The following is a 56093-nucleotide window of genomic DNA, read 5'->3' on the forward strand; positions in this document are numbered from 1 at the left end:
GCGCATTATAGGGAGATAGAAACTGGCGTCAACACTTATTTGAAACTTTTATTACGAAACACCGGGACGAGTTCGAAGCCTGGGCAGGCGGCGAGCGATCGAGGGTAGCCGCAGCAGCATGAGCGACGCACCAGCCACAGCGTACAGGGTCCACTCCTCCAGGTCTGCCCGCACCACCCAGAGCATGTGCAGCAAGCCGAGCCCAAGGATCAGGTAGACCAGGCGATGCAGCTTCTTCCAGCGACTACCGAGCTTGCGCATGGCGAAGCGGTTGGAAGTGATCGCCAACAGGAACAGGCAGATGAATCCAAGCATTCCCACGATGATGTAGGGACGCTTGCTCAACTCGATGCCCAACTGCCCCCAGTCCAACCCCAGGATGAACACGCAGTAAGCGCTCAGGTGCAGCAGCACATAGGTGAAGCACCACAACCCCAACTGGCGACGCACGGCGATCCAGCCCGGCCAGCCGCTCAGCTTCTGCAGTGGGGTCATCGCCAGGGTGAGTAGCAGCAATACCAAGGCGCCCAGCCCCAGTCGATCGACCAGGGTCTTGCCCGGGTCAGGTCCGAGGGCAAAGATCCAGGCTTGGTACAACCACCAGGCCGGCACTGCCAGCGCCCCCAGGAATACCGCAAGGCGCAGATACCAGTAGCGCATCAGTAGTACTTCCTCAGATCCATGCCGCTATAAAGGGAAGCGACCTCGCTCCCGTAGCCATTGAACATCTGCGTATCCCGTACATTGGGGCTGAACAACCCACTGGGCAGGCGCCGCTCGCGAGCCTGGGACCATCGCGGGTGGTCGACCTGCGGATTGACGTTGGCATAGAACCCGTACTCGTTGGCGGCAATGCTTTCCCAGGTGGTCTTCGGCTGCTCACGGACCAGACTGATACGCACGATGGACTTGATGCTCTTGAAGCCATACTTCCACGGCACCACCAGGCGCAACGGCGCGCCATTCTGGTTGGGCAACAGCCGCCCGTACATGCCCACCGCCAGAATTGCCAGGGGATGCATCGCCTCGTCCATGCGCAAGCCTTCTATATAAGGCCAGTCGATCACCGAGAAACCGGAGCGTTGGCCGACCATCTGTTCCGGACGCTGCAGGGTTTCGAAACGGACGAACTTCGCCTGCCCATTGGGTTCGACCCGCTTGAGCAGGTCCGCCAGGGGAAAGCCCAGCCAAGGGATCACCATCGACCAGGCTTCCACGCAGCGCAGCCGATAGATGCGCTCTTCCAGTTGGTAGGGTTTGACGAAATCCTCGAGGGCATAGGTACCCGGCTTGCCGACCTCGCCGTCGATCACCACCGACCAGGGCTCGGTCTTCAGGGCCGAGGCGTTTTCCGCCGGGTCGCCCTTGTTCGGCCCGAATTCGTAGAAATTGTTGTAGTGGGTGGCGTCCTTGAATGGCGTGATCGCCTCCCCCTGGACATCCACCGCCTGCCAGCGGGTCTGCGGTAGCTTTTTGGCGAACCAGCCCGGCGCCGGCACCGGCTCGACGCCGGCATAGCGCTGTTCGTCGGCAAAGCCCAGGCGCGGCAGGCCGCTGGCCAGCGCCAATCCGGCGAAGGAAGCACCGAGCAGACGCCGACGGGACAGATAGAGGGTTTCGGACGTGACTTCCGACTCGGAACAGTCGGAACGGGAGGGAATCTTGATCAGCATGACGGGCTCCGCAATGACCAGCTTTATGCCAGTAGACTGCGGAGCCCGTTGGAAATTACATCAGCTCGGCTGCTTCCGGCGACGCAGTTGCAGCAGGTATTGCACAGGACCGGAGGCCGCGTAGGCAAGGAACAGCAACAGGAGGATGCGCGGCGGGTCGGTAAAGACCACGGCGAAGGCCAGCACCACGATAAGGATCGCCACGAACGGCACCCGGCCGCGCAGGTCGAGATCCTTGAAGCTGTGGTACTTGATGTTGCTGACCATCAGCACACCGGCGGCGGCGACCAGCAGGGCGACGAGGAAGGCAACCTTGGCGCCCTGGATCTCGAAATCGCTGAACGCCCATACCGTGCCCGCCACCAGCGCCGCGGCGGCCGGACTGGCCAGGCCGATGAAATAGCGCTTGTCGGCCTTGCCGACCTGGGTGTTGAAACGAGCCAGACGCAGGGCGGCGCCCGCAACGTAGATGAAGGCAACCATCCAACCGACCTTGCCGAGGCTGCCAAGCGCCCATTCGAAGGCGACCAGCGCCGGCGCCACACCGAAGGCGACCATGTCGGACAGCGAGTCATACTCGGCGCCGAAGGCGCTCTGGGTGTTGGTCAGGCGAGCCACGCGGCCGTCCAGTCCATCGAGGACCATGGCCACGAAGATAGCGATGGCGGCATTGGCGAACTGGCCGCTCATGCCATTGATGATGGCGTAGAAGCCGGAAAACAGGGCCGCCGTGGTGAACAGGTTGGGCAGCAGGTAGATACCGCGGTGACGAACCTTCCGCCCTTCGGCGTCGTGCCCTTCTTCTATATGTTCGTCGATGGGCAGCAGGCTTTCTTCGTCGGAGGCCTTGTTCGGCTCCTCGGGACGTTCACTCATGGACAATTCCTTGGGAACTGATGGGGTACGAATATGCCGACAGCTCTTCTGACTAGGAAGACAACTCCGCCGGCCCAGGCTTTATACCAGATCGCCAGGCAAGAACGAAAAAACGCGGCCAGGGCCGCGTTTCTTCGTCTGTCGCCGGAGCCGCTTAGTTCTTGCTCTTGTCGACGATCTTGTTGGCTGCGATCCACGGCATCATCGCGCGCAGCTTCTCGCCGATCTGCTCGATCGGGTGAGCGGCGTTGTTGCGGCGGTAGGCAGTCATCGACGGGTAGTTGGCCGCCCCTTCGGTAATGAACATCTTCGCGTATTCGCCGTCCTGGATGCGCTTCAGGGCGTTGCGCATGGCAGCACGGGACTCGGCGTTGATCACCTCCGGACCGGTTACGTACTCACCGTATTCGGCGTTGTTGGAGATGGAGTAGTTCATGTTGGCGATGCCGCCTTCGTACATCAGGTCGACGATCAGCTTCAGCTCGTGCAGGCACTCGAAGTAGGCCATTTCCGGCGCGTAACCGGCTTCGACCAGGGTTTCGAAACCGGCCTTGACCAGCTCGACGCAACCACCGCAGAGAACGGCCTGCTCACCGAACAGGTCGGTTTCGGTCTCGTCCTTGAAGGTGGTTTCGATGATACCGGTACGACCGCCGCCGACGCCGCAGGCGTAGGACAGGGCGACGTTCTTGGCGTTGCCGGAAGCGTCCTGGTAGATGGCGATCAGGTCAGGGATGCCACCGCCCTTGACGAACTCGGAACGCACGGTGTGACCCGGGGCCTTCGGCGCGATCATGATCACGTCGAGGTCGGCGCGCGGGACGACCTGGTTGTAGTGGATGGAGAAGCCGTGAGCGAAGGCCAGGGTGGCGCCCTTCTTCAGGTTCGGCTCGATCTCTTCCTTGTACAGGCGGCCCTGGAACTCGTCCGGGGTGAGGATCATGACCACGTCGGCTGCGGCGACGGCGGTCTTCACGTCGGCAACCTTCAGACCGTGCGCTTCGGCCTTGGCCACGGTGGCGGAGCCGCTACGCAGGCCCACGGTGACGTCGACGCCGGAGTCCTTCAGGTTGCAGGCATGGGCGTGGCCCTGGGAGCCGTAGCCGATGATGGCAACTTTCTTGCCCTGGATGATCGAGAGGTCACAATCTTTATCGTAGAAAACGCGCATGGGAATTCCCCTTCAGTAAGGCCTCGCGGGCCTGCTTTCAGTTCAGATGCTCAGAGTCTTGTCGCCACGGGCGATGCCGGTGACGCCACTGCGGACCACTTCCAGGATCGACGCGGTGCCGATGGCCTGGATGAAGCTGTCCAGTTTGTCGCTGGTACCCGCCAGTTGCACGGTATAGACGCTACTGGTGACGTCGACGATCTGCCCACGGAAGATATCGGTGGTGCGCTTGACCTCGGCGCGCTGGGCGCCCGTGGCCTTGACCTTCACCAGCATCAGCTCGCGCTCGATATGGGCGCTTTCCGACAGATCCACCAGCTTGACCACTTCGATCAGCTTGTTGAGGTTCTTGGTGATCTGCTCGATCACCTCATCGTGCCCCACGGTGGTCAGCGTCAGACGCGACAGGGTCGGGTCCTCGGTCGGCGCCACGGTCAGGCTTTCGATGTTGTAGTTGCGTTGGGAGAACAGGCCGACCACGCGGGACAATGCGCCTGGCTCGTTTTCCAGCAGCAGGGAAATGATGTGTCGCATGATCAGGTACGCTCCGTCTTGCTCAGCCACATGTCGCGCATCGCGCCGTCACGGATCTGCATCGGATAGACGTGTTCGCTGGCGTCCACCTGGATGTCGAGGAAGACCAGGCGATTCTTCATGGCGAACGCCTCCTCCATCTTCGGCTTCAGATCCTTCAGGTCGGTGATGCGCATGCCGACATGCCCGTAGGCTTCGGCAAGCTTGACGAAGTCCGGCAGGGATTCCATGTAGGAATGCGAATAACGGCTGTTGTACTGCATGTCCTGCCACTGGCGGACCATGCCCAGGGCACCATTGTTCAGGTTGACGATCTTCACCGGCAGGTCGTACTGCAGGCAGGTAGACAGTTCCTGGATATTCATCTGGATACTGCCCTCGCCGGTCACGCAGGCGACATCGTCGTCCGGGAAGTTGAGCTTGATGCCCATCGCCGCCGGGAAGCCGAAGCCCATGGTGCCGAGACCGCCGGAGTTGATCCAGCGATTGGGCTTGTTGAACTTGTAGTACTGCGAGGCGAACATCTGGTGCTGGCCGACATCGGAGGTGATGAAGGCATCGCCATGGGTAACCTCGTAGAGCGTCTCGATGACGGTCTGCGGCTTGATGATGCTGCCGTCGCCCTTGTCGTACGGGAACAACCCACGGTTACCACGCCATTCGTCGATCTGCTTCCACCAGGCAGCCTGGGCATCCTGGTTCGGGGTCTCGCCGATTTCCCTGACGATCGCGACCATTTCGGTGAGAACGCTGTCCACCGGGCCGACGATCGGGATGTCGGCCTTGATGGTCTTGGAAATCGACGCCGGATCGATGTCGATGTGGATGATCTTGGCGTTCGGGCAGAACTTCGCCGCACCGTTGATGACCCGGTCGTCGAAACGCGCGCCGACCGCGAGGATCACGTCGCTGTGATGCATCGCCAGGTTGGCGGTGAAGCTGCCATGCATCCCGAGCATGCCGAGGAACTGGCGGTCCGCGCCGGGATACCCGCCGAGGCCCATCAGGGTGTTGGTCACCGGCAGGTTGAGCATCTGCGCCAGCTCGGTCAGCGGCGCCGCGGCATTGCCCATGATCACGCCGCCGCCGGAATAGACCACCGGGCGCTTGGCGGCCAGGAGCATCTCGGCGGCCTTGCGGATCTGTCCCGAGTGACCGCGAACGGCCGGGCTGTACGAACGCAACTTGACCTTCTTCGGATAGGAATATTCGAACTTCTGCGTCGGGTCGCCCATGTCCTTCGGAATATCCACGACCACCGGCCCCGGACGACCGGACTGCGCCAGGTAAAAGGCCTTCTTGATCACCTCGGGAATTTCCGAGGGATGCTTGATGATGAAGCTGTGCTTCACGATCGGCCGGGAGATCCCGACCATGTCGGTTTCCTGGAACGCGTCGGTACCGACCATGTTGCTCGGCACCTGGCCCGACAGGATCACCATCGGGATGGAGTCCATGTACGCGGTGGCGATACCGGTGATGGCGTTGGTCGCGCCCGGGCCGGAAGTCACCAGCACGACACCGGGTTTGCCGGTGGCGCGGGCGTAGCCGTCGGCCATATGGGTAGCCGCCTGTTCGTGGCGCACCAGGATGTGGGTCACGTCGTGCTCCTTGAAGAGCGCGTCGTAGATATGCAGGAGGGCACCACCCGGGTACCCGTAGATGTACTTAACGCCTTCGTCGCGCAACGAGCGGACGACCATTTCAGCGCCAGATAAAAGCTCCACGTTTTCACCTCTAGAACGCTATACGGCCACCCAGGGGCGGGCGACCGAAATTCGGTTGGCTGCCCGGCAGAGCATGGGTGACGGTAGTCACCGGCTACGTCAACTGCCGATTGAGCAAACTTGGAAGGGCGCCTGGTGTTACGGAGCTCTTCCACCCAGCGCGAGGTAACGCGAAGCAGGGTGTAACTTTCGGCGCGGGTAGGCACCTCATGGTCTGCCGGAGAGGGGACTGGGTTGCAGACGGCCCGCTACAGCGAGCTTGGATTCTTCGCATTCGTCGAACGCAAGTCAAGCTTTATTCTGAAAATTATCAAAAAAAATTCCAAGGAAGCTGCCATACCCTTCTATAAAAAAGCTGATCAATGACCAAAAACAGATTTTATGGCTAGAAAATTCCGATTTAGAGCAAACTTTTCCAAAATGCCCATGATTCCCGCGAGGACTTGCCACGGCGAGGCCGTCTCCGGCGGCGGTTGTGATGCCGTGCAGCATGCCGCGCTGGCGGATTTGGTTATAGTTAGCCGCAGTTAGCGCATTCCAAGGACTCCGCATGCGACGCATGATCCTCCCGGCCAGCTTGTTGCTCGCCCTCTCCTCTTTCGCCATGGCCGCCCCGATCTACAAATGGGTCGACGCCGAGGGCGTCACCCACTTCGGCGCACAACCGCCGCAAGGTGCACAAGCGACCACGGTGAATACCCAGACCGCCCCGCCGCCGGACAACTTCCCCCTGCCCCCCTCGACCCCGGCACCGACCATCCAGCAGAAACCGGCCGATCCCGAGCAGAAGGCGATCGACGACAAGGTGAAGCAGCAAGTGGCGAAGGAAGAGGCCGAGCGCAAGCAGTTCTGCGAAGAGACCCGCAACAACCTCGCGCAACTGAAGAACAACCCGCGCGTAAGGGTCGACGAAGGCAAGGGCGAACTCCGTCGCCTCGGCGAGGAAGAACGCCAGGAGCGAATCGCCAAGGCCGAAAAGGCGATCCAGGAGAATTGCCGCTGAGGCGAACACAGCCCCGTCCCGCAGCATGGGGCTGACCCGGCTCTCCGCTTTGCTTGAAGCAAAGAAAAACCCGGCCTGTAGCCGGGTTTTTCTTTACTGCCGAAGCTTCATGACGGCCCGCCGATCAGCCGGTCGAACTCGCCAAGCGCCGCCAGCAGGCCGGCGACTTCCTCGCCACGCTGCGCATAGGCCACCTCGGCCATGGCCAGGATACCCGAGGCTTGCGGCAAGGCGCTGTCGCTTTCGAGAATCAGCTTCATCCGTGGCAGGAAGATCCATTGCAGCCATTGCTCGAGCGCCAGCGTATCCACGCAGAACGGCTCGGGGCTGGCCAGCGCTTCCGGGGCGGGGCTGCTTTCGCTCCACCAGCCGAGGGCACGCAACTCACGCTCGATCAGCAACAACTGGTCGGCCAGCGCATAGACCCGTCGATCCATCAGGAGCTGACCTTGGCCTTCTGCCGGGCCAGCGCAGCGCCGGCGGAGTCTCCCTGCTTCTCCCGAGCCTGGGCGATCAGTTCCCAGAGCCCGGCCTGCAAGGCCGGCCGGCCATTGGCGTAGCTCAAGCCACGGCGCGCGACCTGCTCGGCCTGGGCCGCATCGCCCTGGGCCAGGCGCACCTGGGCCAGGCGATAGAGCACCTGCGGCTCGCGCGGAGCGATGCGCTGGGCTCGCTCGAGGCTGGCGGCGGCGCTGTTCAGGTCGCCGCTGCCCTGCTGTTGCTGGGCGGTTGTGAGCATCGCCAGGACCGGCCCGTCCAACTGCTCGTCGGCCGCCAGGCTGCCGGCCGAGCCGGAGGCCGGAATGCCGGTGGGCGCGGAACGACTGGCGCCGCTGGGCGGCATGTTGTAGCTGCCACCCAGCGGTGGCGTGGAGGCGCTGCTGGGCGGAGCCTGGTACTGGGTGCCGGTGCCGAGCGGAGCGCTGCTGATCGGCGCGGCGCCGGACTGCGCCGGGAAAGTCTGGATCGGTGCGGAATTGGCGCCCTGCGGCACCATCACCACCACACCGGAGTCGCCGCCCTGGGGAATGCCCTGGGTGGCGGCGCCTTGCTGGGTACGCGGTACCTGGGTACGGGTGATGCGGAAACCGCCGCTTTCCTGGTTGGACACCGGAGTACCGGAATCCACCACCGGGATCGCCCCGTGCTGCGGGCTGGCGCAGCCCGCGAGCACGGCACTGCCGGCAAGCGCGGCGAATACGAAAATCTTCTTCACGTCAGGTCCTCTCGGATCAATTCAGCCAGCCACGTACCCAGTCCATCACCTCGCCGGCGGGGTTCTGGCTCCCGCAGCCTGGGCCCTGGGCGGGCTCGCTGCCACGAATATAGGGCATCTGTACGGCATTCGGGCAATCCGCCGCCGAGCCCTGCCCGGTCTGCGCGTCGACCCAGGCCATCACCACGTTCTCCGGCATCGGCATTTCCAGCGATTGCGGATGCGCCTTGCGCATGAAGCTGGCCCACACCTGCAAGGCACCGGTGGCGCCGGTAAGCGGCGTCTTGCCGTTGTCGTCGCGACCGAGCCAGACCACAGCCTGGAGGTCGCCGCCGAAACCGGAGAACCAGCTATCGCGCGAGTCGTTGCTGGTGCCGGTCTTGCCGGCGAGGGTCAGCGACGACGGCAATTGACTGTACACCGAACGCCCGGTGCCTTCGCGCATGACCCGCTGCATGGCGTTCTGCACCAGGTAGACGGCGCCCGAGTCGAAGCGCTGTTCGACCTGGAACGGATAGCGCTTGAGCGGCTGGCCGTCGGCAGTGAGGACGCTGCGGATCCCCCGCAACGGCGTGTTGAAGCCGCCGCTGGCGATGGTCTGGTACATGGTGGCGACCTCCATCGGACTGAGCGAACCGGCGCCCAGCAGCATCGACGGATAGGCCGGCCAGTCACGGTTGATACCCAGCCGGGCGACGGTCTGCAGCACGTTGGGCACACCGACGTCGAGGCCGAGCTTGGCGGTGGACAGGTTGTAGGAGTTTGCCAGGCCCTGGTACAGGAAGATCGTGCCATGCGAGCGCCGGTCGTAGTTCTGCGGTCGCCAGACCTGGCCGTCCTGGCCTTTCACCGCGAAGGGCTCGTCCTGCACCCAGGTGGTCAGGGTGTACTTGCTCGGCCGCTCGAGAGCGGTCAGGTAGACCGCCGGCTTGATCAGCGAACCGATCGGCCGCACCGCGTCCAGGGCCCGGTTGAAGCCGGCGAAGCGCGGGTCGCGACTGCCGATCAGGGCCTGGATCTCGCCGGTTTCCGGATTGGTCACGACCATCGCCGCCTCGACCTGGTCGACTCCCTTGCGCCCACTGAGGCGCTTGAGCGTTTCGTTGACGGAGGTCTCGGCCTTCTCCTGCAGGATCGGATCGAAGCTGGTGAAGATGCGCAGCCCTTCCTCGGTCAGGTCCTCGTCGCGGTAGTCCTGGCGCAACTGGCGCTTGACCAGGTCGAGGAAGGCCGGATAGGAGCTGTCGGCCATGCTGCCCTGCCGGGTAACGCCGAGCGGGCGCTGCTTGGCGGCGTCGACTTCCTGCTGGGTCGCCACGCCCTGCTCGGCGAGCACGTCGAGCACCAGGTTGCGCCGCGCCAGCGCACGATCCGGGTAACGCCGCGGGTTGAAGTAGGACGGTCCCTTGACCATGCCGACCAGCAGCGCCACCTGGTCGAGCTTGAGCTCGGCCAGCGGCTGGCTGAAGAAATACTGGCTGGCCAGGCCGAAGCCATGGATCGCTCGTTGCCCATCCTGGCCGAGGAACACCTCGTTGAGATAGGACTCGAGGATGTCGCGCTTGTCGTAGTGCAGTTCCAGCAGCACCGCCATCATCGCTTCGTTGATCTTGCGGCTCAGGCTGCGCTCATTGCTCAGGAAGAAGTTCTTCACCAACTGCTGGGTCAGGGTGCTGCCGCCCTGGCGTAGCTGGCCGGCCGTGGTGTTGACCCACACCGCCCGGGCCACGGATTTCAGCGACACGCCATGGTGGTTCCAGAAGTCGCGATCCTCGACCGCGACCAGGGTGTCGATCAGGTAGGTCGGCACCTGGTCGAGCTTGACCAGGATGCGATCCTCATGGTGCGCCGGATACAAGCCGCCGATCAGCAGCGGCTCAAGGCGCGCCACCGCCAGTTCCTTGCCGTTGGCCTGGCTCAGCCCGCTGACATAGTTGCCGTTGAAGCGCACGCGCACGCGCTGGGCCGGTTCCGCGCCTTCGTAGAACTGGAAGCCACGGGTATTGAGTTCGACCGCGCTGGCCGCCACCGATACGGTTCCAGGGCCGCTCACGCTGGGCTCGCGACGGTAGCCGAGGGCGTCGAGTTCGCGCAGGAAGTCTTCCCTGCTCAGCTTCAGGCCGTTGAACAGCTCCAGCGGGCGGGCATAGACCTTCGCCGGGATGGTCCAGCGCCGGCCGGAGAATTTCTCCTGCACCACGGCATCGAGATAGATGGCGAAGCCGGCGAGGAGCACCAGGCCGACGAGGCCGAGCTTGAGGGCCCAGCCGAGCCATTTGTTCAGGCCGGGTGCCGGGCGTGCTTTGCTGTTACGGGAACGGGGGGATCGGGGACGCGTCATGGCGGCGCATTATACGTACTTTATCCACAGCGGACAGACACCGCATCGGCGGCATCCACGGTCTGCGCGGCCCCGGTGGATAGGCGCGGCGGCAGCGCGGCGCATTCGACCGGCGATCCGGCAAATGGTTGCTATCCGCCAGCGAGGTTTGCACTGTCACCCCTTCCCGCCATAATGCGGGTTTTCGCATATTTCAGAGGCAAGGATATCCCGTGAGCCAGACCCTGATCGCCGCCCTGCAGAACCCGGCCCTCTACCCCCACCCGGTGGAGCGCTTCGAGGTCATCGAGACGCACATCTCCTGGGTCCTGTTGACCGGTCCCTACGCCTACAAGATCAAGAAGCCGATGGATTTCGGCTTTCTCGATTTCACCAGCCTGGACAAGCGCCGCTTCTATTGCAACGAAGAGCTGCGCCTGAACCAGCGCCTCACCGACGATCTCTACCTGGAGGTCCTGCCGATCACCGGCAGCGAAGAGGCGCCGCGGATCGGCGGCGACGGCGAGGCAATCGAATACCTGCTGAAGATGCGCCAGTTCCCGCAGGACAACCTGCTGGCGGCAATCCAGGGCCGCGGCGAACTGTCCAACCAGCATATCGACGAACTGGCCGAGCAGATCGCGCACTTCCACCAGAACACTCCGAAGGTGCCGCTGGAGCACCCGCTGGGCACCGCCGAGTCCTGCATGGCGCCGGTGCGGCAGAATTTCGAGCAGGTTCGCCCGCTGCTCAAGGACAAGGCCGACCTGCAACAGCTGGATGCCCTCGAAGCCTGGGCGGAAAGCAGCTTCGAACGCCTGCTGCCGGTGCTCCAGGAGCGCAAGGCGAAGGGCTTCATCCGCGAATGCCACGGCGACATCCACCTGGGCAACGCCGCGCTGATCGACGGCAGGGTAGTGCTGTTCGACTGCATCGAATTCAACGAGCCGTTCCGTTTCACCGATGTCTGCGCCGACTTCGCCTTCCTCGCGATGGACCTGGAAGATCGCGGCCTGAAGTGCCACGCTCGACGCTTCGTCAGCCTCTATCTGGAACACACCGGCGACTACCAGGCCCTGGAACTGCTGAACTTCTACAAGGCCTACCGCGCCATGGTCCGCGCCAAGGTCGCGCTGTTCAGCCTCGGCTACCAGACCGATGCCGTGCAGCGCGCGGCGACCCTGCGCCAGTACCGCAACTACGCCAACCTGGCGGAAAGCTACAGCGCCATTCCCTCGCGCTTCCTGGCGGTCACCCATGGTGTCTCCGCGGTCGGCAAGAGCCAGGTGGCCATGCGTCTGGTGGAGGCTCTGGGCGCCGTGCGCCTGCGCTCGGATGTCGAACGCAAGCGTCTGTTCGGCGAGCAGCCGGAACACGACAGGGGCCAGTTCGCCGCCGGCATCTATAGCAGCCAGGCCAGCGAAGCGACCTATGCGCACCTTCACCAGTTGGCCGCGAAGATCCTCCAGGCCGGCTATCCGGTGGTGATCGACGCCGCCTACCTGAAGCAGAATCAGCGCCAGGCCGCTTGCCACATCGCGGAAGAAACCGGCGTGCCGTTCCTGATCCTCGACTGCCAGGCGCCCGAAGCGGTGATCGCCGGCTGGCTTGCGCAACGCCAGGCGGAAGGCAAGGACCCGTCCGACGCGACTCTCGACGTGATCCGCACCCAGCAGGCTACCCGCGAGCCGCTGACAGCGGCGGAGACGGTCCAGAGCAAGCGCGTAGACACCCACGACGCGGCCAGCCTCGACGGGCTGATCGACGGCATTCGCCAGCGCCTGCCCGGTCTCTAAACGAACTGCCATGCCGCCCGCCCCTCCAGGGCGGGCGCCGTGCCGCTGCTCTTCTATACTCACGGCGAGCCTTCTGCGCAGGACGCCGCCCATGAACTCGCCCCGTCAGCTCGACTCGCCGCTCTACCAACTGCTCCACGCCGAAGACATCGAAGGCTTCAACCGACAGAAGCCGGCCGACGGCTGGATCGACCTGGCCGGCGGCGACTTCCGCGGCCTTGACCTGCGTCTGCTGGATGCCGCCCGCGTCGACTTCAGCGATGCCTATTTCCGCGGCGCCGACCTGCGCGGCGTGGATCTGCGCGAGGCGCGCCTGGAGGGCGCCAGCCTGGCCCATGCGCAGATATCCGGTACGTATTTCCCGTTGCGCCTGGCGCCGGACGAGATCCGCATGTCGGTGAACTTCGGCACCCGCCTGCGCTACCTGCCGGAGCCCTGAGAAGCGGAAGGACCACGCCAGGCCACGTTTTGCCGGGAGGCCGCTACACTTCTGGCAGGTACCCGGCCGGCTGAGGATCGGTCCCGGACCGCCTACGCCGGATCGTAAGGGCGAAGGCCGCTCGCGTCGGCCATCTCGCTCCATCGCGCCGGCCCTGTCGGCTCCGGACCGGTTCCAGGCAGTTCCGCGCCATCACGCTTCTGAGCGGCATCGCAAGGACCGACGATGAACGACGAACTGCTGAATCTGAAAAACCTCGGGAAAACCTCGACCCAATGGTTGCATGCCGTGGGTATCCACAGCGCCACCGATCTGCGTCGGCTCGGCTCGGTGGGAGCCTATCGCGCGGTCCGCGCGCGCGGCTTCCGAGCCTCGAAAGTCTTGCTCTATGCCATCGAAGGCGCACTCCTCGACGTTCACTGGAACGAGCTGTCCCCAGACCACAAGGCCGCACTGCTCGGCGAGCTGGAGACTTTCCCCGTGCGAAACAAGAGCTAGCTCACACCTGCCACGGGAAGATATTTACTCCCCCCGGGCGCCCACCTATCGTCTCGTGGACGTTCGTACCTCCTCTCCCGACCAGGCAGCTCAAGGAAATGGCCATGTATCTACTCGGCGAGCAACCGGCTTATGCCGACCAATTGATCAATCGCCTGCAGGGAATCCCTCACCGCTTGCTCGAAGGCCTGGCACCCAGCGGCCCCGCCCTGGAACTGGAACGTAGCGACGACCTGGAACGCGAGCTGCCCGCCGACCAGGTATTCCTGGTGGAAAGCGGCCTGCTGCATGCGCTGGTCGACGAACGCCCACTGTTCTACCTCCAGGAAGGCGACCTCCTCGGCCTTCGACGCGGACTCGAGCTCCCCGCCTGCCGGCATGCCAACGAAGAACCGATCCGCCTGCTGCCCTATTCGCGCGATGCGCTGCTCCAGCACATCCATGCTGACCAGGAACGTCAGGAACTGCTATTGCAGTACCTGATCGGACAGACTGCCCTGCTCGGCGATGCGCTGGCGCACCTGAAGCAGCCGGAAGTCCGCCCGGCCACCGGCTTCCGCCACTTCGCCGCGGGCGAGGCGCTGATCCGCCAGGGCGACGATGCGGATCATGTATTCATCATCATCGAAGGGCACGCCGAAGCGCTGGTGGACGGCCAGAAAGTCGGCGATGTGCAGAAGGACGAGATCTTCGGCGCCATGGCCGTGTTCACTCGCGAGAAACGCAGCGCCACGGTGGTCGCCAGCGAACCCTGCACGGTGATGGTGATTCCCAAGGAGCAGTTCCTCGGCCTTATGCAGAACAACCCGCGAATCGCCCATAGCCTGATCGAAGGCATGGCCCGGCGGATAGACCTGCTTAACCGGGAAGTGACCCAGCTGCGCCTGCGCCGCAGCGCCTGAGGCCCATTCCAGAGGACTCGCGACTAGCTAGCAGAAAAGTTTGGCGAAAGCGTTTGACATGGAAATGAGAATCATTATTATGTCACTCAACTGGTCGCGAGATCAGCCGGTAAGCTGAGAGACCCACGCAGTCGGACTCTTCAGATTATCTCCTCATCAGGCTAATCACGGTTTTTGACCCGGCACTTTGCCGGGTCTTTTTTTGCCTGCGATTCGGCCGGAGACGACCGTTCATCGGCTGGCGATGGAATGAATGAGAACCGGCTTGACCTGATAATGAGAATAGTTATTATTACACCAACTGGTCGCGAGGCCAGCAGGTAAGCTGAGAGACCAAGCAGTCGGACTCTTCAGATTATCTCCTCATCAGGCTAATCACGGTTTCGACCCGGCACTTTGCCGGGTCTTTTTTTGCCCGCGAAAACGTAGCGCGATACGCGGCTCCAGGCCTCGCGCCCTTCCTTCAACGTGTCTTCTTCATCTCCGCGCAATAGTCCTTGTCCGGCTGTGCCGGCGTGTACCAGGCGTAGTCGGCCTCACGCGTCGTTACCGCCTGCCCGGCCTCGACCAGCATCAGTACCTGAGTGCCCTTCTCCGCACCAAGGTCGCGCAGGTGGACCGGTACGCCGAGGTCGCGCCGGGCGTGGAAGCTGCCGGCGACGAGCATCGCCGGCCGCGGCGCATCGCGAAGACGCTCGGCCATGCGGCGGTCGCGTTGCTGCTGGACGGCGAGCATCGCCGGCAATTGATCGTCGGGAAGCATGCCGCAGTGGGATTCGCGAATCTGCGCAAGCAGCGGCAGGCGCACGCTGTCACGCCTGGAGGCCGTTCCGGGAAGCGGCGGACGCTCCCTGTAGATGCGCATGATCTCGCTCCGCTGGAGGTTCGCCGCCAGCAACGGCGCGGGTTGCGCAACCGCCCAGGACACCAGGGGTCCGTACTGCGTCCAGTCCCAAGCTTTCTGCCAGTCCAGGGCCTGCTCCAGGTTCGCCACCGGCTTGCCGGACCCGAGTTGTACGCGGACCGCATCCACCCGTGGTTGCTGGCCGGGATCGAGCATTTCCAGCAGCAGGCTGCCCTGCGCCCGATATTCGCCCAGGGCCTGCGCCAGCCACAGTTCCACGGCATGATGATCGGGATTGTCGTGCTTCTCGCCGACGATCACTCGCGGCGCGGCCGCCAGGCGTGCGACCAGTTGCTGCGGGCTCAGCGTCACGCCGCTGCGCAATTCGACGATTCGTCCCGTCTGCGGATCGTCGCGCCCTTCCGGGCTCTGCCAATCAGGCAGCGGCGGCAGTTGGGACTGGCAGCCGCCCAGCAGCAGACAGAAAGCGAACAGGCGAATGCGCATGGCGACTCCTTCAACGGGCGACGATCAGCGGATGACCTCGCTCGGGATGACGCTGGACCAGGACCTCGAGGCCGAACACCGCGCGCAACGGCTCGGGGCGCAGGACTTCCTCGGGCGTACCGAGCAGGTGCGGGCGACCATTCTGCAACAGCAGCAGGCGGTCGCAATAGCGCGCGGCCAGGTTGAGATCGTGGAGGATCACCAGCACCGAGGCACCGCGGCGGGCGAAATCATGCACCGCCTGCAGGGTAGTGTGCTGGTGCAGCGGGTCGAGCGCCGAGGTCGGTTCGTCGAGCAGCAGCACCTGCCCCGGCTCGCCCGGCCACAGCTGCGCCAGCACCCGCGCCAGGTGCACGCGCTGGCGTTCGCCGCCGGACAGCGCCAGGTAGCTGCGCCCGGCCAGATGGCTGGCGTCGGCCGCCGCCAAGGCCTCGGCGACGATCTGCACATCGCGCTCGCGGCCGCTGGAATGGGGCAGCCGACCGAAGCCGACCACCGCCTCCACCGGAAAGGCGAAGCCCAGCGACGAACTCTGCGGCAGCACCGCCAGGCGCTGCGCGCGAGCGACGCCCGGCCAGTCGTCGAGGCCGCGCTCGTCGAGCAGCACCAGCCCTTCGGCCGGCTCCAGTTCGCCACAGAGAGCGCCAAGCAAGGTGCTCTTGCCAGCGCCGTTGGGGCCGAGTACGCCGAGCATCTCGCCAGGCCGCAGCTCCAGCTCGAGGCCTTCCAGTACAGTCTTTCCGCCACGGCGGATGGACAGGTTCTCCACGCGCAGCATCAGGCCCGCCCCCGCAATAGCAGATAAAGGAAGAACGGCGCGCCGATCAGTGCCGTGACGATGCCGATCGGCAACTCCGCCGGAGCCAGCGCCAGGCGCGCCAGCAGGTCGGCAAGCAGCAGGAGAATGGCGCCGGCCATCATCGAGGCCGGCAGCAACGTCCGATGATCCGGACCGGCAACCAGACGGATCAGGTGCGGCACCACCAGGCCGATGAAGCCGATCATCCCCGCAGCCGCCACTGCGGCGCCGACGCCGAGGGCAGTGCAAAGCACCAGTTCGGCCTTCAATCGCTCGACGTCGAAGCCCAGGTGACGGGCCTCGGACTCGCCGAGCAGCAGTGCGTTCAGCGCATCTGCCCGGCGCGGTAGCCAGCAGGCCACCAGCAGCGCCACCAGCAGCAGCGGCCAGAGTCGTGGGTAGCTGGCGCCGTTCAGGCTGCCCAGGTTCCAGAAGGTCAGGGTACGCAAGGTGGCGTCATCGGCGAGATAGGTAAACAGTCCGATCACCGCGCCGGACAGTGCGGTCAAGGCGATCCCTGCCAACAACATGGTGGCCACGCTGGTCTGGCCATCGCGGCGGCCAAGCCGATAGACCAGCCAGGTCACCCCCAGGCCGCCGCCGAAGGCGCACAGCGACAGCAGGTAAGGCGCGAGGAACGCCGGCAAGCCGCCCAGCGAGGCGCCGAATACGATGGCCAGCGCCGCGCCGAGGGCCGCGCCGCTGGACACCCCGACCAGCCCTGGATCGGCCAGCGGGTTGCGGAACAGGCCCTGCATCGCCACCCCGGACAGCGCCAGCACCGCGCCCACGGCCAGGCCGAGCAGGGTCCGCGGCAGGCGGATCTGGCCGAGGATCATTTCCGCCTGGGCCAGGCCCGTTCCATCGAGCGGCAGCCCGGCCAGGCGCAGCGCGGCGCGCAGGGTATCGCCCAGCGGCAGGCTGACGGGACCGAGGGCGAGGGACAACCAGAGGACCAACACGAGCGAAATCCCCAGCGCACCGAACAGTGCGCGGGGACGAACAACCGATTTCAATGGGCGGCTTCCGTACTCAGCGGTTTCGCGGAAGGATAAAAGGCTGCGGAGAGAGCCGCCAGGCCATCCGGCAGGCGCGGACCGAGGCCGCCCACCAGGAGCGTCGGGTCCAGCACCAGCAGACGTCCGTCACGCGCCGCGCGGGTAGCGGCGAGGCCGGGGTTCTGCTTGAGCAGCGCGGCACGCGCCGCATCACCTTCGAGGCTGCGGTCGGCGATCACCACCGCGGCCGGATCGAGCGCGGCCAGGGCTTCCACCGAGATCGGCTTGTAACCCTCATGGGTAGCCAGGTTGCGTGCTCCGGCCCGGTTCAGGACCCAATCGCCGCCGGTATTGCGCCCGGCTACCAGCAACTGACCGCCGGCGTTGCCGATCACCAGCAGGACGCCCGGGGCCGGCTGGCTCTTCTGCGCGGCCGCGATCCAGTCCGCCTGGCGCCGCAGCCGCTGACGATAGTCAAGTTCGGCGGCCTCGGCGCGCTGGGGCACGCCGAGCCAGTCGCCGAGCTTCTTCAGGTTGCTTTCCAGTGCCTCCAGATCCGGCTTGGCGGAGAGGGTCTCGACCCGCACGCCGGCGCCTTCGAGCTGCTTGAGTACCGGCGGAGGCCCCATTTCCTCGGTGCCGATGAGGATATCCGGACGCAACGCCAGCACGCCCTCGGCAGCCAGTTGGCGCTGGTAGCCGACGCTCGGCAACTGTTTCAGCGCCTGCGGATGCTGGCTGGTGGTGTCCACCCCGACCAGCTTGCTCTCGCCGCCCAGCGCCACCACCCATTCGCTCAGCGAGCCGCCCGCGCTCACCCAGCGTTGCGGCAGCTCGGCGGCCTGGGCCATGCCGGTGCCGAGCAGGATGCCCAGCGCCAACCCGTTGAATAGTCGATCGATACGCATGATCTCTCCTCAGAGCGCCTTGAAGGATTCGGCCAGTTCGCGCCAGTCGTCGCGCTCGGGCTCGCCGGGCTTGCGCGCGCCGAACAGTTGCACGATCAGTTCGCCGTCGGCGTCGAAGGCCTCCCAACTGGTTACGATGCCATCGGTGCTCGGCTTGCGCACCCGCCAAAGCTCGGCGATGCCGGTGGTCTTCAGGTGCAGGTTGAATTCCGGATCGAGCACGTTGAACCAGTCGTCCAGCCACTTCAGGTTGCACACAGGCCCGGTATGGATCTGGATGCAGTGGGCGTTGCCGACGAACACCATGATCGGCAACCCGCTTTCGGCCGCCGCTTCGAAGAGTTTCGCCAGGTCGCCATTGTCCAGGCGCTCGGCCCATTCGCCGCCAGCCAGGCGCAGCGCCTGGGTGCGCTGCGCGCCATGCTTCTTCAGCAGGGCGTGGAAATGATGGGTGTCCTTCAACGCGGCCCAGCCTTCGCGCAAGGCTACGGCATCGATCTGCGCATCGACGAGCGTCGCAGCCGGTGCGCGGGGTTCGTGCAGCGCCAGCACGGCATCCTGCTCGGCAGCCCACAGGCGCTCGACCAGCGGCTCCCAGGCGCGGACGTCGCTGGCCTCGGTAAGGAACACCTTGTGCACCGCCACGCCCTGCTGGTCGAACACCTGGATGCTGCGCTGAGTACCCCGCGATGCCTCCTCGGCAATGGCGAAGACGGCGTTCCAGCCCCCCAGGAACAGGCGCAGGTCGATATCCGGCGAGACCACCAGGCCCATCTGCCCATTGGCAGAGACCGTCACTTCGCGATACGGCCCCTTGCGTTCGTGGACGCAATGCTCGTTGCGGGTCAGCGCCATGATCGGCCCCAGTTCGCCGAGCGCCGGCAGCAAGGCGGCCCAGTCCGGCCGCAGGCGCACGGCATCGATGCCGACCCGGCTGGCGACCAGCTCGCCTTCGCTGACCTGCAACAGCGCGGCGGCGTCGCGCGCGCGTAGCTGCGGTCGCTCGGCGCGCAGGTCCTGCCAGGCGCGGTAAAGCTCGGCAGGGGAATGGGAAAGGCTGGGAGTGCTGCTCATCGACGGTTCCTCGGGCATATCCGGTTCGGTCGCGCTACGCGCAAAAACAGGTGAACTTTGCCACAAAACGCATATCTGAATCCATTTGATAATTATTTGCATTAGTGTTTTTCTGGCAGTACCTTGTGCGCCCGACGTCCCCCTGGCTATTCGCCACCGGCCCGACCCAAGGAGTCCCACATGCCGCTCTCCCCGCCCTTCGCCCTGCGCCCCTGCCTGGCCCTGCTGTTGCTCAGCCCTTCCCTGGCTCTGGCGGGGAACGCCGTCCCGCTGACCCCGACCACCATCACCGCCACCCGTACCGAGCAGGCAGTGGATTCGGTGCCGAGCACCGTCAGCGTGCAGACCCGCGAACAACTGGACCGGCAGAACGTCAACAACATCAAGGAACTGGTGCGCTACGAACCGGGAGTCTCGGTCGGCGGCGCCGGCCAGCGTGCCGGGATCACCGGCTACAACATCCGCGGCATCGACGGGAACCGCATCCTTACGCAGATCGACGGGGTCGAACTGCCCAACGACTTCTTCAGCGGCCCCTACGCGCAGACCCACCGCAACTACGTCGATCCGGACATCGTAAAGCGCGTGGAAATCCTTCGCGGCCCGGCCTCGGCGCTGTACGGCAGCAACGCCATCGGCGGCGCGGTGAGCTACTTCACCCTCGACCCGTCGGACATCATCAAGGACGGCAAGGACGTCGGCGCCCGGCTGAAGGCCGGCTACGAGTCGGCAAGCCACTCCTGGCTGACCTCGGCCACCGTCGCCGGCCGCGCCGACGACTTCGACGGCCTGCTGCATTATGGCTACCGCCAGGGCCACGAGACCGAATCCAACGGCGGCCACGGCGGCACCGGGCTCTCGCGCAGCGAAGCCAACCCGGAAGACGCCGACAGCTACAGCCTGCTCGGCAAGCTGGGCTGGAACTACGCCGAGGGCAGCCGCTTCGGGCTGGTCTTCGAGAAGTACAAGAGCGACGTCGATACCGACCAGAAGAGCGCCTATGGCGGCCCCTACGACAAGGGCAAGCCGGCCATCCCACCGAGCATGCTGCCGGGCGGCATGTACCAGTGGCGCAAGGGCAACGACACCCTGACTCGCGAGCGCTACGGCCTGGAGCACCATTTCCTGCTCGACAGCCCGGTCGCCGATCGCATCCAGTGGAGCCTGAACTACCAGTTGGCGAAGACCGACCAGGCGACCCGCGAGTTCTACTACCCGATCACCCGCAAGGTCCTGCGCACCCGCGACACTACCTACAAGGAACGCCTGTGGGTCTTCGACAGCCAGTTGGACAAGAGCTTCGCCATCGGCGAGACCGAGCACCTGCTGAGCTACGGGATCAATCTCAAGCACCAGAAGGTCACCGGCATGCGCAGCGGCACCGGCACCAACCTGGACACCGGCGCGGACAGCCCGCGTGATGCCCTGGAACGCAGCAGCGACTTTCCCGATCCGACGGTGAAGACCTACGCCCTGTTCGCCCAGGACAGCATCAGCTGGAACGACTGGACCTTCACTCCCGGCCTGCGTTACGACTACACGCGCATGGAGCCGCACATCACCGACGAGTTCCTGCGCACCATGAAGCAGAGCCAGAACACCGCGGTCGACGAGTCGGACAAGAAATGGCACCGGGTTTCGCCCAAGTTCGGCGTGACCTACGACTTCGCCCAGCACTACACCTGGTACGGCCAATACGCCCAGGGCTTCCGCACGCCCACCGCCAAGGCGCTGTACGGTCGATTCGAGAACCTGCAGGCGGGCTACCACATCGAGCCTAACCCCAACCTCAAGCCGGAAAAGAGCCAGAGCTTCGAGACCGGGTTGCGCGGCAAGTTCGACGAAGGCAGCTTCGGCGTAGCGGTGTTCTACAACAAATATCGCGACTTCATCGACGAAGACGCCCTGAATACCGATAGCACCGGCGGCAACGGCCAGACCTTCCAGTCCAACAACATCGAGCGGGCGGTGATCAAGGGCGTCGAGCTCAAGGGCCGCCTGGAGCTGGGCGCCTTCGGCGCGCCGCAGGGACTCTACACCCAGGGCAGCGTGGCCTACGCCTACGGTCGCAACAAGGACAACGGCGAGCCGATCAACAGCGTCAACCCACTCACCGGAGTGTTCGGCCTGGGCTACGACGAAGCAGACGGCAACTACGGCGGGCTGCTCAGCTGGACCCTGGTCAAACGCAAGGATCGCGTCGACGACAGCACCTTCCACACCCCGGATGGCACCGCCAGCCAGTTCAAGACCCCGGGCTTCGGCGTCCTCGACCTCAGCGCCTACTACAGGCTGAGCAAGGACCTGACCCTCAACGCCGGTCTCTACAATCTGACCGACAAGAAATACTGGCTGTGGGATGACGTGCGCGGCTACGACAGCGTCGGCGAGGCTTCGGCGCTGGCCCCGGCCAACATCGACCGGCTGTCCCAGCCAGGCCGTAATTTCGCGGTCAACCTGGTCTGGGACATCTGACCCGTTACCCCTTCGCACACGGAAGTGCCCCCATACCCAGCGCCTGGCCATGCCGGGCGCTTTCCATGCCACAGGTGAAAGCCGTCCTCCGGATCAGGGATAATGATCCCGGCAAACGGAGCGCCCATGATCCACCTGTGTCCCTCTTCCCATCTCGCCGAAGGCAACAGCCGCGGCTTCCTCGTCGATGAGCGGCGGCTGTTCGCGGTGCGTCGCGACGGCCGCGCCTACATCTACCTGAACCGCTGCCCGCATCGCGGCATCCCGTTGGAGTGGCAGCCCGATGCCTTCCTCGACGACAGCGCCAGCCTGATCCGTTGCGCCAGCCACGGCGCGCTGTTCCTCATCGAGTCCGGCGAGTGCGTCGCCGGCCCCTGCGCTGGCGAGCGCTTGCGCGCCCTGCCCTGCCGGGAAGACGCCGAAGGCCTCTGGGTGGAGCTGGACGACTGACCCAACGGGGGATGGGCGGCAAGCCGCGAGGCAACGGCTAGGCTTGCGGCACAAAGATAAAAAAGAGGAAGGAACGCGCCATGCGCCGATTCAGCCTGCGCTTCGTCCTGCTGCTCCTGTTCGGCCTGCTGCTCTATGCCTGCCGCAATGAACCGGGCCCCGTACGGCTCGCCCCTGGCGTAACAGCGGCGGATTACCGGACTTTCTTCATCCAGGCGGTACGCGCCGAGGGGCACCGCATCGACTTCGAAGAGCGTTTCGATACGGCCGTGCGCCGCGCCCTGGAGGCCAAGGGCTATCGCTACCAGGCGGAACACGGCGACCTGCGGGTGATCTACGCCCTCGGCCTGCAACGCCAGCCGGGCCTGGAAATGCGCCCGGTGATCACCCAGGATGGCGTCTTCACCCAGACCCAACTGACCGAAGACACCGAGGCCAGGCTGGCGCTGCGCATCCTTGACGAAAGCAACGGCAGGGTCCTTCTGGAAAGCGTGCTGAGCCGCCAACTGCACGATCCGGCGCTGACCCAGGAAGCGTTCGACCGCGGCGTCGCGCAATTGCTGAAGGACTTCCCGAGTCGCAGTCAACCTTGAATGTCACAGGCCGTCGAAGTCGTCCTCGCGGCGCTCGGTGCTCTCGCCGGGCGTCGACAGCCGGGGCGGCCGCCGTTGCAGCCACCACAGGGCGGCGATCCCCAGGGCAGCCATTGCGCCGCGGAACAGCAGGCCGAACAGGTTGCCGTCGGCCTCCATCCCGCCCTCGATCCAGGCAATCAATAGCCGCGACAGAGTCAGGATCGATTGCAGCAGCACTACCAGGATCAACGCCGGCTGCACCAGCGAAGCCCGGCGCAGGGCGAACAGCAGGAACAACGCCAGGGCGAACTGATGGCCGCCATAGAACACCCGCGCATCGCTGACCGCCGAAGGCTCCATCAGCAGCATGCCACTGAGATTGGCCATCTCGTAGGGACGCACCCAGTACAGCACTCCCAGCGCGCCCCATACCAGCGCCTGAACCAGCAAAACCAAACGGGCGAAGAGCATCCCCTTTCTCCTCGGGCCTGTTGCCCCCAGCGGTCAGTTCGACACCGGCGGCGAACGCCCCGGCAACCCTAAGGACAGCAGACCCAAACCGCGCCGACGAGTTCGCTGCGACAATCCGTCCCTGCCCAACGGCAACCCGGCGCGGCGGGCAGCGCATCGCTTCGTCACAAGTGGATACAGCTCACCGGCTGGGTGGCAGCGGGTGCCAGCGGTATGCTCCCGGCATTCGCTCGCAGCAAGGAGAATCCCATGCGCCGCTTCGCTCCCCTGGCCGTCCTGGCCGCCACCCTGCTCCACGGTTCCCTGGTCCAGGCCGCCGAACCGCTGGCCATCGACGTCCACCGCGACGCCAACTGCGGCTGCTGCAAGGACTGGATCAAGCACCTCGAAGCCAACGGTTTCAAGGTCACCGACCATGTGGAAGCAGACATGAGCGCAGTCAAGAGCCGCCTCGGCGTGCCCTACAGCATGGGCTCCTGTCATACCGGAGTGATCGACGGCAAGTTCGTCGAAGGCCACGTGCCGGCAGCCGACATCCTCAAGCTGCGCGAACGCGCCGACCTGGTCGGCGCCGCCGTACCGGGCATGCCGGTCGGCTCACCGGGCATGGAAATGGGCGACCGCCAGGACGCCTACCAGGTCGTCGGCCTGACCAGGAGCGGCCAGGCCTCGGTACTGGCGGAGTACCCGGGACGCTAACGAAAACGCCGTTTCCCCCAGGGGAAACGGCGTTTTTCCTTGTAGCAGGGCGTGAGGATCACTCCGCCAGGCTATCGACCTTCTTCTGCGGCGACAGCAGCCCGTCGGCGCGGAACATCGACTTGATCCCGCGCACCGCCTGGCGCAGGCGGTCGCGGTTCTCGATCAGGGCGAAACGCACATGATCGTCGCCGTAGTCGCCGAAGCCGATCCCCGGCGACACCGAGACCTTGGCGTCCTGCAACAGCTTCTTGGCGAACTCCAGCGAGCCCAGATGCGCGTAGGGCTCGGGGATCTTCGCCCAGACGTACATCGAGGCCTTCGGGTTCTCCACCATCCAGCCGGCCTCGCGCAGCCCCTTCACCAGGACGTCGCGGCGCTGCTGGTACTGCCGGGCGATATCGCGGACGCACTGCTGGTCGCCTTCCAGAGCGGCGATGGCCGCCACCTGCAGGGGTGTGAAGGTGCCGTAGTCGTGGTAGCTCTTGATCCGCGCCAGGGCCGAGACCAGCTCGGGATTGCCGACCATGAAGCCGATCCGCCAGCCGGCCATGTTGTAGCTCTTCGACAGGGTGAAGAACTCCACGGCGATATCCTTGGCACCCGGTACCTGCATGATCGACGGCGCTTTCCAGCCGTCGTAGACGATGTCGGCATAGGCCAGGTCGTGCACGACCATCACGTCGTACTGCTTGGCCAGCGCCACCACGCGCTCGAAGAAGTCCAGCTCGACGCACTGCGCGGTAGGGTTGGAGGGGAAGCCGAGAATCATCATGCGCGGCTTGGGAATCGATTCGCGGATCGCCCGTTCCAGCTCGTTGAAGAAATCGATGCCCGGCACCAGCGGCACCGAGCGCACCTGGGCGCCGGCGATCACCGCACCGTAGATGTGGATCGGATAGCTCGGGTTGGGCACGAGGATGGTGTCGCCATGGTCGAGGGTCGCCAGCATCAGGTGCGCCAGGCCTTCCTTGGAGCCGATGGTGACGATGGCTTCGCTTTCCGGGTCGATCTGCACGTCGTAGCGGTCGCGGTACCAGTGCGAGATGGCCCGGCGCAGGCGCGGGATGCCGCGCGAGGTGGAGTAGCCATGGGTGTCTTCGCGCTGGGCGACGGTGCAGAGCTTCTCGACGATATGCGGCGGGGTCGGCCCGTCGGGATTGCCCATGCTCAGGTCGATGATGTCCTCGCCACGGCGACGAGCGGCCATCTTCAGTTCGGCGGTGATATTGAAAACGTAGGGGGGAAGGCGGTCGATGCGCGCGAAACGGCGCGCAGGGCGTGATTCAGCCATGCTGTCCTCGGAGTAACGTAAGCGCCCGGAACCGTCCGAGCGACGCCGGCCGCTGCGGCGGCCTGGAAAGCGCCAGCCAGGCGCTTTCTTGTCGGCGAACATAAAGGCCGATAGGCTGCTTGTCGAGTCCCCCCTCGCGTTTTTCATTCCATTTCACAGGAAAAGGCCCATGTCCCGACGCTACTGGCAACTCGATGTGTTCGCCGAGCGTCCGCTCACCGGCAACGGCCTGGCCGTGTTCGACGACGCCAGCGCCCTCGATGACGCCGCCATGCAGGCCTGGACCCGCGAACTGCGCCAGTTCGAGTCGATCTTCCTGCTGCCGGGCGACGACCCACGGGCCTTCCGCGCACGGATCTTCACCCTGGAGGAAGAACTGCCGTTCGCCGGCCACCCGCTGCTCGGCGCCGCCGCCCTGCTCCATCACCTGCGCGGCGGCGACAACGAACAGCACTGGACGCTGCACCTGGCCAGCAAATCGGTGGCCCTGCGCAGCGTGCGGGCGGGCAGCGGTTTCTACGCCGAGATGGACCAGGGCCGCGCCGAATTCGGCGCCACCCCGGACGCCGGGACCTGCCGCTGGTTCGCCGAAGCCTTCTCGCTATCGGCCAACGACCTGTCCGGGCATCCGCCGCGGGTGGTGAGCACCGGCCTGCCCTACCTGCTCCTGCCGGTGACCGCCGAGGCGCTGGGTCGAGCCCGTCAGGTCAACGATTTGCAAGAAGCCCTGGATAAACTCGGCGCGGCGTTTGTCTATCTGCTCGACGTCGACGGGCGCGAGGGCCGCACCTGGGACAACCTGGGGCTGGTGGAAGACGTGGCTACCGGCAGCGCTGCCGGTCCGGTCGCCGCCTACCTGGTGGAATACGGGCTTGCCGCGCGCGGCGAACCCTTCGTCCTGCACCAGGGACGCTTCCTCGAGCGGCCGAGCCGGCTCGACGTCCAGGTCGCGACAGACGGTAGCGTAAGGGTCGGCGGCCACGTCCAACTGCTCGCCCGCGCCGAGCTGCTGACCTCGGCCTGACGGTCGGGGTGGCGCTGGCGGCGGACGACGACAACACTGAAGAAGCGAAACGTACAGGAGAACCGCCATGCTCTGGCGCAAAGGACGACGCAGTGACAACGTGATTGATGCCCGGGGCGAAGGAGGCGCAGGCGGCGGTGGCGGCATGCGCATCGGCGGCAAGGGCCTCAGCCTGGGTGGGGTGGCCATCGTGGTGGTGGTCGGCCTGCTGATGGGCCAGGACCCGATGCAGATCCTCGGGTCGCTGCTCGGCCAGATGGACAGCCCGGCGCCGGCCACCCAGCAGCAGGCCGGCGGTCGGGCCCCGGCGGCCAATGACGAGCAGAGCGAGTTCGTCCGCTCGATCCTCGGCGACACCGAGGACACCTGGGAACAGATCTTCGCCAGCGGCCAGGCACAATACCAACAGCCCAAGCTGGTGCTGTTCAGCAATGGGGTGAATTCCGCCTGCGGCTTCGCCTCGTCGGCCACCGGGCCGTTCTACTGTCCGGCCGACCGCCGGGTCTACCTCGACCTGGAGTTCTTCCGCGAGATGGAACAGCGCTTCTCCGCCGCCGGCGACTTCGCCCAGGCCTATGTGATCGCCCACGAGGTCGGCCACCACGTGCAGAACCTGATGGGCATCTCGGCCAAGATCAACGCTGCCCGCCAGCGCGGCGCGCGCATGGAGGGCGCCAACGGCCTGTCGGTACGCCAGGAACTGCAGGCGGACTGCTTCGCCGGGGTCTGGGCCAACCGTGCACAGCAGCGGCTGAACTGGCTGGAGCCGGGCGACATCGAGGAAGCCCTGAACGCCGCCAACGCCATCGGCGACGATCGCCTGCAACGCCAGGGCCGCGGCATGGTGGTGCCGGATTCCTTCACCCATGGCTCCTCGGCGCAACGCATGCGCTGGTTCAAGACCGGCTTCGAGAGCGGCTCGCCGGCCAGTTGCGATACCTTCAAGGCCCAGACGCTCTGAGCCTCGCCGCCAGCCGGGCGCTTAGCGCCCCGGCTGGCTTCCCAGCGCATTCAACTGATCGGCCAGTTCCCTGGCCTCGTAGGCCGAAGCCAACCCGTCGAGATAGACCTTGCCGTTGCGGATCGGCTCGCGCACCCGCGGCGCCAGGCGCAGGCGCCCGTCCACCAGTACCGCGAGAGTGCGCCCCCGGGCCTCGCCGGTCAGCGCGGCCAGGCGGCGGGCGGCCGGTTCGGTGAAGGTGACTTCGACGCCGGGTCGACCGTTCTGGTCGTACAGGACCTCGGCGCGGAGTACGTCAGCCTGGGTCAGGCTGGGCTTCAGCGCCACCAGCATGGCCTTGCCCTGCGGGTCGGCCAGGGTGCGGAACGCCGCAGAAGGCGTGCTGGCGGTGGCATAGACCCCGAAGCTGTGCTGCGGGATCGGCAGCGGATCGCTGGCGCAGGCGGCCAGCAGCAGCGCCAGGCCCAGCGGAAGGAGTGCGAGTTTCGAGCGTTTCATGATGAGGTACTGCAGAAAACCTGGGCGGAGCGTCCGTCCGGACGCCAACGCCTATGTTAACGCCGCCCGCGCCGGGCGGGCGAGCAGGGCCTTCCGCGAGGCGACGATCGACTAGACTGGCGGAAATTCACCCCTCTCCCGCGAACTGGTATGATGCGCGCCTTTTCGAGCCGTATGAACCCCACGCAGGCCGCCGCGAGGCCCCTGGCGTGCGTGGGTCGTTTCATGCGGCTCGCGCATTTTCGGGACTCAGCCGTCTGCCGGGATCGTTCGCGATACCGCGCCGACGAGACAGCGATGCAACGCCCGCCACGCGGAAATTCGGTTTTCCCTGGTCGGCGGCCGGCTCCGCGGCCGGCCACTTCTGCTGGCGCCATGGGGATCGTTGCAGAGCACATTCAGGGGAATCCAACATGCTGGAAAAGCTGTTTCAACTAAAGGCGCACAACACCACGGTGCGCACCGAGATCCTGGCGGGGATCACCACCTTCCTGACCATGGCCTACATCCTCTTCGTCAACCCGAGCATCCTCGGCGAGACCGGCATGGACAAGGGCGCGGTGTTCGTCGCCACCTGCCTGGCAGCGGCCATCGGCTCGACCATCATGGGCCTGATCGCCAACTACCCGATCGCCCTGGCCCCCGGCATGGGCCTCAACGCCTTCTTCACCTACACCGTGGTGCTGCACATGGGCCACAGCTGGCAGGTCGCGCTGGGCGCAGTGTTCATTTCCGCCACCATGTTCTTCCTGCTGTCGATCTTTCGCATCCGCGAATGGATCATCAACAGCATCCCCCTGCCGCTGCGCTCGGCGATCGCCGCCGGCATCGGCCTGTTCCTCGCACTGATCGCCCTGCAGAACGCGGGCATCGTGGTGGACAACCCGGCAACCCTGATCGGCATGGGCGACCTGACCAAGCCGGCACCGATCCTCGCCACCCTCGGCTTCATCCTGATCGTCGCCCTGGAGGCGCGTAGCGTCACCGGCGCGGTGCTGATCGGTATCCTGGTGGTCACCGCCATCGCCATCCTGCTCGGCGTGACCCAGTTCGGCGGCGTGGTCTCGATGCCGCCGTCGCTGGCGCCGACCTTCCTCCAACTGGACATCAAGGGCGCGCTGGACATCGGCCTGGTCAGCGTGATCTTCGCCTTCCTCTTCGTCGACCTGTTCGACAACTCCGGCACCCTGATCGGCGTCGCCAAGCGCGCCGGACTGATGGGCAAGGACGGCCACATGCCGAAGATGGGCCGCGCGCTGATCGCCGACAGTACCGCCGCCATGGGCGGCTCGCTGCTGGGCACCTCGACCACCACCAGCTACATCGAGTCCGCCGCGGGCGTCAGCGCCGGCGGCCGCACCGGCCTGACCGCCATCGTCGTCGCCATCCTGTTCCTCCTCGCGCTGTTCTTCGCCCCACTGGCCGGCAGCGTACCGGCCTTCGCCACCGCCCCGGCGCTGCTCTTCGTCGCCGTGCTGATGGCCTCGGGCCTGGCAGAGATCGACTGGGAAGACATCACCGTCGCCGCGCCGGTGGTCGTCACCGCGCTGGCCATGCCGTTCACCTACTCGATCGCCACCGGCATCGCCTTCGGCTTCATTTCCTGGACCGCGATCAAGGTGCTGTCCGGGCGCTGGCGCGAACTGAACCCGGCGCTGGTGATCCTCTCCGTGCTGTTCGTGATCAAGCTGGGCTTCTTCAACGCATGAGCCGTCCACAGTTCGACCCCAGCGCCTACGCCGCACAACTGGAAGACAAGAAGTCCCGCCTCGCCGGATTGCTGGCCCCGTTCGCGGCACCCGCGCCGGAGGTCTTCGAGTCGCCGCGCGAGCATTACCGGCTGCGCGCCGAATTCCGCTTGTGGCGGGAAACCGGCAACGAGAAGCGTCACTACGCGATGTTCGAGCAGGGCGACAAGCACACGCCGATCCTGATCGAGGATTTCCCCATCGCCAGCCGCCGCATCAACGAACTGATGCCGCGCCTGAAGGCGGCCTGGGCCGACCCGGCGCTGGGCTTCAAGCTGTTCCAGGTGGAGTTTCTCACCACCCTGGCCGGCGACGCGCTGATCACCCTCTGCTACCACCGGCCGATCGACGACGCCTGGCGACAGGCAGCGGAAAAGCTCGCGGCGGAACTGGGCGTGAACCTGGTCGGGCGTTCGCGCGGCAAGCGTATCGTCGTCGGACGCGACTATGTGGAGGAGGAACTGTCGGTCGCCGGCCGGCGCTTCCGCTACCGCCAGCCCGAGGGGGCTTTCACCCAGCCCAACGGCGAGGTCAACCAGAAGATGCTCGGCTGGGCCTACGAGGCGCTCGGCCAGCGCGACGACGACCTGCTCGAACTGTACTGCGGCAACGGCAACTTCACCCTGCCCCTGGCCACCCGGGTACGCAAGGTGCTGGCCACCGAGATCAGCAAGTCCTCGGTCAATGCGGCGCTGGCCAACCTGGCCGACAACGCGGTGGACAACGTCAGCCTGGTGCGCCTGTCGGCCGAAGAGCTGACCCAGGCGCTGAACGAGGTTCGCCCGTTCCGCCGCCTGGCCGACATCGATCTGAAGAGCTACGCCTTCGGCAATGTCTTCGTCGATCCGCCACGAGCCGGCATGGATCCGGACACCTGCGAGCTGACCCGGCGCTTCGAGCGCATCCTGTACATTTCGTGCAACCCGGAAACCCTGGCGCAGAACATCGCCCAACTGCACGACACGCACCGGATCAGCCGCTGCGCGCTGTTCGACCAGTTCCCCTACACCCACCACATGGAAAGCGGCGTCCTGCTCGAACGCCGCTGAGCGAGTGGCCGCGCCCCACGGCGCGGCCATGCCTCAGAGTCGCACCGGGAGGCGCCGCGCCAGGTGCAATCCTTCCGTCGTCACCTCGGCGCCATAGGCCAGCACCTCGACGCCCGCTTGCGCCGCCTCGCGCAACGCCTTGCCATAGGCTGGATCGATCTCGTCGGCGGGGCGCACCGCCTCGACCCCGGAAAGGTTCACGCAGTACAGCTGCACCGCGCGGATCCCCTCCCGCGCCAGCGCCGCCAGTTCGCGCAGGTGCTTGGCGCCGCGCAGCGTCACCGCGTCGGGAAAGGCCGCCACGGCGGTTTCGTCGAAGCCCAGGGTGACGCTCTTCACCTCGATGAACAGTGCGCCCGTGGGGTATTCCAGGCGAAAGTCGGCGCGACTGTTCTCCACGCCGTAGGCCACTTCCCGGCGCAGAGCGGTGAAACCGGCAAGCTCCGCGATGTCCCCGGCCAGCAGCGCCTCCTCTACCAGGCGGTTGGCCCGCGCCGTGTTGACGCAGGCCAGGCGGCCCTGCGGGGTCTCGCTCAGCTCCCAGGTCCCCGGCAGCTTGCGCTTGGGGTCGTTGGAGCGGCTGAACCAGACCCGGCAGCCTTCGCTCATGCAATTGAGCATCGAACCGGTATTCGGACAGTGGATGGTCAGGCGCTCGCCGCCGGCGCTCTCGATATCGGCGAGGAAACGCTTGTAGCGACGCAGCAGGCGGCCTTCTTCCAGTGGCTGCTCGAAACGCATCAGGGCCGCCAGTTCTTCAGGCCGCGGGCGATCCGCTCCACCGCTTCCTGCAGGCGCGGCAGGTTCTGGGTATAGGCGAAACGCACGTGGTGGCCGGCCTGGTGGCGGCCGAAATCCAGCCCCGGGGTGAAGGCGACGTGCTCGGTCTCGATGAAGTGCTTGCAGAAGGCGTAGGCATCGCCGCCGAACGCGCTGATATCGGCGTAGAGATAGAAGGCGCCTTCCGGCTCCACGGCGATTCCGAAACCCAGCTCGCGCAGGGCCGGCAGGAGGAAGTCGCGACGGCGGGCGAACTCTTCGCGACGCTCTTCGAGAATGGCGATGGTGGTCGGTTCGAAACAGGCCAGCGCGGCCTGCTGGGCCATGCTCGGCGCGCTGATGTAGAGGTTCTGCGCCAGCTTCTCCAGCTCAGGCACCGCCGCTGCCGGCGCCACCAGCCAGCCCAGGCGCCAGCCGGTCATGCCGAAATACTTGGAAAAACTATTCAGGACGAAAGCGTCGTCGTCGACTTCCAGCACCGAGGCGGCGTCCACGCCATAGGTCAGGCCGTGATAGATCTCGTCCACCACCAAGTGCCCGCCGCGGGCCTTCAAGGCGCCCGACAGGCCGGCCAGCTCGTCGCGATCGAGCAGGGTCCCGGTCGGATTCGCCGGCGTCGCCACCAGAGCGCCTACACTGTCTGAATCCCAGTGTCGCTCGATGAGATCCGGCGTCAGTTGGTAACGGCTGTCCGGCCCCACCGGCACCAGTTGCGCGGCGCCTTCCACCAGGCGCAGGAAATGCCTGTTGCACGGGTAGCCCGGGTCGGCGAGCAACCAGTGGCGGCCGGGGTCGACCAGCAAGCTGCTGGCCAGCAGCAGGGCGCCGGAGCCGCCCGGAGTGACCAGCACGCGCTGCGGGTCGAGGTCGACCCCGTAGCGTTCGCCGTAGAATTTCGCGATCGCCTCGCGCAGCGCCGGCAGGCCGCGGGCGGCGGTGTAGCGGGTATGCCCGGCGGCCAGGGCGGCGCGCCCGGCCTCGACGATCGGCTCGGCCGTGGTGAAGTCCGGCTCGCCGATCTCCAGGTGGATCACATCGTGGCCGGCGGCCTGCAACTCGTTGGCCCGCGCCAGCAGGGCCATGACATGGAAAGGCTCGATGGCCCGACTGCGCGCGCTATAGGAGGTAGCCATGGATATTCCGAACTTTGCGAGGAAAAACCGATTCTAACCAAGCCATTACGCGGGCGACACCAGCCTCGACAACCGGGAGTAGCGCCAAGGTTATCGTTCTGGTAAGTTCGCCCGCTTGCGACCGCGGGGCCGGAGAGCCGGCGAGGGAACCCTGCCGCGGACAGGATTAGCGAAAGTGAGAGGCGGCCATTCATGTCCACCAAAGCAAAACAACAGAGCAGCCAGCAGATGACCCGCGGCTTCGAACCCTATCAGGAAACCAAGGGCGAGGAGTACATGAGCGAGCGCATGCGCGCGCACTTCACCGCGATCCTGAACAAATGGAAACAGGAGCTGATGGAAGAGGTCGACCGTACCGTGCATCACATGCAGGACGAAGCGGCCAACTTCCCCGATCCGGCCGACCGCGCCAGCCAGGAAGAAGAATTCAGCCTGGAACTGCGCGCCCGCGACCGCGAGCGCAAGCTGATCAAGAAGATCGACGAGACCCTGCAACTGATCGAAGACGAAGAGTACGGCTGGTGCGACTCCTGCGGCGTCGAGATCGGCATCCGTCGCCTGGAGGCACGCCCCACCGCGACCCTCTGCATCGACTGCAAGACCCTCGCGGAAATCCGCGAGAAGCAACTCGGCTCCTGAGCCGGACCGACGGGGCGCCAAGGCGCCCCGTTTCGTTTCCGCCGTTCCCCGCCGCACCGCCCGCGCCATGACCTCTTCCTATGTAGGCCGCTTCGCCCCGACGCCCAGCGGCTACCTGCACTTCGGTTCCCTGGTGGCGGCCGTCGCCTCCTACCTGGACGCGCGTGCCGTCGGCGGCCGCTGGCTGGTGCGCATGGAAGACCTCGACCCGCCCCGCGAAGTCCCGGGCGCCCAGCAGGCGATCCTGGAAACCCTGGAGCGCTACGGCTTCGAATGGGACGGCGCGGTGGAGCGGCAGAGCGAACGCTTCCCGGCCTACGCCGCAGTGGTCGAGCAACTGCTGCGCAGCGGCCTGGCCTACGCCTGCACTTGCTCGCGCAAACAGCTTGAGGGATTCGCCGGGATCTACCCGGGCTTCTGCCGCGACGCCGGGCACGCCCGCGAGGACGCGGCGATCCGCCTGCGCGTGCCGGAGCTGGAATATCGCTTCGTCGACCGCGTGCAGGGCGAAGTCCGCCAGCATCTCGGCCGCGAGGTCGGCGATTTCGTCATCCAGCGCCGCGATGGCTTCTACGCCTACCAACTGGCGGTGGTGCTGGACGACGCCTGGCAGGGCATCACCGACATCGTCCGCGGCGCCGACCTGCTCGACTCGACCCCGCGCCAGCTTTACCTCCAGGAACTGCTGGGGCTGAGCCAGCCGCGCTACCTGCACGTGCCGCTGATCGTCCAGCCGGACGGGCACAAGCTCGGCAAGTCCTACCGCTCCCCGCCGCTGCCCTCCGAGCAGGCCGCCGCGCCGCTGACCCGCGCCCTGCGCGCGCTCGGCCAGCGGCCGCCGGCCGAACTGGCCCAGGCCAGCGCCAGCGAGGCGCTGGCCTGGGGCGTGGCGCACTGGGACGCCACGCGCATCCCGCGCTGCGCTACCCTTCCCGAGGAACGCCTGTAGCCCGCCCGGCGGCTTGCCGGCACCCACCCGCAGCCTGTAGCCTGCCGGCCCAAGCATGAGGGAAGCGGCATGTACATCTACCGACTGGTCCTGCTCCTGGTCGTGGGCATCTATCTCTTTTCCCCCGCCATCATGGACTGGTGGATCGACCCCAACGGCGCCTGGTACCGCCCGTACCTGCTGTGGCTGATCCTCATCGTGGTCACTTTCATCCTGCAGAGCCAGCGCGATGCTGACGAGCTTTAGCCTGACCCAGCTGATCCTGATCAGCGTCGCCTACCTCTCCACCCTCTTCGGCATCGCCTGGATCACCGAGCGCGGCTACGTGCCGCGCCGGCTGGTACGCCATCCGCTGGTCTACACCCTGTCGCTGGGCGTCTACGCCAGTGCCTGGGCGTTCTACGGCACGGTAGGCCTGGCCTACCAGTACGGCTACGGGTTCCTCGCCATCTACCTGGGGATTTCCGGGGCCTTCCTGCTCGCCCCGGTGCTGCTCTATCCGATCCTGCGGGTGACACGCGCCTACCAGCTGTCCTCGCTGGCCGACCTCTTCGCCTTCCGTTTCCGCAGTACCTGGGCCGGCGCCCTGACCACGCTGTTCATGCTGATCGGCGTGCTGCCGATGCTGGCCCTGCAGATCCAGGCGGTCACCGACTCGATCAGCATTCTCACCCGCGACCCGGCCCAGGAGCGGGTCGCATTCGTCTTCTGCACCCTGATCACCCTGTTCGCGATCCTCTTCGGCGCTCGCCACATCGCCACCCGCGAACGCCACGAGGGACTGGTGTTCGCCATCGCCTTCGAGTCGCTGGTCAAGCTGGTGATGCTCGGCAGTATCGGCCTCTACGCCCTGTACGGCGTCTTCGGCGGGCCGGAAGGCCTGGAAGTCTGGCTGCTGCAGAACCAGACCGCGCTGACCACCCTGCACACGCCGCTGGCCGAGGGTCCATGGCGAACGCTGCTGCTGGTGTTCTTCGCCGCGGCCATCGTGATGCCGCACATGTTCCACATGATCTTCACCGAGAACCTCAACCCGCGCGCGCTGATTTCCGCCAGCTGGGGCCTGCCGCTGTTCCTGCTGCTGATGAGCCTTGCGGTACCGCCGATCCTCTGGGCCGGGCTGCGCCTCGGCGCCTCGACCACACCGGAGTACTACACCATCGGCCTCGGCCTGGCGGTGGACAGCCCGGCCCTGGCCCTGGCCGCCTTCATCGGCGGCATCTCCGCCGCCAGCGGGCTGACTATCGTGATGACCCTGGCGCTCTCGGGAATGGTCCTCAACCACCTGGTGCTGCCGCTCTACCAGCCGCCGGCGCAGGGCAACATCTACCGCTGGCTGAAATGGACCCGGCGCCTGCTGATCGTCGCCATCATCATGGCCAGCTACGCCTTCTACCTGCTGCTGGGCGCCGAACAGGACCTCTCCAACCTGGGCATAGTGTCCTTCGTCGCCACCCTGCAATTCCTTCCCGGCGCCCTCTCGGTGCTGTACTGGCCGACCGCCAACCGCCGCGGCTTCATCTCCGGGCTGATCGCCGGCATGCTGGTCTGGGCGATCACCATGCTGCTGCCCCTGATGGGGAACGTACAGGGCCTGTACCTGCCGCTGTTCGACGTGATCTACGTGCTGGACGACTCCAACTGGCACCTGGCGGCGCTGTCCTCGCTGGCGGCCAACGTGCTGGTATTCACCCTGGTCTCGCTGTTCACCGAGGCCAGCGACGAGGAAAAAGGCGCCGCCGAGGCCTGCGCGGTGGACAACGTACGCCGTCCGCAACGCCGCGAACTGTTCGCCGGCTCGCCGCAGGAGTTCGCCAGCCAGCTGGCCAAGCCGCTGGGCGCCAAGACCGCGCAGAAGGAGGTCGAGCAGGCCCTGCGCGATCTCCACCTGCCCTTCGACGAACGTCGCCCCTATGCCCTGCGTCGCTTGCGCGACCGTATCGAGGCGAACCTTTCCGGGCTGATGGGTCCCAGTGTCGCCCAGGACATCGTGGAGACCTTCCTTCCCTACAAGACCAGCGAAGAAAGCTATGTCACCGAGGACATCCACTTCATCGAGAGCCGCCTGGAGGACTATCACTCCCGGCTGACCGGCCTCGCCGCCGAACTCGACACCCTGCGCCGCTACCACCGGCAGACCCTGCAAGACCTGCCGATGGGCGTCTGCTCCCTGGCCAAAGACCAGGAAGTGCTGATGTGGAACCGCGCCATCGAGGAACTCACCGGGGTCGGCGCGCAGAAGGTCGTCGGTTCGCGCCTGTCGGCCTTGCCCGAACCCTGGAAGGGCCTGCTGGAACGTTTCATCGACGCCCCCGACGAGCACCTGCACAAGCAGCGCCTGGTCTACGACGGCCACACCCGCTGGCTGAACCTGCACAAGGCGGCCATCGAGGAACCCCTGGCGCCGGGTAACAGCGGCCTGGTGCTACTGGTGGAAGACCTCACCGAAACCCAACTGCTGGAAGACAAGCTGGTCCACTCCGAACGCCTGGCTTCCATCGGCCGCCTTGCCGCCGGGGTAGCCCACGAGATCGGCAATCCGATCACCGGCATCGCCTGCCTGGCGCAGAACCTGCGCGAGGAGCGCGAAGGCGACGGCGAGCTGACCGAGATCAGCGAGCAGATCCTCGACCAGACCAAGCGCGTATCGCGCATCGTCCAGTCGTTGATGAGCTTCGCCCACTCCGGCAGCCACCTACAGGCCCTGGAACCGGTGTGCCTGAGCGAAGTCGCCCAGGAAGCCATCGGACTGCTGTCGCTGAACCGGCGTAGCGTCGAAGTAGAGTTCTTCAACCTCTGCGATCCGGCGCACTGGGTCGAGGGCGACTCGCAGCGCCTGGCCCAGGTGCTGATCAACCTGCTCTCCAATGCTCGCGACGCCAGCCCGCCGGGCGGCGCGATCCGGGTCCGCAGCGAAGCCTCGGAACATACCGTGGACCTGGTCGTCGAGGACGAGGGCAGCGGCATTCCGAAGGCGATCATGGACCAGTTGTTCGAACCGTTCTTCACCACCAAGGACCCCGGCAAGGGGACCGGGCTCGGCCTCGCACTGGTCTATTCGATCGTGGAAGAGCATTATGGACAGATAACCATCGAGAGCCCGACGGATCACCAGCGAGAAGGCGGCACCCGCTTCCGCGTGACCCTGCCGCGGCACCCTGGCCCGACGGCCGAGCTGTAGACGAGCACGTCGAGAGAGCTGAATACATGGCACATATTCTGATCGTCGAAGACGAAACCATTATCCGATCTGCATTGCGACGCCTGCTGGAGCGCAACCAGTACCAGGTCAGCGAAGCCGGCTCGGTGCAGGAAGCCCAGGAGCGCTACACCATCCCCTCCTTCGACATGGTGGTCAGCGACCTGCGCCTGCCGGGCGCCCCCGGCACCGAACTGATCAAGCTCGCCGAAGGCATTCCGGTGCTGATCATGACCAGCTACGCCAGCCTGCGTTCGGCGGTGGATTCGATGAAGATGGGCGCGGTGGACTACATCGCCAAGCCTTTCGACCACGACGAAATGCTCCAGGCCGTGGCGCGCATCCTCAAGGACCGCCAGGAGAACCGCAGCGCGGCCCCGGTCTCCGCCAACGGCGGCAAGGCCGGCGGCGAGCGCGGCGCCAGCCCGGCGGCAGCCGACGGCGAGATAGGCATCATCGGCTCCTGTGCGCCGATGCAAGAGCTGTACAGCAAGATTCGCAAGGTCGCGCCGACCGACTCCACGGTACTGATCCAGGGCGAGTCCGGCACCGGCAAGGAACTGGTCGCCCGCGCCCTGCACAACCTGTCGAAGCGCGCCAAGGCGCCGCTGATCTCGGTGAACTGTGCGGCGATTCCGGAAACCCTGATCGAATCCGAGCTGTTCGGCCATGAAAAAGGCGCCTTCACCGGTGCCAGCGCCGGGCGCGCCGGGCTGGTCGAAGCGGCCGACGGCGGCACCCTGTTCCTCGACGAGATCGGCGAACTGCCGCTGGAGGCCCAGGCCCGCCTGCTGCGCGTATTGCAGGAAGGCGAGATCCGCCGGGTCGGCTCGGTGCAATCGCAGAAGGTCGACGTGCGCCTGATCGCCGCCACCCACCGCGACCTGAAGACCCTGGCCAAGACCGGGCAATTCCGCGAAGACCTCTATTACCGCCTGCATGTGATCTCGCTGAAGCTGCCCGCCCTGCGCGAGCGTGGCAACGACGTGATGGAGATCGCCCGCGCCTTTCTGGCTCGCCAGTGCACCCGGATGGGGCGCGCGCCGCTCAGCTTCGCCCACGACGCCGAACAGGCGATCCGCCATTACCCATGGCCGGGCAACGTGCGCGAGCTGGAAAACGCCATCGAGCGGGCGGTGATCCTCAGCGAGAGCCAGGAAATCCACGCCGACCTGCTGGGTATCGACATTGAGCTGGACGACCTCGAGGACGACTTCGCCGCCGACCTCGGCCTCGGCCCGGCGGGCGCCGCGGCCAGCAACCACGAGCCCACCGAGGACCTTTCGCTGGAAGACTACTTCCAGCACTTCGTCCTCGAGCACCAGGACCACATGACCGAGACCGAACTGGCCCGCAAGCTGGGCATCAGCCGCAAATGCCTGTGGGAACGCCGCCAGCGCCTGGGCATTCCGCGACGCAAATCAGGGGCCTCGGCCGACTCGTAACACCCTGCAACCTGTTACCGCGGACGTACCGCGTAACAGAAACCGGGTTCATCGGTAACGGGAACCCGGTTTTTTTGTGCCCTCCGCCGACCCACCGAAAACCTCAACCCCTTGATTTTACTGGGTTTCGAAAAACTGGCACGGCATCTGCTTATGTATTGGCACAACAACAATAACAAGCAACGACGAAGACAATAAAAACAACACGTAACGACTCCAGCACAACAAAAACAAAATCGCGGAGGCGCAGCTAACTGATTCTTTTGGAGAGGAGTTGCTGTCGGGACCCGTCCCGCAGCCAGTCGGAAGAAGAATAAAACTGCCTTGAGGCAGCGCACAGACTGGTTGGATCGTTCGACGATCATGGCAGCATCAGCGACCAAAGCAATCCGTTTGCTATTGAACTCCCAGCCTGGGAGATATCCCTGAAGCGACTGGCTCAAGGGACGGGTCGACAAACAAAAACAACAAGCCCGAAATCATAATAAAAACAAAGCACGCACCTACTTGGGGGGGAGCTTCGGCTCCCCCAGTAGCTTCACCCCTCCCTCTGTTTTTCCCGTTTTTCCTTCGCCTTACACCATTTCCCCATCCAATGCTAGAATCCGCGCAGACTATGCGGCCATCCGCATGCCTTGCCAGATTCACCGCAGCCTTCCCGGCCCTCTCCCGCTTCGCGGGAACAGGATGTACGGCCCCTGTTCGTTTCTGTCAGGATGCATGGCGCAGTCGGTTCCGGCGCCCGGGACGCCCTGTGCGTCGCGGGGCCAAACATTCAACGGGTACAGAACACGCCTCGCCCGAGAGGTCCTGATAATGCCGCAGCATTACCCGACGTCCGTCCTGTTTGAGCAACGCAGGCGTGCAATCACCCACATCGTGCTCCCGATAACACATCCATGCTGAAAAAGCTGATCCAGACCATTCGTTCCCCCCTGCGCCGTCCGCGCGCCGTCCGTACAACCCCGGAAGTCATCGGTAACAACCAGCACTCCCTGCGCCGGGACCAGTTCAGCCGGAACGCCGTCAAGGTCGTCGAGATCCTCCAGCGGGCCGGCTACCAGGCCTACGTGGTCGGGGGCTGCGTACGCGACCAGATGCTCGGCATCGCTCCCAAGGACTTCGATGTCGCCACCAGCGCCACGCCGGAGCAGGTCCGCGCCGAATTCCGCAACGCGCGGATCATCGGCCGCCGCTTCAAACTGGTACACGTGCACTTCGGCCGCGAGATCATCGAGGTCGCCACCTTCCGCGCCCATCATCCGGAAGGCCAGGACGATGGCGATAGCCGCGCGTCCAGCAACGAAAGCGGCCGCATCCTGCGCGACAACGTCTATGGCAGCCTGGAAGACGACGCCCAGCGCCGCGACTTCACCATCAATGCCCTGTACTTCGACGTCACCAGCGAGCGGCTGCTGGACTACGCCAATGGCGTTCACGACATCCGCAATCGCCTGATCCGCCTGATCGGCGATCCGGAGCAGCGTTATCTGGAAGACCCGGTGCGGATGCTGCGGGCGGTACGTTTCGCCGCCAAGCTCGACTTCGAGATCGAAAAGCACAGCGCCACGCCGATTCGCCGGCTGGCCCCGCTGCTGCGGGAAATCCCTTCGGCGCGCCTGTTCGACGAGGTGCTCAAGCTGTTCCTCGCCGGCCGGGCCGAGCGCACTTTCGAACTGCTGGTCGAGTACGAACTGTTCGCGCCGTTGTTCCCGGCCAGCGCCAAGGCACTGCAGGCCAACCCCGACTACACCGGCAAGCTGATCCGCCAGGCCCTGGCCAATACCGATGCGCGAATTCGCCAGGGCAAGCCGGTAACCCCGGCCTTCCTCTTCGCCGCACTGCTCTGGCCGGCCCTGCCGGCGCGCGTCGCGCAGTTGCAGGAGAAAGGCATGCCGGCCATCCCGGCGATGCAGGAAGCCGCCCACGAACTGATCAGCGAACAGTGCCAGCGGATTGCCATTCCCAAGCGTTTCACCCTGCCGATCCGCGAGATCTGGGATATGCAGGAACGTCTGCCGCGACGCCAGGGCAAGCGCGCCGACCTGCTCCTGGAAAACCCGCGCTTCCGCGCCGGCTACGACTTCCTCCTGCTGCGCGAAAGTGCCGGCGAGGAAACCGAAGGACTCGGCCAATGGTGGACCGATTACCAGGAAGTCAGCGACAGCGAGCGGCGCAACATGATCCGCGACCTGGTCAGCCAGGAAGACGGCAGCGCCCCGCGCAAGCGTCGCCGCGGCGGCAACAGCGGCCGTCGGCGCCGCGGGCCGCGCAAGGAAGGCAGCGGCGGAAGCGGCGAATGATCCAGCGCGTCTACGTGGCGCTGGGCAGCAACCTGGCCGAACCGCGCGAGCAGATCCAGGCTGCCCTCGATGCCTTCGAGCGGCTTCCCGAGACCCGCCTGGTCGCCGTCTCGCCGCTCTATATCAGCGACCCGCTCGGCCCCGCCGACCAGCCGCGCTTCGTCAACGGCGTGGCGGCCCTCGACACCAACCTGGCGCCGCTCGACCTGCTCGACGCCCTGCAGGCCATCGAACTGGAACAGGGGCGCGTCCGCGACCTGCGCTGGGGTCCGCGCACGCTCGACCTGGACATCCTGCTGTTCGGCGAACAATTGCTCGACCTGCCGCGCCTGAAGGTGCCGCACTACCACATGCAGGCGCGCGCTTTCGTGCTCTATCCCCTCGCCGATCTCGCCCCCAACCTGCGCCTGCCCGATGGCCGCCACCTACCGGAGCTGCTCGCGGCCTGTCCGTTCGAGGGCATCGAACGCCTTCCGGGCGCCTGACCCTGCCTGCCCGCCGCTGCGCGAATACCTCGCGGCGGGCTCTTCACACTGTTACCGAAAAGCTGACGAAGGACGCCGCGGATGGGCGTACACTGCGCGCGCAACCGCAGGCGGCGCGGCGTTCGGCAGTGGCAGTAACGCCGTAACAATGCGGTAACACCTGCAATTGACTTCGAGCCACCCCATCCGGACTATAAGTGGCCGTTTGCCCCGCGCCGGCTCATCACCGGCCCAACGAGGAGCCTTTCCATGCCTGATGTAACCCTGACCACCCTGCAAGGGTTGAAGCAGAGCGGCGAGAAGATCGCCATGCTGACCTGCTACGACGCCACCTTCGCCCACACCGCCAGCCAGGCCGGCGTGGACGTGCTTCTGGTCGGAGATTCGCTCGGAATGGTATTGCAGGGTCACGACAGCACCCTGCCGGTCAGCAACGAGGAAATGGCCTATCACACGGCCTGCGTGAAACGCGGTAACAAAGGTTCCCTGATCGTCACCGACCTGGCCTTCGAATCCAGCCATTCCGTGGCCCAGACCCTTGCCGACGCGGTCCGCCTGATGCAGGCCGGCGCACACATGGTCAAGCTGGAGGGTGGGGCCTGGCTGGCGGAGCCGATCGCCCGCCTGGCACAGATGGGCGTGCCGGTCTGCGCGCATCTCGGCCTGACCCCGCAGGCGGTCAACCTGTTCGGCGGCTTCAAGGTCCAGGGCCGCCAGGAAACCCAGGCGCGCCAGTTGCGCGCCGATGCCATCGCCCTGGAGCAGGCCGGCGCCGCCATGCTGCTGCTGGAGTGCGTGCCCAGCGTGCTGGCCGAAGAGATCACCCAGGCGGTGAAGATCCCGGTGATCGGGATTGGCGCCGGTGCGGCGACCGATGGCCAGGTGCTGGTCATGCACGACATGCTGGGTCTCTCGCTGACCGGCCGCTCGCCCAAGTTCGTCAAGGATTTCATGCAAGGCCAGGAGAGCATCCCGGCCGCCATCGCGGCCTATGTCCGCGCCGTCAAGGACGTGTCCTTCCCCGCCGCCGAACACGGATTCAACGCATGAACACCGTCAAGACCGTCCGTGAACTGCGCGCCGCGGTGGCGCGCGCCCGCAGCGAAGGCAAGCGCATCGGCTTCGTGCCGACCATGGGCAACCTCCACGCCGGCCATGCCGCGCTGGTAAAGAAAGCCGGCGAACGCGCCGACTTCGTGGTCGTCAGCATCTTCGTCAACCCGCTGCAATTCGGCCCCAGCGAAGACCTCGACAAATACCCGCGAACCCTCGCAGCCGACCAGGAACGCCTGCTCGAAGCCGGCTGCCACCTGCTGTTCACCCCGACCGTCGAGGAAATGTACCCCGACGGCATGGACGGGCAGACCCGCATCCATGTTCCCGGCGTCTCCGAAGGCCTTTGCGGCGCCAGTCGTCCCGGCCATTTCGAAGGCGTGGCGACCGTGGTCAGCAAGCTGCTGAACATGGTCCAGCCGGACCTCGCGCTGTTCGGCGAAAAGGATTTCCAGCAGTTGGCGGTGATCCGCAAGCTGGTCCGCGACCTCAACCTGCCGTTGCAGATCTTCGGCGAGCCGACGGTGCGCGCCGCCGATGGCCTGGCGTTGTCCTCGCGCAACGGTTACCTCGACGAGCAGCAGCGCGCCGCCGCCCCGGCGATCTACCGCACCCTGCGGCAGCTCGGCGAACGCATCCGCGCCGGCGCCGAGGACTTCCCGGCATTGCTCGCCGACGCCCGCCAGGCCCTGGAACAGGCCGGGCTGCGCCCCGACTACCTGGAAATCCGCGAGCCGATCAGCCTGCGCCCCGGGGTACCCGGCGACCGCCAACTGGTGATCCTGGTCGCCGCCTACCTGGGCAGTACCCGGCTGATCGACAACCTCTCAGTCCACCTCGATTGACGCATGCCGAGCCCCCGGTTCCCGGGGGCTTGAGCGCTCACCACGGACTCGCCATACTCTGCCGCCCCCCGCGGACCCGATAGGAGTCGCCCCATGCACGCCATCATGCTCAAAGCCAAGTTGCATCGCGCCGAAGTCACCCATGCCGTCCTCGACTACGAAGGCTCCTGCGCCATCGACGGCGATTGGCTGGACCTCTCCGGAATCCGCGAGTACGAACAGATCCAGATCTACAACGTCGACAACGGCGAGCGCTTCACCACCTATGCGATCCGCGCCGAGAACGGCTCGAAGATGATCTCGGTGAACGGCGCCGCGGCACACAAGGTCAAGGTCGGCGACCGCGTGATCATCTGCGCCTACGCACACTACAGCGAAGCCGAACTGGCCAGCCACAAGCCGCGCATGCTGTACATGGCGCCGGGCAACCAGCTCAGCCATACCAGCGAGGCGATTCCGATACAGGTCGCCTGACCTCGCCCCCTCTGGATAAAGCCCGGTTTCATCCGGGCTTTTTCATGTTCAAATAAGTGCGCCATCGAATTCCAACCAGAAGGTCAGCCATGAAGCACCACCTCACTCCGCTGGATGCCACGCAACTCGACAGTTGGCGCGCCCTGGCCGCCCATCGCCAGGAACTGCAGGACTTCAGGATGCGCCAGGCGTTCATCGACGATCCGGAGCGCTTCAAGCGGTTTTCCTTCAGCGCCTGTGGGCTGTTCCTCGACTTCTCGAAGAACCTGATTCGCCAGGACACCATCGACCTGCTGGTGAAGCTGGCCGAGGAGGCACGGCTGAGCGACGCGATCAGGGCGATGTTCGACGGCGAGGCGATCAATGCCTCCGAACGCCGGCCGGTACTGCATACCGCGCTGCGTCGACCGATCGGCGACAAGGTGTTGGTCGATGGCGTCGACGTGATGCCGGAAGTCCACCGCGTCCTGCACCAGATGACCGAGCTGGTAGGCTACGTGCACAACGGCCTGTGGCGCGGCTATACCGAAAAGCCGATCACCGACGTGGTGAACATCGGCATCGGCGGCTCCTTCCTCGGCCCGCAACTGGTATCCGAAGCCTTGCTGCCGTTCGCCCAGAAAGGCGTGCGCTGCCACTACCTGGCGAACATCGACGGTAGCGAGTTCCATGAACTGGCCAGCCGCCTGAACGCCGAGACCACCCTGTTCATCGTTTCCTCCAAGTCCTTCGGGACCCTGGAAACCCTGAAGAACGCCCAGGCCGCACGCGCCTGGTACCTGGCCCAGGGCGGCACCGAGGAAGAGCTTTACCGCCATTTCATCGCCGTCTCCAGCAACAAGGAAGCCGCGATCGCCTTCGGCATCCGCGAGGAAAACATCTTCCCCATGTGGGACTGGGTCGGCGGCCGCTACTCGCTGTGGTCGGCCATCGGCCTGCCGATCGCCATGTCCATCGGCATCTCCAACTTCAAGGAACTGCTGTCCGGTGCCTACAACATGGACCAGCACTTCCAGACCGCGCCGTTCGAACGCAACATCCCGGTGCTGCTCGGCCTGCTCGGCGTCTGGTACGGCGACTTCTGGGGCGCGAACAGCCACGCGATCCTGCCCTACGACTACTATCTGCGGAATATCACCGACCACCTGCAACAACTGGACATGGAATCCAACGGCAAGAGCGTGCGCCAGGACGGCACGCCGGTCACCAGCGGCACCGGGCCGGTGATCTGGGGTGGTGTCGGCTGCAACGGCCAGCACGCCTACCATCAGTTGCTGCACCAGGGCACCCAGTTGATCCCGGCGGACTTCATCGTCCCGGTGAGCAGCTACAACCCGGTGGCCGACCATCACCAGTGGCTGTACGCCAACTGCCTGTCGCAGAGCCAGGCGCTGATGCTCGGCAAGAGCCGCGAGGAGGCCGAGGCCGAACTGCGCGCCAAGGGCCTGCCGGAAGCCGAAGTGCAGCGCCTGGCGCCGCACAAGGTGATCCCGGGCAACCGACCGAGCAACACCCTGGTGGTCGAGCGCATCAGCGCCCGCCGCCTCGGCGCGCTGATCGCCATGTACGAGCACAAGGTCTACGTACAGAGCATCCTCTGGGGCATCAACGCCTTCGACCAATGGGGCGTGGAGCTTGGCAAGGAACTCGGCAAGGGTGTCTATTCGCGCCTGGTCGGCAGCGAGGAAACCCCGGCCGAGGACGCCTCGACCCAAGGCCTGATCGACTTCTTCCGCGGCCGCCATCGCGGCTGATCCGCCTCTCCCCAAAGCCCGGCCCTAGGCCGGGCTTTTTCATTCCGCCCTGCGATTGACCCCGGCGCCTTCCCCGCTCGCGCCTTTGGCACTTGAACATGGCACTCGCCTGGCCCACCCTTGGTCGAACCTGAAGAGGGGCCGCGTGCGGTCTCTCGACACCTTGCGGAGCAGAAAAACAAAGGAAACCGCCATGTTCGAGATCAGCGTCCACCCGGTGCCGGACGCCGTCCGCCAGCGTGCCTACCTGAACGACGACGACTACCAGCGCCTGTACCGCCAATCCGTCGAGAACCCCGAAGAGTTCTGGGGCGAGCAGGCCAAGGCCTTCCTCGATTGGTTCAAGCCCTGGCACAGCGTCCACCACGGCGACCTGAGGAAAGGCCAGGCCACCTGGTTCAAGGGCGGCCAGTTGAACGTCGCCTACAACTGCATCGACCGCCACCTGGAACGCCGCGGCGAACAGATCGCGATCGTCTGGGAAGGCGACAACCCCAGCGAATCCGCGCACATCACCTACCGCAAGCTGCACCACAACGTCTGCCGCCTGGCTAACGTGCTGAAGAGCCGCGGCGTGGAAAAGGGCGACCGGGTCTGCATCTACATGCCGATGATTCCCGAGGCCGCCTACGCCATGCTCGCCTGCGCCCGCATCGGGGCGGTGCACTCGGTGGTGTTCGGCGGCTTCTCGCCGGACTCGCTGCGCGACCGCATCCTCGATGCCGACTGCCGCACCGTGATCACCGCCGACGAGGGCGTGCGCGGCGGCAAGTACATCCCGCTGAAGCAGAATGTGGAAAAGGCGCTGAAGGACTGCCCGGACGTCTCCACCGTGGTGGTGGTCGAGCGCACCCAGGGCGACATACCCTGGGTCGAAGGCCGCGACATCTGGTACCACGAGGCGCTCCACGCGGCCTCAGCCGACTGCCCGGCGGAAGCGATGGACGCCGAGGACCCGCTGTTCATCCTCTATACCTCCGGCAGCACCGGCAAGCCGAAGGGCGTGTTGCACACCACCGGGGGCTACCTGCTCGGCGCGGCGATGACCCACAAGTACGTGTTCGACTACCACGATGGCGACGTCTACTGGTGCACCGCCGACGTCGGCTGGGTCACCGGACACAGCTATATCGTCTACGGCCCGCTGGCCAACGGCGCCACCACCCTCATGTTCGAGGGCGTGCCCAACTACCCGGACGCCTCACGCTTCTGGCAGGTGATCGACAAGCACCAGGTGAATATCTTCTACACCGCGCCGACCGCGATCCGCGCGCTGATGCGCGAAGGCGACGCCCCGGTCCGCCAGACCTCGCGCAGCAGCCTGCGCCTGCTCGGCTCGGTGGGCGAGCCGATCAACCCGGAGGCTTGGGAGTGGTACTACCAGGTGGTCGGCGAGAAGCGCTGCCCCATCGTCGATACCTGGTGGCAGACCGAGACCGGCAGCATCCTGATCACCCCGTTGCCCGGCGCCACTGCGCTGAAGCCAGGCTCGGCGACCCGCCCGTTCTTCGGCGTGCAACCCGTGCTGCTCGACGAGAAAGGCAAGGAAATCGACGGCGCGGGCAGCGGCGTACTGGCGATCAAGGCCAGTTGGCCGAGTCAGATCCGCAGCGTCTACGGCGACCACCAGCGGATGATCGACACCTACTTCAAGCCCTACCCCGGGTATTACTTCAGCGGCGACGGCGCGCGCCGCGACGAGGACGGCTACTACTGGATCACCGGCCGGGTCGACGACGTGATCAATGTCTCCGGACACCGGATCGGCACCGCCGAGGTCGAGAGCGCGCTGGTCCTGCACGATGCGGTGGCCGAGGCGGCGGTGGTCGGCTGCCCGCATGACGTGAAGGGCCAGGCCATCTACGCGTTCGTCACCCTGATGGCCGGCAGTCAGCCCAGCGAGGCGCTGCAACAGGAATTGCTGGCCTTGGTCGGCAAGGAGATCGGCAGCTTCGCCAAGCCGGATCACCTGCAATGGGCGCCCAGCCTGCCGAAGACCCGCTCCGGCAAGATCATGCGGCGTATCCTGCGCAAGATCGCCTGCAACGAGCTGGACAGTCTCGGCGATACCTCGACCCTGGCCGATCCGGGAGTGGTGCAGGGGTTGATCGACAACCGCCTCAACCGCTGACCCGCGCAACCGTCCCGCCGCCCTGCGGCGCGGGACGGTTCCAGTCGCTCCGGCGCCTGGGTTAAGCTCGTGCCTGCCCCGTCGTAGCGAGCCCCCCATGGAAAGCGTCCGTCGCCATATCGAAAGCCAGGTGCTGAGCCTTACCGGGCTCGCCGTCGGCGGTGTCGACTTCGAATCGCCGAAAGGCGATCCGGGCCTGTTCGGCCCCGACGCCGCCTGCTGGAAGGTCCACGGCGACTTCAGCAGCATGATGATCGGCGGCATCGGCGCGCTGCTCCTGCAGATGCTCCATCCGCTGGCCCTGGCGGGGGTGTGGGACCACTCCAATTTCCGCGACGACCTGCTCGGGCGCCTGCGTCGTACCGGTCAGTTCATCTCGGCCACCACCTACGGCCCGCTGGCCGATGCCGAGCGACTGATCGAGCGGGTCCGGCGCATCCACGAAAGCGTCATCGGCCAGTTGCCCGACGGCACGCCCTATTCCGCCAGCGACCCGGATCTGCTGACCTGGGTGCATGTCGCCGAGGTCAGCAGCTTTCTCAAGTCCTACCTGCGCTATCTCAATCCCGACCTGCCGGGCAGCGAGCAGGACCGTTACTACTCGGAAATCGCCCTGGTCGCCGAACGCCTCGGCGCCCGCGCGGTGCCGCGCGACCGCGAGCAGATCGCCGCCTACCTGGAGGCCATGCGTCCGCGGCTGCGTTGCGACGAACGCACCCGTGAAGTGGTGCGGATTCTCTTCAACGCGCCGGCGCCCAGCACCCTGGCCAGGCCGTTCGGCGCGCTGATGCTGCGCGCAGGCGCCGAGCTGTTACCGGAATGGGCCGGATCGATGCTCGACCTCCCGTTCAGTCCGCTGCAACGCCGCCTGATCCGCGGCAGCGTCAGGCGCAGCGTACCCCTGCTGCGCTGGGCGGTGCGCAACGCTTCGATGCATCGAGCCTGCCGGCGCATGGGGCTGCCGCCGGTGAGTCACTGAACTTTCGTGCCGTGACAGCAAGAATACCCGTCCAAAGGCTCTGAAACGGCGCGAATCACGGTCGGAACCTTGAGGCCGTGCCATACTCCAACGCACCGCTTAGAACGGAAAACGAAAGAGAGCCATGCCCAAAGGACTGAAACGCGCTGTCAGCGCCCTGCTGATCACCTTCCTCGTCTATTGCCTGCTGGGCTTCCTGCTCATACCCGGCATCGGGCTGCGCGTCGCCAACCAGCAACTGGCGCAATACGCCACCGTCCCCGCACGTCTCGAACGTATCGAATTCAACCCCTTCAGCCTGGAATTGACCCTCTGGGGTCTGCGCCTGGGCGAGGAGAAGAACCCCCAGCTGGCCTTCCGCCGGCTGTACGCCAACCTGCAGCTGGACAGCCTGTGGAAACGCCAGCTGCACCTGGCCGACGTCGAGCTGGAAGGTCCGCATACCGAACTGCTGTTCGACGAGAAGGGCCAGCTCAACCTGGCCAGCCTGTTCAGGATCCCGCCGAGCGAATCGCCCGAGCCTGAACAGCCGAGCGACCCGTTCCCGCTGCGCATCGACCGCATCCAACTGGCCGAGGGCAGCCTGCACTTCCAGGACCTGCGACCGAGCGAGCCGGTGGACTTCAGCTTCGATCCGCTGGGCTTCGAGCTGCACAACCTCAGCACCCTGCCCGACGACGGCGCGAAGATGACCCTGGTCGCCACCGGCCCGAACGGCGGCCGCCTCGACTGGGAAGGCGACCTGACCCTGGTGCCGATCACGTCCAGGGGCCACCTGAGCGTCAAGGATATCCAGCTCAAGGCCTGGTGGCCCTATGTCCGCGACAATGCCCCGCTGGTGCTGGAGAACGGCGTGGTCAGCCTCTCCAGCGACTATCGCCTGGACCTGTCCAAGGACACCCAGCTGCTGCTCGACAAGGCCGCGCTGAAACTCGCCGACTTCAGCATCAATTCGCCCCAGGGCAAGCCGCTGGCCAAGCTCGCCAGCCTCGACGTGGCCGCTACCACCCTGGACCTGGCCAAGCAGGAAGTGGTGCTCGGCGAAGTCCGCAGCCAGGGCCTGGAGGCCTGGGCCGCGCGCGAGAAGGACGGCCAGCTAGACTGGCAGAAACTGTTCGCCGACTTCACTCCGCCGCCACGCAAGGCGCCTGTGCCCAAGCCGGCGGAAAACACCGATCCCGCCGCAGCCCCGGCCGACGCGGCGCAGACCACCCGCGAACCGGCAACCGACGGTGCCGCCAAGGCAGCCGCGATAGCCTCGGGCGACGCGGGCAAGGACAGGCCTGCGGAGAAGGACGCCAGCGTCGCCGAGACGGAAAGGGCAACGGACGACAAAGAGTCCGCCAAGGCCGCGGAAGGCGGCGCTGCCGATAAAGTAGCCAAGCAAGAGACGAGCGAAGCTCCGAAGACCGGCAAGGCAACCGGGCAGGAAACGGCCAAGACTGCGGAGATCGACAAGGCGGCCAACGACAAGCCGCAACAGCTCGCCGGCACTGCAAAGACGCCTCCGCCGGAAAGTACGAAAGCCGCCGCGGTGACGCCCGCCAAGCCCTGGCACATCGTCCTGCGCGACGCCCAGCTGCGCGGCTACAAGGCGCACCTGGTGGATCGCCAGCCGGCCACCGAGGTCCCGCTGGAAGTCGGCCCGCTGGACCTCGACCTGCAGAACGTCGACAGCCTCGGCAAGACCCCCTTCGACCTCAAGCTCAAGACCGGCCTCGGCAACCGCGGCCAGGTCCAGGCCAGCGGCCAGGTGGTGCTCGACCCGGTCAGCGCCAGGCTCAAGGTCAGTACCCGCGACATCGACCTGCGCGTGGCCCAGGCCTACATCTCGCCGTTCATCCGCCTGGAACTGCGCAGCGGCTTCCTTGGCAGCGAGCTGGCGGTCGACCTGAAGAGCGTCGAGCCGCTGGCCTTCAGCGTCGACGGCAGCGCCGAAGTCAGCCAGTTGCATACCTTGGATACCATCAAGGACCGCGACTTCGTCAAATGGACCAAGCTGACCCTCAACGGCCTCGCCTACCGACACGAGGACAGCCTGTCGATCCAGAGCGTGTCCTTCGAGGAGCCCTACGCCCGCTTCATCATCAACGAAGATCGCAGCACCAACGTCAGCGAGCTGGTCATCCCGCAACCGGCTAGTTCGTCCGGCAAGGCCGCCGCCGAAAGCAAGAACGCGCCGGCGAGCAAGCCGCTGGGCATCCACATCGGCGGCGTACGGATCAACAACGGCTCGGCGAACTTCGCCGACCTGACCCTGATGCCGCCGTTCGGTACCGCCATCCAGCAGCTCAGCGGCGAAGTCGGCACCCTCGACACGCGCAACTCGCAGCCGGCCAAGGTGGACATCAAGGGCAAGGTCGACAAGTACGCACCGGTGACCATCGCCGGCGAACTGGACCCATTCGACCCGCTGAAGAAACTCGACATCACCACCAGCTTCAAGCGCGTCGAGCTGACCACCCTGACGCCCTATTCCGGCAAGTTCGCCGGCTACCGCATCCGTAAGGGGCGACTCAACCTGGACCTGCACTACCAGATCGAACGCAGCCAACTGAAGGCGGAAAACAAGGTCCTGCTGGAAGGCCTGCAACTCGGCGAGAAGGTCGACAGCCCGGATGCTGTGGACCTGCCGGTGAAGCTGGCGGTAGCCCTGCTCAAGGACACCAAGGGCAACATCGATATCCAGTTGCCGGTGGCCGGCGATCTGAACAACCCGGAGTTCAGCGTCATGCCGATCGTCTGGCAGACCCTGCGCAACCTGGTCCTGCGCGCCGTGCAGGCGCCGTTCAAGTTCATCGCCGGCCTCGCCGCCGGCGGCAACGAGGATCTCGGCACGGTACCCTTCGCCGCGGGCAGCGACGAGCTGACGCCGGAAGCCCAGGCCAACCTCGACAAGCTCGCCGATGCGCTCAAGGAGCGGCCGGCGCTGCGCCTGGAAGTGGAAGGCGTGGCCTCCGCCGCGGCTGACGGTCCCTCGATCGGCGCCAAGCGTCTCGAACTGGAATACCAGAACACCTACTACCGCATGCTCCAACGTCGCGGCGACAAGGTCCCGAGCGACGCCAAGCAACTCGAGGTACCGGAGAACATGCAGGCGCCGCTGCTCGAAGGCATCTACCGGACCCGCCTGAAGCAGCAGCCACCGGCCGAGTGGAAGGAACTGGACAGCGACGAACGCACCGCGAAGATGCGTGAAGCGGTGATCGCTTCCTGGGCCAAGAGCCAGGTGCTGCTGCGCCAGATCGGCCAGGCCCGGGCCACCCGGATCAAGGATTACCTGGTGGAGAAAGGCCAGTTGCCGGACGATCGCATCTACTTGATCGACGTCAGTTTCGCCGAAGGCGAAGACAAGGGTAATGTCGACACCCAATTGCACCTGGATAGCGAGTGATACCTTGCACAAGCGATTCGCCGCCCTCGCGGCCCCCCTGCTCTACCTTGCCTGCGCGAGCGCGCAGGCCGACACCATGCGTTGCGGCAGTGCGCTGGTCAGCGTCGGCGACCGGGCCTTCGAAGTACAGCAAAAGTGCGGCGATCCGGATCACCGCGACGACGTCGGCTATACCCTGGGCAGCTACGATCGGCGGGAATTCAAGGTCGAGGAGTGGGTGTACGGCCCGCGCAACGGCGTGACCTACATCCTGACCTTCGAAGCCAACAAGCTGAAACGCATCGAGTTCAAGCGTTGAATCGCTCGCTTCCGCGTACCGGCCTGGTGGCGCTGCTGTCCCTGCTGCCATTGGCACATGCGCAGGCCGATTCGCTGCGTTGCGGCAGCCGCCTGGTCAGCACCGGCGACAGCAGCGCCGACGTTCTTGCGCGCTGCGGCGAGCCACGCAGCCGCGACAGCCTGGGTTATCGCGAGGTCGTCGGGGAATGGGGCAAGCGCTACGAGGTCGAGGTCCAGGAATGGATCTATGGCCCATGGAACGGCATGCTGTATTTCGTCCGTTTCGAGGGCAACCGCCTCAGCGCCATCCAGAGCCGGCGCGGCGACTGAATCCAGCGCCCATGAAAAAGCCCCGCCGGGCAATCTATCCCGGCGGGGCTTCTTTCTACCTACTCACAGGCGGTCGCTGAAGTCGCGAACTTCCTGTTCAGCCCTTTCCTTGGACCAGCCATAGCGTTCCTGCAGCTTGCCGACCAGGTATTCGGCATGTCCGTCGGCAGCCTGGAGATCGTCGTCGGTCAGATCGCCCCAACGCTCCTTGATCTTGCCGGTGAGTTGCTTCCACTTACCTTTGATCACATCGGAATTCATCGGTCTTCCTCCTGGTGACGAGGGAAAAGGGGTCGTTCGGCCCGGGCGCTTACTCGACCGATTTCAGGCCATCGGCGGAAACGGCTTTCACGCCCTTGATGCCCTTGGCGGTCTCGATCGCCAGGTCACGCTCGGCATCGCTCTTCACGTTGCCGGAAAGGGAAACCACACCTTTGTTGGTCTCGACCTTGATATCGACGCCACTGACATTCTTGTTGGCGATCAGGCTGGATTTCACCTTGCTGGTGATCCAGGTATCGGAAACCGCTTCTTCGGTTTTCTGCATAGTGTCGTTGGCCGCCAGGCTGATGGGCTGGGCAGCGAACGCATTGGCCATCGAGAAGCTCAGAGCAGTGGCAGTAGCAGCGGCAATAGCGAGTTTGCTGAATTTCATTGCGGTTTCTCCTATGGATTTCGAAAAACTGCAGCCATTCCTGGCGTCAGTTGCATAGTAGATATCGCAAGCGCTGTGCCAGTTTTCCTCTAAAATAAAATCCTTTAAAAACAATAAGTTAAAAAATAAGCTGGAAGCGAGACGGTTGCAGAATGCCGAATTGGCGATGACAGGGCTTGCAAAATGCAAGGATTCGCCCCCTTCGCCGAGAAGCGTGTCGCGGAAACGAAAACAGGGCCCGAGGGCCCTGTTTTCATCGATCACGACTCGACTTACACGCCGGAAGCTTCGGCGGCAGCCACGTCCTTGATCGACAGCTTAATGCGGCCACGGTTGTCCACGTCGAGCACCAGGACCTTCACTTCCTGGCCTTCCTGCAGCACGTCGGTGACCTTGTCGATGCGCTTGTCGCTGATCTGCGAGATGTGCACCAGGCCGTCCTTGCCCGGCAGGATGTTGACGAAGGCACCGAAGTCGACGATGCGCTCCACCTTGCCGACGTAGATCTTGCCGATCTCGGCTTCCGCGGTGATCGCCAGGACGCGCAGCTTGGCGGCCTCGGCTGCTTCCTTGGTTTCGCCGTAGATCTTCACGCTGCCATCGTCCTCGATGTCGATCGAGGCCTTGGTCTCTTCGCAGATACCACGGATGGTCGCGCCGCCCTTGCCGATGACGTCGCGGATCTTGTCCGAGTCGATCTTCATCTGCAGCATGGTCGGGGCGTTCTCGGACAGCTCGGCGCGCGGCTTGGCGATGACCTGGTTCATCTGGCCGAGGATGTTCAGGCGAGCTTCCAGGGCCTGGCCCAGGGCGATCTCCATGATCTCTTCGGTGATACCGTTGATCTTGATGTCCATCTGCAGGGCGGTGACGCCCTTGTCGGTACCGGCAACCTTGAAGTCCATGTCGCCCAGGTGGTCTTCATCACCGAGGATGTCGGTCAGGACGGCGAACTTCTCGCCTTCCTTGACCAGGCCCATGGCGATACCGGCGACCGGCGCCTTGACCGGCACACCGGCATCCATCAGCGCCAGGGAGGCGCCGCACACGGAGGCCATCGAGCTGGAACCGTTGGACTCGGTGATCTCGGAAACCACGCGAATGGTGTAGGGGAACTCGTCCTGGGTCGGCAGCATGGCAGCGACGCCACGACGGGCCAGACGGCCATGGCCGATTTCACGACGACCCGGGCTGCCCATGCGGCCGCACTCGCCTACCGAGAAGGGCGGGAAGTTGTAGTGCAGCATGAAGGCGTCCTTGCGCTCGCCTTCCAGGGTATCCAGCAACTGGGCATCGCGCGCGGTGCCGAGGGTCGCGACGACCAGGGCCTGGGTTTCGCCACGGGTGAACAGCGCGGAACCGTGGGTCTTGCCGAGCACGCCGACTTCGATGCGCAGCGGACGCACGGTACGGGTGTCACGACCGTCGATACGCGGCTTGCCGTTGACGATGTTCTCGCGAACAGTGCGGTATTCCAGCAGGCCGAATACGTCCTTGACCTCGGAAGCCGGGAACTTGCCCTCTTCCTCGCCGGCGAACAGGGCCACGGCCTGGTCGCGCAGCTCGCCCAGACGGTTGTAGCGGTCCTGCTTGATGGTGATGGTATAGGCCTGGGAGATCGCTTCGCCCAGCTCTGCCTTGATGGCGTTGACCAGCACGGTGTTTTCCGCCGGGGCTTTCCAGTCCCAGGCCGGCTTGCCAGCTTCGGCGGCCAGCTCCTTGACGGCACGGATCACCGCCTGGAACTCGTCGTGGGCGAACAGCACGGCACCGAGCATCTGGTCTTCGGTCAGTTCGTCGGCCTCGGACTCCACCATCAGCACGGCGTCTTCGGTACCGGCCACGACCATGTCGAGGCTGGAACTCTGCAGTTGCTCGTAGGTGGGGTTGAGGATGTAGCCGATTTCCGGATGGAAACCGACGCGGGCGGCGCCGATCGGGCCGGCGAACGGAATGCCGGAGATCGCCAGGGCGGCGGAGGTACCGATCATCGCGGCGATGTCCGGATCGGACTTCTTGTTGGTGGAAACGACGGTGCAGACGACCTGCACTTCATTCATGAAACCTTCGGGGAACAGCGGACGGATCGGACGGTCGATCAGGCGCGAGGTCAGGGTTTCCTTCTCGGAAGGACGTCCTTCACGCTTGAAGAAACCGCCGGGGATACGGCCTGCGGCGTAGGTCTTTTCCTGGTAGTGCACGGACAGCGGGAAGAAGTCGCGGCCTTCGGCCGGCGACTTGGCGCCGACCACGGTGACCAGCACGCTGACGTCGTCCATGGTGACCAGTACGGCGCCGGTGGCCTGGCGAGCGATACGGCCGGTCTCGAGAGTGACGGTCGACTGACCGAACTGGAATTGCTTGGTTACCGGGTTCACGGTGTCTTTACCTTCTATGTTGCCTTGGGGGAAATCGGTGGAATGCCGGGAGTCGGACCCGAATCGATTCCTAGAAAGCGCGAAGCTGGAAGCCCGACGCCGATACCCGCCTCGTGTGCGGGTATCGACGCCAGACTTCCAGCTTCTTGCTTCAAGCTGCCGACCGGCGTCGCTTAGCGACGCAGACCCAGACGGCCGATCAGGGCAGTGTAGCGAGACACGTCTTTGCCCTTCAGGTAGTCCAGCAGCTTACGGCGCTGGTTAACCATACGGATCAGACCACGGCGGGAATGGTGATCCTTGCCGTTGGCCTTGAAGTGATCCTGCAGCTTGTTGATGTTGGCGGACAGCAGGGCTAC

53 protein-coding genes (1 of these 53 running past the window's edge) are annotated in these 56093 nt (G+C 65.4%); 29 read left to right on the forward strand and 24 right to left on the reverse strand.

Annotation, left to right across the window (positions count from 1 at the left end):
- Nucleotides 1-51: 51 nt before the first annotated feature.
- From msrQ to LT948_RS06970, 7 genes are all read right to left on the reverse strand, one after another.
- Nucleotides 52-660, reverse strand: coding sequence for a protein-methionine-sulfoxide reductase heme-binding subunit MsrQ (gene msrQ / locus LT948_RS06940; RefSeq protein WP_003111346.1), 609 nt, complete (start codon nucleotides 658-660; stop codon nucleotides 52-54).
- A complete protein-coding gene (msrP, locus tag LT948_RS06945) occupies nucleotides 660-1673 on the reverse strand; it encodes a protein-methionine-sulfoxide reductase catalytic subunit MsrP (RefSeq protein WP_023092627.1) in 1014 nt (337 codons plus the stop codon). The genes msrQ and msrP overlap by 1 nt, the downstream gene beginning before the upstream one ends.
- A gap of 60 nt (nucleotides 1674-1733) precedes the next feature.
- Nucleotides 1734-2549: a CDP-diacylglycerol--serine O-phosphatidyltransferase gene (pssA, locus tag LT948_RS06950; RefSeq protein WP_003095061.1), complete on the reverse strand. Its 816-nt coding sequence runs from the start codon at nucleotides 2547-2549 to the stop codon at nucleotides 1734-1736.
- 154 nt (nucleotides 2550-2703) lie between these two features.
- The gene (ilvC, locus tag LT948_RS06955; RefSeq protein WP_003095066.1) at nucleotides 2704-3720 is read right to left on the reverse strand and encodes a ketol-acid reductoisomerase; all 1017 of its coding nucleotides are present in this window, start codon (nucleotides 3718-3720) and stop codon (nucleotides 2704-2706) included.
- 42 nt (nucleotides 3721-3762) lie between these two features.
- Nucleotides 3763-4254 (reverse strand): acetolactate synthase small subunit, encoded by a 492-nt coding sequence (ilvN, locus tag LT948_RS06960; RefSeq protein ID WP_003095069.1) that lies wholly within the window; start codon nucleotides 4252-4254, stop codon nucleotides 3763-3765.
- Nucleotides 4255-4256: 2 nt separating this feature from the next.
- Nucleotides 4257-5981 carry an acetolactate synthase 3 large subunit gene (locus LT948_RS06965; RefSeq protein WP_003095071.1) on the reverse strand — a complete coding sequence of 575 codons (1725 nt, stop codon included), beginning with the start codon at nucleotides 5979-5981 and terminating at the stop codon, nucleotides 4257-4259.
- Nucleotides 5982-6269: 288 nt separating this feature from the next.
- On the reverse strand, nucleotides 6270-6542 hold the full coding sequence (locus LT948_RS06970; RefSeq protein ID WP_153514944.1) for a hypothetical protein: 273 nt from the start codon (nucleotides 6540-6542) through the stop codon (nucleotides 6270-6272).
- On the opposite strand from LT948_RS06970, the gene LT948_RS06975 reads away from it, so the two are divergent.
- Entirely contained in the window at nucleotides 6532-6984 is a 453-nt protein-coding gene (locus tag LT948_RS06975; RefSeq protein WP_003095076.1) for a DUF4124 domain-containing protein, read from the forward strand. The two genes, LT948_RS06970 and LT948_RS06975, sit on opposite strands and share 11 nt — an antisense overlap.
- A gap of 107 nt (nucleotides 6985-7091) precedes the next feature.
- Here LT948_RS06975 and LT948_RS06980 read toward each other — a convergent pair whose 3' ends face one another.
- The 3 genes from LT948_RS06980 to mrcB are packed head-to-tail and all read right to left on the reverse strand — an operon-like array spanning nucleotide 7092 to nucleotide 10541.
- The gene (locus LT948_RS06980) at nucleotides 7092-7421 is read right to left on the reverse strand and encodes a YqcC family protein (protein WP_003111351.1); all 330 of its coding nucleotides are present in this window, start codon (nucleotides 7419-7421) and stop codon (nucleotides 7092-7094) included.
- Nucleotides 7421-8200, reverse strand: a complete 780-nt coding sequence (gene lpoP / locus LT948_RS06985) for a penicillin-binding protein activator LpoP (protein ID WP_003095080.1) — start codon at nucleotides 8198-8200, stop codon at nucleotides 7421-7423. The genes LT948_RS06980 and lpoP overlap by 1 nt, the downstream gene beginning before the upstream one ends.
- Nucleotides 8201-8216: 16 nt before the next feature.
- Nucleotides 8217-10541 carry a penicillin-binding protein 1B gene (mrcB, locus tag LT948_RS06990; protein ID WP_003111352.1) on the reverse strand — a complete coding sequence of 775 codons (2325 nt, stop codon included), beginning with the start codon at nucleotides 10539-10541 and terminating at the stop codon, nucleotides 8217-8219.
- A 212-nt stretch (nucleotides 10542-10753) separates the two neighbouring features.
- On the opposite strand from mrcB, the gene LT948_RS06995 reads away from it, so the two are divergent.
- From LT948_RS06995 to cbpA, 4 genes are all read left to right on the forward strand, one after another.
- Nucleotides 10754-12316, forward strand: coding sequence for a bifunctional aminoglycoside phosphotransferase/ATP-binding protein (locus tag LT948_RS06995; RefSeq protein ID WP_021264071.1), 1563 nt, complete (start codon nucleotides 10754-10756; stop codon nucleotides 12314-12316).
- A gap of 91 nt (nucleotides 12317-12407) precedes the next feature.
- Nucleotides 12408-12755, forward strand: coding sequence for a pentapeptide repeat-containing protein (locus LT948_RS07000; protein ID WP_003095090.1), 348 nt, complete (start codon nucleotides 12408-12410; stop codon nucleotides 12753-12755).
- A 225-nt stretch (nucleotides 12756-12980) separates the two neighbouring features.
- Nucleotides 12981-13253: a TfoX/Sxy family protein gene (locus LT948_RS07005; RefSeq protein WP_003095094.1), complete on the forward strand. Its 273-nt coding sequence runs from the start codon at nucleotides 12981-12983 to the stop codon at nucleotides 13251-13253.
- A 104-nt stretch (nucleotides 13254-13357) separates the two neighbouring features.
- Entirely contained in the window at nucleotides 13358-14155 is a 798-nt protein-coding gene (gene cbpA / locus LT948_RS07010) for a cAMP-binding protein CbpA (protein WP_003095096.1), read from the forward strand.
- Nucleotides 14156-14618: 463 nt separating this feature from the next.
- Here the strand turns inward: cbpA and LT948_RS07015 are convergent, their stop codons facing one another.
- Genes LT948_RS07015 through LT948_RS07035 form a run of 5 tightly spaced genes read right to left on the reverse strand, consistent with a single transcriptional unit; the run spans nucleotide 14619 to nucleotide 19285 of the window.
- Nucleotides 14619-15506, reverse strand: a complete 888-nt coding sequence (locus LT948_RS07015) for a ChaN family lipoprotein (RefSeq protein WP_023980525.1) — start codon at nucleotides 15504-15506, stop codon at nucleotides 14619-14621.
- A 10-nt stretch (nucleotides 15507-15516) separates the two neighbouring features.
- On the reverse strand, nucleotides 15517-16284 hold the full coding sequence (locus tag LT948_RS07020; RefSeq protein WP_003095098.1) for a heme ABC transporter ATP-binding protein: 768 nt from the start codon (nucleotides 16282-16284) through the stop codon (nucleotides 15517-15519).
- Nucleotides 16284-17267, reverse strand: a complete 984-nt coding sequence (locus LT948_RS07025) for a FecCD family ABC transporter permease (protein WP_003121063.1) — start codon at nucleotides 17265-17267, stop codon at nucleotides 16284-16286. The genes LT948_RS07020 and LT948_RS07025 overlap by 1 nt, the downstream gene beginning before the upstream one ends.
- Before the next feature lie 50 nt (nucleotides 17268-17317).
- Nucleotides 17318-18211, reverse strand: a complete 894-nt coding sequence (locus tag LT948_RS07030) for a hemin ABC transporter substrate-binding protein (protein WP_003141666.1) — start codon at nucleotides 18209-18211, stop codon at nucleotides 17318-17320.
- A 9-nt stretch (nucleotides 18212-18220) separates the two neighbouring features.
- Nucleotides 18221-19285: a hemin-degrading factor gene (locus LT948_RS07035; RefSeq protein WP_023092631.1), complete on the reverse strand. Its 1065-nt coding sequence runs from the start codon at nucleotides 19283-19285 to the stop codon at nucleotides 18221-18223.
- A 180-nt stretch (nucleotides 19286-19465) separates the two neighbouring features.
- Here LT948_RS07035 and phuR point away from each other — a divergent pair, with 180 nt between their 5' ends.
- The 3 genes from phuR (at nucleotide 19466) to LT948_RS07050 (ending at nucleotide 22803) form a co-directional block, all read left to right on the forward strand.
- Nucleotides 19466-21760 carry a heme/hemoglobin uptake receptor PhuR gene (gene phuR / locus LT948_RS07040; RefSeq protein ID WP_003095102.1) on the forward strand — a complete coding sequence of 765 codons (2295 nt, stop codon included), beginning with the start codon at nucleotides 19466-19468 and terminating at the stop codon, nucleotides 21758-21760.
- Between the two features lie 102 nt (nucleotides 21761-21862).
- A complete protein-coding gene (locus LT948_RS07045) occupies nucleotides 21863-22210 on the forward strand; it encodes a Rieske (2Fe-2S) protein (protein ID WP_003121065.1) in 348 nt (115 codons plus the stop codon).
- A gap of 80 nt (nucleotides 22211-22290) precedes the next feature.
- The gene (locus LT948_RS07050; RefSeq protein WP_003095104.1) at nucleotides 22291-22803 is read left to right on the forward strand and encodes a DUF4136 domain-containing protein; all 513 of its coding nucleotides are present in this window, start codon (nucleotides 22291-22293) and stop codon (nucleotides 22801-22803) included.
- Between the two features lie 3 nt (nucleotides 22804-22806).
- Here LT948_RS07050 and LT948_RS07055 read toward each other — a convergent pair whose 3' ends face one another.
- Complete coding sequence (locus LT948_RS07055) at nucleotides 22807-23256, reverse strand: DUF4345 family protein (protein ID WP_004352646.1); 450 nt, start codon at nucleotides 23254-23256, stop codon at nucleotides 22807-22809.
- A 249-nt stretch (nucleotides 23257-23505) separates the two neighbouring features.
- Between LT948_RS07055 and LT948_RS07060 the strand changes: the two genes are divergently transcribed.
- Entirely contained in the window at nucleotides 23506-23955 is a 450-nt protein-coding gene (locus LT948_RS07060) for a DUF411 domain-containing protein (protein ID WP_003095106.1), read from the forward strand.
- Between the two features lie 58 nt (nucleotides 23956-24013).
- Here the strand turns inward: LT948_RS07060 and alaC are convergent, their stop codons facing one another.
- On the reverse strand, nucleotides 24014-25249 hold the full coding sequence (gene alaC / locus LT948_RS07065; RefSeq protein ID WP_003111172.1) for an alanine transaminase: 1236 nt from the start codon (nucleotides 25247-25249) through the stop codon (nucleotides 24014-24016).
- A 169-nt stretch (nucleotides 25250-25418) separates the two neighbouring features.
- On the opposite strand from alaC, the gene LT948_RS07070 reads away from it, so the two are divergent.
- Both LT948_RS07070 and ypfJ read left to right on the forward strand, forming a co-directional pair.
- Nucleotides 25419-26273, forward strand: a complete 855-nt coding sequence (locus LT948_RS07070) for a PhzF family phenazine biosynthesis protein (RefSeq protein ID WP_003113456.1) — start codon at nucleotides 25419-25421, stop codon at nucleotides 26271-26273.
- A gap of 67 nt (nucleotides 26274-26340) precedes the next feature.
- Complete coding sequence (ypfJ, locus tag LT948_RS07075) at nucleotides 26341-27234, forward strand: KPN_02809 family neutral zinc metallopeptidase (protein ID WP_003095112.1); 894 nt, start codon at nucleotides 26341-26343, stop codon at nucleotides 27232-27234.
- 21 nt (nucleotides 27235-27255) lie between these two features.
- On the opposite strand, the gene LT948_RS07080 is transcribed toward ypfJ, so the two are convergent.
- Nucleotides 27256-27732 (reverse strand): SecDF P1 head subdomain-containing protein, encoded by a 477-nt coding sequence (locus tag LT948_RS07080; protein ID WP_003111176.1) that lies wholly within the window; start codon nucleotides 27730-27732, stop codon nucleotides 27256-27258.
- A gap of 413 nt (nucleotides 27733-28145) precedes the next feature.
- On the opposite strand from LT948_RS07080, the gene LT948_RS07085 reads away from it, so the two are divergent.
- Both LT948_RS07085 and trmA read left to right on the forward strand, forming a co-directional pair.
- On the forward strand, nucleotides 28146-29441 hold the full coding sequence (locus LT948_RS07085) for an NCS2 family permease (RefSeq protein ID WP_003095114.1): 1296 nt from the start codon (nucleotides 28146-28148) through the stop codon (nucleotides 29439-29441).
- Nucleotides 29438-30529, forward strand: a complete 1092-nt coding sequence (gene trmA, locus LT948_RS07090; protein ID WP_003135215.1) for a tRNA (uridine(54)-C5)-methyltransferase TrmA — start codon at nucleotides 29438-29440, stop codon at nucleotides 30527-30529. The genes LT948_RS07085 and trmA overlap by 4 nt, the downstream gene beginning before the upstream one ends.
- A gap of 33 nt (nucleotides 30530-30562) precedes the next feature.
- On the opposite strand, the gene sfsA is transcribed toward trmA, so the two are convergent.
- Both sfsA and LT948_RS07100 read right to left on the reverse strand, forming a co-directional pair.
- Nucleotides 30563-31270, reverse strand: a complete 708-nt coding sequence (gene sfsA / locus LT948_RS07095; RefSeq protein ID WP_003100180.1) for a DNA/RNA nuclease SfsA — start codon at nucleotides 31268-31270, stop codon at nucleotides 30563-30565.
- Nucleotides 31270-32442 carry a pyridoxal phosphate-dependent aminotransferase gene (locus LT948_RS07100; protein WP_003095120.1) on the reverse strand — a complete coding sequence of 391 codons (1173 nt, stop codon included), beginning with the start codon at nucleotides 32440-32442 and terminating at the stop codon, nucleotides 31270-31272. Before LT948_RS07100 ends, sfsA begins: the two co-directional genes overlap by 1 nt.
- A gap of 192 nt (nucleotides 32443-32634) precedes the next feature.
- On the opposite strand from LT948_RS07100, the gene dksA reads away from it, so the two are divergent.
- The 16 genes from dksA to LT948_RS07180 all read left to right on the forward strand — a co-directional run bounded on the left by dksA (nucleotide 32635) and on the right by LT948_RS07180 (nucleotide 52701).
- Nucleotides 32635-33081, forward strand: a complete 447-nt coding sequence (gene dksA, locus LT948_RS07105; protein ID WP_003095122.1) for an RNA polymerase-binding protein DksA — start codon at nucleotides 32635-32637, stop codon at nucleotides 33079-33081.
- 67 nt (nucleotides 33082-33148) lie between these two features.
- A complete protein-coding gene (gene gluQRS / locus LT948_RS07110; RefSeq protein WP_023094226.1) occupies nucleotides 33149-34030 on the forward strand; it encodes a tRNA glutamyl-Q(34) synthetase GluQRS in 882 nt (293 codons plus the stop codon).
- 69 nt (nucleotides 34031-34099) lie between these two features.
- The gene (locus LT948_RS07115; protein WP_003095129.1) at nucleotides 34100-34276 is read left to right on the forward strand and encodes a hypothetical protein; all 177 of its coding nucleotides are present in this window, start codon (nucleotides 34100-34102) and stop codon (nucleotides 34274-34276) included.
- A complete protein-coding gene (gene cbrA / locus LT948_RS07120) occupies nucleotides 34260-37211 on the forward strand; it encodes a two-component system sensor histidine kinase CbrA (protein ID WP_003095132.1) in 2952 nt (983 codons plus the stop codon). Before LT948_RS07115 ends, cbrA begins: the two co-directional genes overlap by 17 nt.
- A gap of 26 nt (nucleotides 37212-37237) precedes the next feature.
- A complete protein-coding gene (gene cbrB, locus LT948_RS07125) occupies nucleotides 37238-38674 on the forward strand; it encodes a two-component system response regulator CbrB (RefSeq protein WP_003095138.1) in 1437 nt (478 codons plus the stop codon).
- Nucleotides 38675-39573: 899 nt separating this feature from the next.
- Nucleotides 39574-40977, forward strand: a complete 1404-nt coding sequence (locus LT948_RS07130; protein WP_003135224.1) for a polynucleotide adenylyltransferase PcnB — start codon at nucleotides 39574-39576, stop codon at nucleotides 40975-40977.
- A complete protein-coding gene (gene folK, locus LT948_RS07135; protein ID WP_023085769.1) occupies nucleotides 40974-41462 on the forward strand; it encodes a 2-amino-4-hydroxy-6-hydroxymethyldihydropteridine diphosphokinase in 489 nt (162 codons plus the stop codon). Before LT948_RS07130 ends, folK begins: the two co-directional genes overlap by 4 nt.
- Nucleotides 41463-41711: 249 nt before the next feature.
- On the forward strand, nucleotides 41712-42512 hold the full coding sequence (panB, locus tag LT948_RS07140; protein WP_003095147.1) for a 3-methyl-2-oxobutanoate hydroxymethyltransferase: 801 nt from the start codon (nucleotides 41712-41714) through the stop codon (nucleotides 42510-42512).
- Nucleotides 42509-43360: a pantoate--beta-alanine ligase gene (gene panC, locus LT948_RS07145; RefSeq protein WP_023876017.1), complete on the forward strand. Its 852-nt coding sequence runs from the start codon at nucleotides 42509-42511 to the stop codon at nucleotides 43358-43360. The genes panB and panC overlap by 4 nt, the downstream gene beginning before the upstream one ends.
- A gap of 93 nt (nucleotides 43361-43453) precedes the next feature.
- Nucleotides 43454-43834, forward strand: coding sequence for an aspartate 1-decarboxylase (panD, locus tag LT948_RS07150; protein WP_023876018.1), 381 nt, complete (start codon nucleotides 43454-43456; stop codon nucleotides 43832-43834).
- 89 nt (nucleotides 43835-43923) lie between these two features.
- Nucleotides 43924-45588 (forward strand): glucose-6-phosphate isomerase, encoded by a 1665-nt coding sequence (gene pgi / locus LT948_RS07155; RefSeq protein ID WP_003100194.1) that lies wholly within the window; start codon nucleotides 43924-43926, stop codon nucleotides 45586-45588.
- 193 nt (nucleotides 45589-45781) lie between these two features.
- Nucleotides 45782-47719: an acetate--CoA ligase gene (gene acs, locus LT948_RS07160; RefSeq protein ID WP_003161366.1), complete on the forward strand. Its 1938-nt coding sequence runs from the start codon at nucleotides 45782-45784 to the stop codon at nucleotides 47717-47719.
- Nucleotides 47720-47816: 97 nt separating this feature from the next.
- Nucleotides 47817-48698, forward strand: coding sequence for an oxygenase MpaB family protein (locus LT948_RS07165; protein ID WP_003109315.1), 882 nt, complete (start codon nucleotides 47817-47819; stop codon nucleotides 48696-48698).
- A gap of 124 nt (nucleotides 48699-48822) precedes the next feature.
- A complete protein-coding gene (locus LT948_RS07170) occupies nucleotides 48823-52092 on the forward strand; it encodes a DUF748 domain-containing protein (RefSeq protein WP_033995256.1) in 3270 nt (1089 codons plus the stop codon).
- Between the two features lie 4 nt (nucleotides 52093-52096).
- Nucleotides 52097-52390 (forward strand): DUF2845 domain-containing protein, encoded by a 294-nt coding sequence (locus LT948_RS07175; RefSeq protein ID WP_003100541.1) that lies wholly within the window; start codon nucleotides 52097-52099, stop codon nucleotides 52388-52390.
- The gene (locus LT948_RS07180; protein WP_003095173.1) at nucleotides 52387-52701 is read left to right on the forward strand and encodes a DUF2845 domain-containing protein; all 315 of its coding nucleotides are present in this window, start codon (nucleotides 52387-52389) and stop codon (nucleotides 52699-52701) included. The genes LT948_RS07175 and LT948_RS07180 overlap by 4 nt, the downstream gene beginning before the upstream one ends.
- Nucleotides 52702-52764: 63 nt before the next feature.
- Here LT948_RS07180 and LT948_RS07185 read toward each other — a convergent pair whose 3' ends face one another.
- The 4 genes from LT948_RS07185 to rpsO all read right to left on the reverse strand — a co-directional run.
- On the reverse strand, nucleotides 52765-52962 hold the full coding sequence (locus LT948_RS07185; RefSeq protein ID WP_003095174.1) for a CsbD family protein: 198 nt from the start codon (nucleotides 52960-52962) through the stop codon (nucleotides 52765-52767).
- A 49-nt stretch (nucleotides 52963-53011) separates the two neighbouring features.
- Nucleotides 53012-53356: a BON domain-containing protein gene (locus LT948_RS07190; protein WP_003095177.1), complete on the reverse strand. Its 345-nt coding sequence runs from the start codon at nucleotides 53354-53356 to the stop codon at nucleotides 53012-53014.
- A 272-nt stretch (nucleotides 53357-53628) separates the two neighbouring features.
- Nucleotides 53629-55734 (reverse strand): polyribonucleotide nucleotidyltransferase, encoded by a 2106-nt coding sequence (gene pnp, locus LT948_RS07195; RefSeq protein WP_003095181.1) that lies wholly within the window; start codon nucleotides 55732-55734, stop codon nucleotides 53629-53631.
- Nucleotides 55735-55907: 173 nt separating this feature from the next.
- A protein-coding gene (gene rpsO / locus LT948_RS07200) for a 30S ribosomal protein S15 (protein ID WP_003095184.1) crosses the window boundary here: on the reverse strand, nucleotides 55908-56093 show its 3' portion. The gene runs 84 nt beyond the window's last position; the window shows 186 of its 270 coding nt (coding positions 85-270); its start codon lies beyond the right edge, outside the window — the gene reads right to left on this strand; the stop codon is at nucleotides 55908-55910.

Origin of the sequence: Pseudomonas sp. CP-1 (assembly GCF_021213715.1) — a bacterium.
In the GTDB taxonomy this organism is placed as follows: Bacteria; Pseudomonadota; Gammaproteobacteria; order Pseudomonadales; family Pseudomonadaceae; genus Pseudomonas; species Pseudomonas aeruginosa.

What these genes read in the sequence shown, in the direction of transcription:
- LT948_RS07115 (WP_003095129.1), top strand. Translation starts at nt 34,100, where the DNA reads ATGTACATCTACCGACTGGTCCTGCTCCTGGTCGTGGGCATCTATCTC.
- LT948_RS07005 (WP_003095094.1), top strand. Translation starts at nt 12,981, where the DNA reads ATGAACGACGAACTGCTGAATCTGAAAAACCTCGGGAAAACCTCGACC.
- phuR (WP_003095102.1), top strand. Translation starts at nt 19,466, where the DNA reads ATGCCGCTCTCCCCGCCCTTCGCCCTGCGCCCCTGCCTGGCCCTGCTG.
- LT948_RS07020 (WP_003095098.1), bottom strand. Translation starts at nt 16,284, where the DNA reads ATGCTGCGCGTGGAGAACCTGTCCATCCGCCGTGGCGGAAAGACTGTA.
- LT948_RS07080 (WP_003111176.1), bottom strand. Translation starts at nt 27,732, where the DNA reads ATGAAACGCTCGAAACTCGCACTCCTTCCGCTGGGCCTGGCGCTGCTG.
- LT948_RS07050 (WP_003095104.1), top strand. Translation starts at nt 22,291, where the DNA reads ATGCGCCGATTCAGCCTGCGCTTCGTCCTGCTGCTCCTGTTCGGCCTG.
- LT948_RS07190 (WP_003095177.1), bottom strand. Translation starts at nt 53,356, where the DNA reads ATGAAATTCAGCAAACTCGCTATTGCCGCTGCTACTGCCACTGCTCTG.
- LT948_RS07030 (WP_003141666.1), bottom strand. Translation starts at nt 18,211, where the DNA reads ATGCGTATCGATCGACTATTCAACGGGTTGGCGCTGGGCATCCTGCTC.
- folK (WP_023085769.1), top strand. Translation starts at nt 40,974, where the DNA reads ATGATCCAGCGCGTCTACGTGGCGCTGGGCAGCAACCTGGCCGAACCG.
- panD (WP_023876018.1), top strand. Translation starts at nt 43,454, where the DNA reads ATGCACGCCATCATGCTCAAAGCCAAGTTGCATCGCGCCGAAGTCACC.
- cbpA (WP_003095096.1), top strand. Translation starts at nt 13,358, where the DNA reads ATGTATCTACTCGGCGAGCAACCGGCTTATGCCGACCAATTGATCAAT.
- alaC (WP_003111172.1), bottom strand. Translation starts at nt 25,249, where the DNA reads ATGGCTGAATCACGCCCTGCGCGCCGTTTCGCGCGCATCGACCGCCTT.
- ilvN (WP_003095069.1), bottom strand. Translation starts at nt 4,254, where the DNA reads ATGCGACACATCATTTCCCTGCTGCTGGAAAACGAGCCAGGCGCATTG.
- LT948_RS07165 (WP_003109315.1), top strand. Translation starts at nt 47,817, where the DNA reads ATGGAAAGCGTCCGTCGCCATATCGAAAGCCAGGTGCTGAGCCTTACC.
- LT948_RS07055 (WP_004352646.1), bottom strand. Translation starts at nt 23,256, where the DNA reads ATGCTCTTCGCCCGTTTGGTTTTGCTGGTTCAGGCGCTGGTATGGGGC.
- panC (WP_023876017.1), top strand. Translation starts at nt 42,509, where the DNA reads ATGAACACCGTCAAGACCGTCCGTGAACTGCGCGCCGCGGTGGCGCGC.
- panB (WP_003095147.1), top strand. Translation starts at nt 41,712, where the DNA reads ATGCCTGATGTAACCCTGACCACCCTGCAAGGGTTGAAGCAGAGCGGC.
- msrP (WP_023092627.1), bottom strand. Translation starts at nt 1,673, where the DNA reads ATGCTGATCAAGATTCCCTCCCGTTCCGACTGTTCCGAGTCGGAAGTC.
- LT948_RS07185 (WP_003095174.1), bottom strand. Translation starts at nt 52,962, where the DNA reads ATGAATTCCGATGTGATCAAAGGTAAGTGGAAGCAACTCACCGGCAAG.
- msrQ (WP_003111346.1), bottom strand. Translation starts at nt 660, where the DNA reads ATGCGCTACTGGTATCTGCGCCTTGCGGTATTCCTGGGGGCGCTGGCA.
- ypfJ (WP_003095112.1), top strand. Translation starts at nt 26,341, where the DNA reads ATGCTCTGGCGCAAAGGACGACGCAGTGACAACGTGATTGATGCCCGG.
- cbrB (WP_003095138.1), top strand. Translation starts at nt 37,238, where the DNA reads ATGGCACATATTCTGATCGTCGAAGACGAAACCATTATCCGATCTGCA.
- LT948_RS06980 (WP_003111351.1), bottom strand. Translation starts at nt 7,421, where the DNA reads ATGGATCGACGGGTCTATGCGCTGGCCGACCAGTTGTTGCTGATCGAG.
- LT948_RS07070 (WP_003113456.1), top strand. Translation starts at nt 25,419, where the DNA reads ATGTCCCGACGCTACTGGCAACTCGATGTGTTCGCCGAGCGTCCGCTC.
- LT948_RS07000 (WP_003095090.1), top strand. Translation starts at nt 12,408, where the DNA reads ATGAACTCGCCCCGTCAGCTCGACTCGCCGCTCTACCAACTGCTCCAC.
- mrcB (WP_003111352.1), bottom strand. Translation starts at nt 10,541, where the DNA reads ATGACGCGTCCCCGATCCCCCCGTTCCCGTAACAGCAAAGCACGCCCG.
- pgi (WP_003100194.1), top strand. Translation starts at nt 43,924, where the DNA reads ATGAAGCACCACCTCACTCCGCTGGATGCCACGCAACTCGACAGTTGG.
- ilvC (WP_003095066.1), bottom strand. Translation starts at nt 3,720, where the DNA reads ATGCGCGTTTTCTACGATAAAGATTGTGACCTCTCGATCATCCAGGGC.
- trmA (WP_003135215.1), top strand. Translation starts at nt 29,438, where the DNA reads ATGAGCCGTCCACAGTTCGACCCCAGCGCCTACGCCGCACAACTGGAA.
- dksA (WP_003095122.1), top strand. Translation starts at nt 32,635, where the DNA reads ATGTCCACCAAAGCAAAACAACAGAGCAGCCAGCAGATGACCCGCGGC.
- LT948_RS07130 (WP_003135224.1), top strand. Translation starts at nt 39,574, where the DNA reads ATGCTGAAAAAGCTGATCCAGACCATTCGTTCCCCCCTGCGCCGTCCG.
- LT948_RS07100 (WP_003095120.1), bottom strand. Translation starts at nt 32,442, where the DNA reads ATGGCTACCTCCTATAGCGCGCGCAGTCGGGCCATCGAGCCTTTCCAT.
- gluQRS (WP_023094226.1), top strand. Translation starts at nt 33,149, where the DNA reads ATGACCTCTTCCTATGTAGGCCGCTTCGCCCCGACGCCCAGCGGCTAC.
- LT948_RS07015 (WP_023980525.1), bottom strand. Translation starts at nt 15,506, where the DNA reads ATGCGCATTCGCCTGTTCGCTTTCTGTCTGCTGCTGGGCGGCTGCCAG.
- sfsA (WP_003100180.1), bottom strand. Translation starts at nt 31,270, where the DNA reads ATGCGTTTCGAGCAGCCACTGGAAGAAGGCCGCCTGCTGCGTCGCTAC.
- LT948_RS07045 (WP_003121065.1), top strand. Translation starts at nt 21,863, where the DNA reads ATGATCCCGGCAAACGGAGCGCCCATGATCCACCTGTGTCCCTCTTCC.
- cbrA (WP_003095132.1), top strand. Translation starts at nt 34,260, where the DNA reads ATGCTGACGAGCTTTAGCCTGACCCAGCTGATCCTGATCAGCGTCGCC.
- LT948_RS06975 (WP_003095076.1), top strand. Translation starts at nt 6,532, where the DNA reads ATGCGACGCATGATCCTCCCGGCCAGCTTGTTGCTCGCCCTCTCCTCT.
- LT948_RS07035 (WP_023092631.1), bottom strand. Translation starts at nt 19,285, where the DNA reads ATGAGCAGCACTCCCAGCCTTTCCCATTCCCCTGCCGAGCTTTACCGC.
- LT948_RS07085 (WP_003095114.1), top strand. Translation starts at nt 28,146, where the DNA reads ATGCTGGAAAAGCTGTTTCAACTAAAGGCGCACAACACCACGGTGCGC.
- pssA (WP_003095061.1), bottom strand. Translation starts at nt 2,549, where the DNA reads ATGAGTGAACGTCCCGAGGAGCCGAACAAGGCCTCCGACGAAGAAAGC.
- LT948_RS07170 (WP_033995256.1), top strand. Translation starts at nt 48,823, where the DNA reads ATGCCCAAAGGACTGAAACGCGCTGTCAGCGCCCTGCTGATCACCTTC.
- LT948_RS07060 (WP_003095106.1), top strand. Translation starts at nt 23,506, where the DNA reads ATGCGCCGCTTCGCTCCCCTGGCCGTCCTGGCCGCCACCCTGCTCCAC.
- acs (WP_003161366.1), top strand. Translation starts at nt 45,782, where the DNA reads ATGTTCGAGATCAGCGTCCACCCGGTGCCGGACGCCGTCCGCCAGCGT.
- LT948_RS06970 (WP_153514944.1), bottom strand. Translation starts at nt 6,542, where the DNA reads ATGCGTCGCATGCGGAGTCCTTGGAATGCGCTAACTGCGGCTAACTAT.